General features: G+C 72.7%; 51 protein-coding genes, 2 pseudogenes and 1 riboswitch. Of the genes and pseudogenes, 30 read left to right on the top strand and 23 right to left on the bottom strand.

The window, feature by feature from the left end:
• The first annotated feature begins 551 nt into the window (after window positions 1-551).
• The 5 genes from ACW9TB_RS20015 (at window position 552) to ACW9TB_RS19995 (ending at window position 5551) form a co-directional block, all read left to right on the top strand.
• Window positions 552-1586, top strand: coding sequence for a CHAP domain-containing protein (locus tag ACW9TB_RS20015; RefSeq protein ID WP_472749534.1), 1035 nt, complete (start codon window positions 552-554; stop codon window positions 1584-1586).
• Between the two features lie 111 nt (window positions 1587-1697).
• Entirely contained in the window at window positions 1698-2642 is a 945-nt protein-coding gene (locus ACW9TB_RS20010; RefSeq protein ID WP_472749533.1) for a siderophore-interacting protein, read from the top strand.
• A 269-nt stretch (window positions 2643-2911) separates the two neighbouring features.
• Window positions 2912-3586, top strand: a complete 675-nt coding sequence (locus ACW9TB_RS20005; RefSeq protein WP_472749532.1) for a response regulator — start codon at window positions 2912-2914, stop codon at window positions 3584-3586.
• A gap of 7 nt (window positions 3587-3593) precedes the next feature.
• A complete protein-coding gene (locus ACW9TB_RS20000) occupies window positions 3594-5072 on the top strand; it encodes an ATP-binding protein (RefSeq protein ID WP_472749531.1) in 1479 nt (492 codons plus the stop codon).
• Complete coding sequence (locus ACW9TB_RS19995; protein ID WP_472749530.1) at window positions 5069-5551, top strand: GerMN domain-containing protein; 483 nt, start codon at window positions 5069-5071, stop codon at window positions 5549-5551. Before ACW9TB_RS20000 ends, ACW9TB_RS19995 begins: the two co-directional genes overlap by 4 nt.
• Before the next feature lie 211 nt (window positions 5552-5762).
• Here ACW9TB_RS19995 and ACW9TB_RS19990 read toward each other — a convergent pair whose 3' ends face one another.
• The 4 genes from ACW9TB_RS19990 to vanY-N all read right to left on the bottom strand — a co-directional run bounded on the left by ACW9TB_RS19990 (window position 5763) and on the right by vanY-N (window position 9561).
• Window positions 5763-6455 carry an aspartate/glutamate racemase family protein gene (locus tag ACW9TB_RS19990; protein ID WP_472749529.1) on the bottom strand — a complete coding sequence of 231 codons (693 nt, stop codon included), beginning with the start codon at window positions 6453-6455 and terminating at the stop codon, window positions 5763-5765.
• Between the two features lie 85 nt (window positions 6456-6540).
• The gene (locus ACW9TB_RS19985; protein ID WP_472749528.1) at window positions 6541-7920 is read right to left on the bottom strand and encodes a UDP-N-acetylmuramoyl-tripeptide--D-alanyl-D-alanine ligase; all 1380 of its coding nucleotides are present in this window, start codon (window positions 7918-7920) and stop codon (window positions 6541-6543) included.
• The gene (locus tag ACW9TB_RS19980; protein ID WP_472749527.1) at window positions 7917-8873 is read right to left on the bottom strand and encodes a D-alanine--D-alanine ligase family protein; all 957 of its coding nucleotides are present in this window, start codon (window positions 8871-8873) and stop codon (window positions 7917-7919) included. Before ACW9TB_RS19980 ends, ACW9TB_RS19985 begins: the two co-directional genes overlap by 4 nt.
• 118 nt (window positions 8874-8991) lie before the next feature.
• Window positions 8992-9561 (bottom strand): D,D-peptidase/D,D-carboxypeptidase VanY-N, encoded by a 570-nt coding sequence (gene vanY-N, locus ACW9TB_RS19975; protein ID WP_472749526.1) that lies wholly within the window; start codon window positions 9559-9561, stop codon window positions 8992-8994.
• A 341-nt stretch (window positions 9562-9902) separates the two neighbouring features.
• Between vanY-N and ACW9TB_RS19970 the strand changes: the two genes are divergently transcribed.
• Window positions 9903-10982, top strand: a complete 1080-nt coding sequence (locus ACW9TB_RS19970; protein ID WP_472749525.1) for an enolase C-terminal domain-like protein — start codon at window positions 9903-9905, stop codon at window positions 10980-10982.
• Window positions 10983-10991: 9 nt separating this feature from the next.
• Here the strand turns inward: ACW9TB_RS19970 and ACW9TB_RS19965 are convergent, their stop codons facing one another.
• Window positions 10992-11486: a winged helix-turn-helix transcriptional regulator gene (locus ACW9TB_RS19965; RefSeq protein ID WP_472749524.1), complete on the bottom strand. Its 495-nt coding sequence runs from the start codon at window positions 11484-11486 to the stop codon at window positions 10992-10994.
• Window positions 11487-11674: 188 nt separating this feature from the next.
• Between ACW9TB_RS19965 and ACW9TB_RS19960 the strand changes: the two genes are divergently transcribed.
• The 5 genes and pseudogenes from ACW9TB_RS19960 to ACW9TB_RS19940 all read left to right on the top strand — a co-directional run bounded on the left by ACW9TB_RS19960 (window position 11675) and on the right by ACW9TB_RS19940 (window position 16698).
• Window positions 11675-12499: an enoyl-CoA hydratase/isomerase family protein gene (locus tag ACW9TB_RS19960; RefSeq protein ID WP_472749523.1), complete on the top strand. Its 825-nt coding sequence runs from the start codon at window positions 11675-11677 to the stop codon at window positions 12497-12499.
• Window positions 12493-13874: pseudogene (locus tag ACW9TB_RS19955) on the top strand (CaiB/BaiF CoA transferase family protein). Before ACW9TB_RS19960 ends, ACW9TB_RS19955 begins: the two are co-directional and overlap by 7 nt.
• Window positions 13871-14425 carry a DUF302 domain-containing protein gene (locus ACW9TB_RS19950; RefSeq protein ID WP_472749522.1) on the top strand — a complete coding sequence of 185 codons (555 nt, stop codon included), beginning with the start codon at window positions 13871-13873 and terminating at the stop codon, window positions 14423-14425. Before ACW9TB_RS19955 ends, ACW9TB_RS19950 begins: the two are co-directional and overlap by 4 nt.
• 111 nt (window positions 14426-14536) lie before the next feature.
• The gene (locus tag ACW9TB_RS19945; protein ID WP_472749521.1) at window positions 14537-15463 is read left to right on the top strand and encodes a ketopantoate reductase family protein; all 927 of its coding nucleotides are present in this window, start codon (window positions 14537-14539) and stop codon (window positions 15461-15463) included.
• A gap of 50 nt (window positions 15464-15513) precedes the next feature.
• The gene (locus ACW9TB_RS19940) at window positions 15514-16698 is read left to right on the top strand and encodes an alpha-hydroxy-acid oxidizing protein (protein ID WP_472749520.1); all 1185 of its coding nucleotides are present in this window, start codon (window positions 15514-15516) and stop codon (window positions 16696-16698) included.
• 49 nt (window positions 16699-16747) lie between these two features.
• Here the strand turns inward: ACW9TB_RS19940 and ACW9TB_RS19935 are convergent, their stop codons facing one another.
• The 4 genes from ACW9TB_RS19935 to ACW9TB_RS19920 form a co-directional block, all read right to left on the bottom strand.
• On the bottom strand, window positions 16748-18133 hold the full coding sequence (locus ACW9TB_RS19935) for a pentapeptide repeat-containing protein (RefSeq protein WP_472749519.1): 1386 nt from the start codon (window positions 18131-18133) through the stop codon (window positions 16748-16750).
• 346 nt (window positions 18134-18479) lie between these two features.
• On the bottom strand, window positions 18480-19700 hold the full coding sequence (locus tag ACW9TB_RS19930) for an FUSC family protein (protein ID WP_472749518.1): 1221 nt from the start codon (window positions 19698-19700) through the stop codon (window positions 18480-18482).
• 62 nt (window positions 19701-19762) lie between these two features.
• Window positions 19763-20698, bottom strand: a complete 936-nt coding sequence (locus ACW9TB_RS19925) for a M56 family metallopeptidase (RefSeq protein ID WP_472749517.1) — start codon at window positions 20696-20698, stop codon at window positions 19763-19765.
• Entirely contained in the window at window positions 20695-21120 is a 426-nt protein-coding gene (locus tag ACW9TB_RS19920; RefSeq protein WP_472749516.1) for a BlaI/MecI/CopY family transcriptional regulator, read from the bottom strand. Before ACW9TB_RS19920 ends, ACW9TB_RS19925 begins: the two co-directional genes overlap by 4 nt.
• Window positions 21121-21326: 206 nt before the next feature.
• Between ACW9TB_RS19920 and ACW9TB_RS19915 the strand changes: the two genes are divergently transcribed.
• Window positions 21327-22043 (top strand): DsbA family protein, encoded by a 717-nt coding sequence (locus ACW9TB_RS19915; RefSeq protein ID WP_472749515.1) that lies wholly within the window; start codon window positions 21327-21329, stop codon window positions 22041-22043.
• On the top strand, window positions 22024-22695 hold the full coding sequence (locus tag ACW9TB_RS19910; RefSeq protein ID WP_472749514.1) for a vitamin K epoxide reductase family protein: 672 nt from the start codon (window positions 22024-22026) through the stop codon (window positions 22693-22695). The genes ACW9TB_RS19915 and ACW9TB_RS19910 overlap by 20 nt, the downstream gene beginning before the upstream one ends.
• Window positions 22696-22797: 102 nt before the next feature.
• Here the strand turns inward: ACW9TB_RS19910 and ACW9TB_RS19905 are convergent, their stop codons facing one another.
• Window positions 22798-23214: a YkvA family protein gene (locus tag ACW9TB_RS19905; RefSeq protein ID WP_472749513.1), complete on the bottom strand. Its 417-nt coding sequence runs from the start codon at window positions 23212-23214 to the stop codon at window positions 22798-22800.
• 98 nt (window positions 23215-23312) lie between these two features.
• On the opposite strand from ACW9TB_RS19905, the gene ACW9TB_RS19900 reads away from it, so the two are divergent.
• The 4 genes from ACW9TB_RS19900 (at window position 23313) to ACW9TB_RS19885 (ending at window position 26580) form a co-directional block, all read left to right on the top strand.
• Window positions 23313-23939, top strand: a complete 627-nt coding sequence (locus ACW9TB_RS19900) for a TetR/AcrR family transcriptional regulator (protein ID WP_472749512.1) — start codon at window positions 23313-23315, stop codon at window positions 23937-23939.
• Window positions 23939-24427, top strand: a complete 489-nt coding sequence (locus tag ACW9TB_RS19895; protein WP_472749511.1) for a PH domain-containing protein — start codon at window positions 23939-23941, stop codon at window positions 24425-24427. Before ACW9TB_RS19900 ends, ACW9TB_RS19895 begins: the two co-directional genes overlap by 1 nt.
• On the top strand, window positions 24424-26001 hold the full coding sequence (locus ACW9TB_RS19890; protein ID WP_472749510.1) for a PH domain-containing protein: 1578 nt from the start codon (window positions 24424-24426) through the stop codon (window positions 25999-26001). Before ACW9TB_RS19895 ends, ACW9TB_RS19890 begins: the two co-directional genes overlap by 4 nt.
• Before the next feature lie 81 nt (window positions 26002-26082).
• Complete coding sequence (locus ACW9TB_RS19885) at window positions 26083-26580, top strand: NUDIX domain-containing protein (protein WP_472749509.1); 498 nt, start codon at window positions 26083-26085, stop codon at window positions 26578-26580.
• 48 nt (window positions 26581-26628) lie between these two features.
• Here ACW9TB_RS19885 and ACW9TB_RS19880 read toward each other — a convergent pair whose 3' ends face one another.
• Both ACW9TB_RS19880 and ACW9TB_RS19875 read right to left on the bottom strand, forming a co-directional pair.
• Window positions 26629-27243: a TetR/AcrR family transcriptional regulator gene (locus tag ACW9TB_RS19880; RefSeq protein WP_472749508.1), complete on the bottom strand. Its 615-nt coding sequence runs from the start codon at window positions 27241-27243 to the stop codon at window positions 26629-26631.
• 4 nt (window positions 27244-27247) lie between these two features.
• Window positions 27248-28141, bottom strand: coding sequence for an SDR family oxidoreductase (locus ACW9TB_RS19875; protein WP_472749507.1), 894 nt, complete (start codon window positions 28139-28141; stop codon window positions 27248-27250).
• Window positions 28142-28371: 230 nt separating this feature from the next.
• Here ACW9TB_RS19875 and ACW9TB_RS19870 point away from each other — a divergent pair, with 230 nt between their 5' ends.
• Window positions 28372-30210, top strand: coding sequence for a glycoside hydrolase family 15 protein (locus tag ACW9TB_RS19870; protein ID WP_472749506.1), 1839 nt, complete (start codon window positions 28372-28374; stop codon window positions 30208-30210).
• A 44-nt stretch (window positions 30211-30254) separates the two neighbouring features.
• Here the strand turns inward: ACW9TB_RS19870 and cobN are convergent, their stop codons facing one another.
• Complete coding sequence (gene cobN / locus ACW9TB_RS19865) at window positions 30255-34028, bottom strand: cobaltochelatase subunit CobN (RefSeq protein ID WP_472749505.1); 3774 nt, start codon at window positions 34026-34028, stop codon at window positions 30255-30257.
• A 295-nt stretch (window positions 34029-34323) separates the two neighbouring features.
• Window positions 34324-34494, bottom strand: a riboswitch (cobalamin riboswitch).
• Window positions 34495-34540: 46 nt separating this feature from the next.
• On the opposite strand from cobN, the gene ACW9TB_RS19860 reads away from it, so the two are divergent.
• Genes ACW9TB_RS19860 through ACW9TB_RS19850 form a run of 3 tightly spaced genes read left to right on the top strand, consistent with a single transcriptional unit; the run spans window position 34541 to window position 38558 of the window.
• Window positions 34541-36415, top strand: a complete 1875-nt coding sequence (locus tag ACW9TB_RS19860; RefSeq protein ID WP_472749504.1) for a precorrin-3B synthase — start codon at window positions 34541-34543, stop codon at window positions 36413-36415.
• Window positions 36412-37038, top strand: coding sequence for a precorrin-8X methylmutase (locus tag ACW9TB_RS19855; RefSeq protein ID WP_472749503.1), 627 nt, complete (start codon window positions 36412-36414; stop codon window positions 37036-37038). The genes ACW9TB_RS19860 and ACW9TB_RS19855 overlap by 4 nt, the downstream gene beginning before the upstream one ends.
• A complete protein-coding gene (locus ACW9TB_RS19850; RefSeq protein ID WP_472749502.1) occupies window positions 37035-38558 on the top strand; it encodes a precorrin-2 C(20)-methyltransferase in 1524 nt (507 codons plus the stop codon). The genes ACW9TB_RS19855 and ACW9TB_RS19850 overlap by 4 nt, the downstream gene beginning before the upstream one ends.
• Before the next feature lie 91 nt (window positions 38559-38649).
• On the opposite strand, the gene ACW9TB_RS19845 is transcribed toward ACW9TB_RS19850, so the two are convergent.
• Window positions 38650-39684 carry a PucR family transcriptional regulator gene (locus ACW9TB_RS19845; protein ID WP_472749501.1) on the bottom strand — a complete coding sequence of 345 codons (1035 nt, stop codon included), beginning with the start codon at window positions 39682-39684 and terminating at the stop codon, window positions 38650-38652.
• Between the two features lie 94 nt (window positions 39685-39778).
• Between ACW9TB_RS19845 and ACW9TB_RS19840 the strand changes: the two genes are divergently transcribed.
• The 5 genes from ACW9TB_RS19840 to ACW9TB_RS19820 all read left to right on the top strand — a co-directional run bounded on the left by ACW9TB_RS19840 (window position 39779) and on the right by ACW9TB_RS19820 (window position 46121).
• Window positions 39779-40675 carry an alpha/beta hydrolase gene (locus tag ACW9TB_RS19840; protein ID WP_472749500.1) on the top strand — a complete coding sequence of 299 codons (897 nt, stop codon included), beginning with the start codon at window positions 39779-39781 and terminating at the stop codon, window positions 40673-40675.
• A 154-nt stretch (window positions 40676-40829) separates the two neighbouring features.
• Window positions 40830-42605, top strand: coding sequence for an ABC transporter ATP-binding protein (locus ACW9TB_RS19835; protein ID WP_472749499.1), 1776 nt, complete (start codon window positions 40830-40832; stop codon window positions 42603-42605).
• A 95-nt stretch (window positions 42606-42700) separates the two neighbouring features.
• The gene (locus ACW9TB_RS19830) at window positions 42701-44464 is read left to right on the top strand and encodes an ABC transporter ATP-binding protein (RefSeq protein WP_472749498.1); all 1764 of its coding nucleotides are present in this window, start codon (window positions 42701-42703) and stop codon (window positions 44462-44464) included.
• Window positions 44465-44679: 215 nt separating this feature from the next.
• The gene (locus ACW9TB_RS19825) at window positions 44680-45690 is read left to right on the top strand and encodes an aldo/keto reductase (RefSeq protein WP_472749497.1); all 1011 of its coding nucleotides are present in this window, start codon (window positions 44680-44682) and stop codon (window positions 45688-45690) included.
• Between the two features lie 14 nt (window positions 45691-45704).
• Complete coding sequence (locus ACW9TB_RS19820; RefSeq protein WP_472749496.1) at window positions 45705-46121, top strand: SRPBCC family protein; 417 nt, start codon at window positions 45705-45707, stop codon at window positions 46119-46121.
• 22 nt (window positions 46122-46143) lie between these two features.
• On the opposite strand, the gene ACW9TB_RS19815 is transcribed toward ACW9TB_RS19820, so the two are convergent.
• Complete coding sequence (locus ACW9TB_RS19815) at window positions 46144-46587, bottom strand: SRPBCC family protein (protein WP_472749495.1); 444 nt, start codon at window positions 46585-46587, stop codon at window positions 46144-46146.
• A 228-nt stretch (window positions 46588-46815) separates the two neighbouring features.
• On the opposite strand from ACW9TB_RS19815, the gene ACW9TB_RS19810 reads away from it, so the two are divergent.
• Together ACW9TB_RS19810 and ACW9TB_RS19805 are read left to right on the top strand one after the other, a co-directional pair.
• Complete coding sequence (locus ACW9TB_RS19810) at window positions 46816-47565, top strand: response regulator transcription factor (protein WP_472749494.1); 750 nt, start codon at window positions 46816-46818, stop codon at window positions 47563-47565.
• Entirely contained in the window at window positions 47555-48751 is a 1197-nt protein-coding gene (locus ACW9TB_RS19805; RefSeq protein WP_472749493.1) for a HAMP domain-containing sensor histidine kinase, read from the top strand. Before ACW9TB_RS19810 ends, ACW9TB_RS19805 begins: the two co-directional genes overlap by 11 nt.
• Window positions 48752-48761: 10 nt before the next feature.
• Here ACW9TB_RS19805 and ACW9TB_RS19800 read toward each other — a convergent pair whose 3' ends face one another.
• The 6 genes from ACW9TB_RS19800 to ACW9TB_RS19775 form a co-directional block, all read right to left on the bottom strand.
• On the bottom strand, window positions 48762-49529 hold the full coding sequence (locus ACW9TB_RS19800) for a cobalt-precorrin-6A reductase (RefSeq protein ID WP_472749492.1): 768 nt from the start codon (window positions 49527-49529) through the stop codon (window positions 48762-48764).
• A gap of 4 nt (window positions 49530-49533) precedes the next feature.
• Complete coding sequence (gene cobM, locus ACW9TB_RS19795) at window positions 49534-50277, bottom strand: precorrin-4 C(11)-methyltransferase (RefSeq protein WP_472749491.1); 744 nt, start codon at window positions 50275-50277, stop codon at window positions 49534-49536.
• Window positions 50274-51839: a precorrin-6y C5,15-methyltransferase (decarboxylating) subunit CbiE gene (cbiE, locus tag ACW9TB_RS19790; protein ID WP_472749490.1), complete on the bottom strand. Its 1566-nt coding sequence runs from the start codon at window positions 51837-51839 to the stop codon at window positions 50274-50276. Before cbiE ends, cobM begins: the two co-directional genes overlap by 4 nt.
• Complete coding sequence (locus tag ACW9TB_RS19785) at window positions 51832-52260, bottom strand: pyridoxamine 5'-phosphate oxidase family protein (RefSeq protein ID WP_472749489.1); 429 nt, start codon at window positions 52258-52260, stop codon at window positions 51832-51834. Before ACW9TB_RS19785 ends, cbiE begins: the two co-directional genes overlap by 8 nt.
• Before the next feature lie 123 nt (window positions 52261-52383).
• Window positions 52384-52905 (bottom strand): peptide deformylase, encoded by a 522-nt coding sequence (def, locus tag ACW9TB_RS19780; protein WP_472749488.1) that lies wholly within the window; start codon window positions 52903-52905, stop codon window positions 52384-52386.
• A gap of 31 nt (window positions 52906-52936) precedes the next feature.
• Complete coding sequence (locus ACW9TB_RS19775) at window positions 52937-53335, bottom strand: TIGR03618 family F420-dependent PPOX class oxidoreductase (protein WP_472749487.1); 399 nt, start codon at window positions 53333-53335, stop codon at window positions 52937-52939.
• 225 nt (window positions 53336-53560) lie between these two features.
• On the opposite strand from ACW9TB_RS19775, the gene ACW9TB_RS19770 reads away from it, so the two are divergent.
• Both ACW9TB_RS19770 and ACW9TB_RS19765 read left to right on the top strand, forming a co-directional pair.
• Complete coding sequence (locus ACW9TB_RS19770) at window positions 53561-54823, top strand: cytochrome P450 (protein ID WP_472749486.1); 1263 nt, start codon at window positions 53561-53563, stop codon at window positions 54821-54823.
• Window positions 54824-54825: 2 nt separating this feature from the next.
• Complete coding sequence (locus ACW9TB_RS19765) at window positions 54826-55299, top strand: low molecular weight protein-tyrosine-phosphatase (RefSeq protein WP_472749485.1); 474 nt, start codon at window positions 54826-54828, stop codon at window positions 55297-55299.
• A 202-nt stretch (window positions 55300-55501) separates the two neighbouring features.
• Here the strand turns inward: ACW9TB_RS19765 and ACW9TB_RS19760 are convergent, their stop codons facing one another.
• Together ACW9TB_RS19760 and ACW9TB_RS19755 are read right to left on the bottom strand one after the other, a co-directional pair.
• Window positions 55502-55675 (bottom strand): hypothetical protein, encoded by a 174-nt coding sequence (locus ACW9TB_RS19760; protein ID WP_472749484.1) that lies wholly within the window; start codon window positions 55673-55675, stop codon window positions 55502-55504.
• A 251-nt stretch (window positions 55676-55926) separates the two neighbouring features.
• Window positions 55927-56238 (bottom strand): annotated as a pseudogene (locus tag ACW9TB_RS19755) (hypothetical protein); the annotation flags it as partial.

Below are 56238 nucleotides of genomic sequence, written 5' to 3'. Positions count from 1 at the left end.
CCATTCCGCCTTCGCGTCCCCGTTGTCGCCGGACCGGGAGGGAAGGTCTCGGCGTCGGCACCCGCGCGTGCCGCGCACGTGCGATCACATGCTATTCGACCCGATGGGCCCCAATGAGCGGGACGCGTACCGGTGTGACCCGTGAGCGCGGGGTGAGGTGAGCAAGTCCCCGGGAGGTGCCAAGCACCGCCGCGTATCGGAACGCAAGGCGCCGCACACCGTCACACATCGGAACATGAGATGCCCGGCGAGCGCGAACGGCCACCGGCGCCCCGGGTCCCCGAGAGGTGTCATGCACCCCCGCGTACCGTCATACCGGACCCGGCACGAGGTGTCGTGCACCGGAACCCGAGCGGGCGGCCAGACGATGGTAGGTGCTGCGGGGGCAGGTTTCCCGCCTTTCGCCTAATCCGGTATTCGACGGCCTCTCGGCTCGGCTTTTTGCGCAAATAGCCTCACTTCTCCTTTTTTCTGCGAATACAGTCCAGCTTTGTCGGACGGCGCCCCCTTCTCGGAAGGGTGGAGGAGAGTGGACGGGGTGGCTCACAGCCATGGATCCGATCGGTGACGATCTGCTCAGAACCATCAAGCCCGAACTCGGGTACCGGGAGGGGTCCGGCCAGCACAGCAAGTTCGGCGAGTGGTACGCGGTCAACGTGGCCCAGGACCCGCAGTACAAGACGGCCCCCTGGTGCGCGATGTTCATCGCCTGGGCTGCGGAGAAGGCGGACGTGCAGGAGTACGTGGGGCAGTTCGCCTGGACCCCGTCGCAGGCCCGCTGGTTCGAGACCAACGACGCGTGGACGCGGACGCCGGAGCCGGGGGCCCTGGTCTTCTTCGACTGGTCCGGCGGCAAGGACATCGGGGGGATCGACCACGTCGGCATCGTGGAGAGCGTGAGCGGTGGAACGATCCACACCATCGAGGGAAACGTCGACAAGGTCTGGCTGAAGCGCAAGACCCGCGACCAGAGCAAGGTCGTCGGCTACGGGCTGCCGCGCAAGGTCAAGGAGAAACTGGCCGGTACCCCGGGAGGGGACGACGCCGCCCCGCAGGCGGCCGGGCGGATCGAGATCCGTCCCGCGCTCGCCCCGGGCGCGACGGCTCCGTCCGGTACGCCGGGAACGCCCCCCGTCTCCGTGGAGACCGCCGCGATCGCCGGGCTGCTGATCCTCATCCTCGGCACGACGTTCGTCCTGTCCCGGCTGCGCCCGCACGACACCCGGAGCCCCCGCGTCACGGCCGGACGGCACCGCAGGAGGAACGGGCGGCGGGAACGGGCGGACCTGTGGCCCGGTGTGACGCTCCCGGTCGCCGAGACACTCCCCCGCCCGGAGACCTCCCCGGCCTGGAAGGCTCTCCCCGGTCCGGAGACGCCCCCGGTCTGGAAGGCGCGTCCCCGGACCGGGGTGCCCCACCCGGGCGGGCGGCCGGACAATGCACCTCGGGTCCGCGAGCCGATCCGGGTGAGCAGGCCGAGCTGGGCGTGTGAGCCGTACCGCGCGGGCCTGCGGAAGCGCGCCGGGGGCACCGAGGTCCCCGGCCGTACCGGCACGGACCTCGGAAAGGAGGCGCGCGCCGCGTGACAGGTCCCGGCCCGAAACCGGACAGGGGCCGCCGACCGCCACAGGTTGCTTAATAAGGTTAGGCAAAGCTAAGTTGCTGGGGAACGGCATTCCCCCAGCGAAGGCGGCACGATGACAGCGGGCGGCGAGCGGACCCTTGAGCGCGCGGCGGATGTTCCGGCCTATCGCGGCCACCGGGTGGAGGTCCTGCGGACGGCGCGGCTCAGCCCCAGCTTCGTCCGGGTCACCTTCGGCGGCGAGGACCTGGCGGGCTTCGCCGACAGGGGCTTCGACCAGCGGGTCAAGGTGATCCTCCCCCTTCCCGACGGCGGCTTCACCCCGCTGGGCGACGGAGACGACTGGTACCAGCGGTGGCGGGCGCTCCCCGAGGAGCTGCGCAACCCGATCCGCACCTACACCGCCCGAGCCGTACGGCCCGAGTCGCGCGAACTCGACATCGACTTCGTCCTGCACGGCGAGACCGGCCCCGCCTCCCGGTGGGCGACCCGCGTCTCCCCCGGTGACCGGGCCGTGGTGGTCGGCCCCAACGCCGCGTACCCGGGTCCCGTCGGCGGCCAGGAGTGGGCCCCGCCCGCCGGGGCGTCGCACCTGCTGCTGGCCGGGGACGAGACGGCCGTGCCCGCCATCGCCACGATCGTCGAGTCGCTCTCCGGCTCCGTGCGCGTCACGGCGCTGCTGGAGGTCCCCGGGGCCGCCGACGCGCTCGCGCTCGACGTCCGTCCGGGCGTGAAGGTCACCTGGCTGCCGCGCGAGGGAGCCCGCCACGGCGACCTGCTCATCCCGGCCGTACGCGACACCCTGGCCGCGCTCGCCGGTGAGCGCGCCGTCACCGGCACCGCGAACCCGCTGGAGGACGTCGACGTCGACGCGGAGATCCTCTGGGAGGTCCCCGAGTCCTCGGGGGACTCGGGGGGCGGCGGCCTGTACGCCTGGCTGGCGGGCGAGGCGGGCATGGTCAAGCTGCTCCGCCGCCACCTGGTCCAGGAGGTGGGTGTCGACCGCTCCTCGGTGGCCTTCATGGGCTACTGGCGGCTGGGACGCTCGGAGAGCGCCTGAGCGCCTGAGCCCGGTGTCCGGGGCACGCCCCCCGGACGATCAGGCCGAGGTGGGATCGTCCGGGGCTCGTTCATGACGAACTACGATTGGTGCAGAATACGCACGCTTTGTCCATCACATGTCACCATATGTCACCGTTTGTCAACGCGGCGGGCGAAGCCGTGACACAACCATGACACGGCGAGGACGAGGCGCGCACACGGCCGGTCGACAGTGGACGGGGTTGACCGGCGGACGAGTTACGGGGGCGTGCTGTGAAACTCGGGGGCGTGTCGCGAGTGCTGCTGATCGAGGACGACCCGGCCGTACGGGAGGGCCTTGAGCTGGCCCTGACCCGGCACGGGTACCGGGTGCGCGCGGTGGAGTCCGGCGAGCAGGGGCTGGACCGGATGCGCACGGATCCTCCCGACGTCGTCGTGCTCGACCTGATGTTGCCCGGCATGGACGGGTTCGAGGTATGCCGCCGCATCCGGGCCTCCGGCCAGGTACCGATCATCATGCTGACCGCGCGCGGCGACGACATGGACGTGGTGGCCGGGCTGGAGGCGGGCGCCGACGACTACGTGGTCAAACCGGTGCAGCCCAGGGTGCTTGAGGCACGCATCGGCGCCGTGCTCCGGCGGATCGGCCGGGAACAGGCGGAGCTGGAGCGGCACGGGGACCTGACCATCGACCGGGCCGGGATCGTGGTCGCCAGACGCGGTGTGCCGGTGGACCTCGCCCCGACCGAGCTGCGCCTGCTGCTTGAGCTCTCCGGCACGCCGGGCCGGGTGCACAGCCGCCAGCAGCTGCTGGAGTCGGTGTGGGACCACGGGTACTTCGGCGACTCGCGCCTGGTGGACGCGTGCGTGCAGCGGTTGCGCGCGAAGATCGAGGACGACTCGGCGGCGCCCGTCTACGTGCAGACGGTACGCGGGTTCGGGTACCGGTTCGGGCCGGTGTGAGCCGCCGGTGATCCCCCGGCCGAGCCTGGGACTGCGTGCCCGGCTGCTGTTCGCCTTCGCGCTGCTGTGCGTGGTCACCTCGGCGGCGGTGGCGGGCGGGAGCTACGTCCAGGCCCGCAACGCCATCCTGCAGAGGACCCAGGACGCCGCGGTGCAGGCGATGGCCGGTCGCCTGGAGGCGCTCTACCCGTTGCGGAGCGCGACACCGGGCCCGGCCGAGCTCGACGAGATCGCCACGGCCGGGGCCGACCAGAACAGCTTCGCGGTCGCCGTCTACCGGGGGACGCAGTCGCCGATCCCTCCGCCCCTGGCGCCGGGGCACCTGAGACCGGGCGGAAAGGCCCGGATCCTGGATCTCGGGATGATCTCACCGGGGTTGCGGCAGGTGGTGGCCGGTGGCCGTACCGCCTGGCAACGTGTGGTGTGGCAGGGCGAGCCCAACCTGGTCATCGGCATGCCGATGCTGATCATCGAGCGGGACCGGACGACGCGGGTGTCCGGCATCGAGGTCTACAGCGCGCGCAGCCTGCTTTCCGAACAGCACAGCATCGACGAGCTCGCCGCACGTGCCTGGCTCATCGGCGGGGCGGCCCTGGCGTTCGCGGTCGCCCTGGCGTCGCTGGCCACCCGTGGCGTGCTGGGCCCGGTCCGCGAGCTCGGCCGGGCGGCACGCCTGCTGGGCGAGGGCGAGCTGCGGACCAGGATCGCGGTGCGCGGCTCCGACGAGCTGGCCGACGTGGCGCGTACGTTCAACAACACCGCCGCGGAGCTGGAACGGCTCGTCGGGCAGCTGCGCGAGATGGAGGCCGACGCCCGCCGGTTCGTGGCCGACGTGTCCCACGAGCTGCGCACCCCGCTGGCCGCGCTCACCGCGGTCGCCGACGTCCTGGAGGAGGAGGCGGCCCGGCTGCCCGAGCCCGCCGACAGGGCCGCCAGGCTGGTCAGCCAGGAGACGCTCAACCTCACCTCCCTGGTGAACGACCTCATCGAGATCAGCAGGTTCGACTCCGGCGTCGCGGCCCTCGCGCCGAACGAGGTCGACGTGGCCGAACTGGTACGCGCGACCCTGCGCGTCCGGGGCTGGTCGGAGCGGGTGCGCACCGAGGTCCCCCCCGGGGTGACGGCGCGGCTGGACCCGCGCCGGGTGGACGTCGTCCTCGCGAACCTGGTCGGCAACGCCCTGCGGCACGGCGAGCCACCGGTGTCGGTACGGCTTCGCGCCGACCCGGACTGGATCGCCCTTGAGGTCCGCGACCACGGACCGGGACTGGACGAGGCGGTGCTTCCGCACGTGTTCGACCGGTTCTACAAGGCCAGCGCGGCCAGGGCCAGGTCCGAGGGCAGCGGCCTGGGCCTGGCCATCGCGCGGGAGAACGCGCGCCTGCACCGAGGCGACCTCACCGTCGCCAACGCCCCGGACGGCGGCGCCGTGTTCACGCTGCGCCTGCCACGCCGGGCACCCGACCAGGACGGAGGCCCCGGATGAGGACCGGACTCGCCCGCGTGCTCGCCGCGGGCCTCGTATCGCTCGTCGCCGTGACCGGCTGCGGCGTGCAGCCCAGCGACGTCATCCTCGCCGGTGCCCCGCCGAGCGGACGCGTCGCACCGGCCATGGCGACCACCCTCTATCTGGTGAAGGATGGTCGGCTCGGCGCGGTGACGCGGCCCGGTGGTCCTCCGCTGTTCCCGGCGGACACGCTCGCGCTGCTGGCGAACGGACCCACCTCGGGGGAAAAGGCGCGCGGATTCACCACCGAGGTCCCGCCCGAGGCCAGCCTGTTCTCGGTGACCGCCAAGCCGGACGGCCACCTGGTGGTGACCCTGTCCACCCCGGCCGACGAGCTGTCCCCGCTGGCCGTCGGGCAGATCGTGTGCACGGCCGCCGCCACGGCGCCGGGCAGCTCTGTCCAGGTCACCGTCATCGGCGCCGGGCAGAGCGTCGGCCCCCAAAGCTGCCCGAAGTGACGCGCCGTACAGGAACGCCGTACAAGAACCCGGAGTGACACGTTGTGAAAAAACCCGGAGTGACGCGCTGTGCAAGAACACGGCCAAGGGCGCCCTGGCCGGGCGCCATGGAAAACGCGGCCGAGGGCGCCAGTCGGCAGCACCGTGAAAGAACGCGACCGAAGGCACGCCAGCCTGTCGGACGCCCTGGAAGATCGCGATCGAGGGCGTGTCAGCCGGACAGCGCGAAGCCCGCCGCCGCCTCCGCGTGCAGCCGGGCGCTCGGCAGCAGCGGGACGGCGGTGTCCTTCTCGGTGATCAGGAGCTCGATCTCCGTACAGCCGAGGATGACCCCTTCGGCCCCGTCGGCCGCGAGGTCGGCGATGATCCGGGCGTACGCGTCCCTGGATGACTCCCGGAGCACCCCGCGCACCAGCTCGTCGAAGATCACGCGATGGGCCAGTTCCCGCTGCTCGCGCCGAGGGACGACCACGTCGAAGCCGTGGGCGGCCAGCCGGTCCCGGTAGAAGGGCTGCTCCATGGTGAAGCGGGTGCCCAGCAGGCCGACCTTGCGCATCCCCCTGGCCTGGACCTCCGCGCCCACGGCGTCGGCGATGTGCAGCACGGGCACGCTCGCGGCCCGCGCCACGTCGTCGCTCACCCGGCTGAAGGTGTTGCTGCAGACGAGCAGGACCTCGGCGCCGAGAACCTCCAGTTTCCTGCCCGCGTCGGCCAGCAGCGTGCTCACCTCGTCCCAGCGGTCGGCGAAGACGAGGTCCTCGACGGTCGTGTAGTCGACCGACCAGATGAGGCTGTTGGCGGAATGGCTGCCGCCGAGCCGCTCGCGTACCCGCTGGTTGATGACCTGGTAGTAGATCACCGTAGATTCCCAGCTCAGTCCGCCGATGAGACCTATGGCGCGCATGGAGCTCCGTTTCGACAGCCGGTGGCGGTCCAGCCACCGGTCCGGTTGGGTGGTGCGTCCCGGCCCCTCGGTGACGCTCCGGCGGTCAGGCACCGGCCAGCGCACGGGCGCAGGCACCGAGCCCGATCTCGCTGGATGCCTTGACGAACACCACGTCCCCCGGTTCGAGAAGCGCGGTGGCGAGCCTGAGGGCCCCGGCCACGTCCTCGACGGTGTGGACGGCCACCCCCCGGTCCGCGGACTCCGCCGCCTCCGCCATCGCGAGCGGATCCCCCGCCCCGACCGCGATCAGCACGTCGAGGCGGAGGTCGGCGACGAGCCTGCCCATCTCCGCGTGCCGGGCGCGGGAGGCGTCCGCCTGCTGCCCCATCGCGCCGAGCACGGCGACGGTACGGCGGGTGCCGGCCAGGGCCCGCACCGCCCGCAGCCCGGCCCGCATGGATTCGGGGCTGGCGTTGTAGGCGTCGTTGACGACGGTGACGCCGTCGGGCCGTTCGACGATCTCCAGTCGGCCCGAGGAGCGCCGCCGCGCGGCGGTCAGCCCCTCGGCGATCTCGGCGACGTCCAGGCCGAGCGCGGTGGCGACGGCGGCGGCGGCCAGGGCGTTGCCCACCTGGTGCTCGCCGATGAGGTCGAGCCGGACCGGGGCGCGGCCGGAGGGCGTCACCAGCTCGAACGCGGTTCGCGCGCGGCCGGTCATCCGCACGCCTTCGGCTCGCACCCGCGCCTCCGCCGACCTGCCGTACGACAGGATCCGGGCCCTGGTGCGGCCCGCCATGCCCATGACGTACGGGTCGTCGGCGTTGAGCAGGGCGAACCCGTCCGCCGGAAGCGCCTCGACCAGCTCGCCCTTGGCCTCGGCCACGTCGGCCGGCCCGCCGCCCATGCGCTCCACGTGCGCGGTTCCGACGTTGAGCACCAGCCCGACCCGGGGCGGTGCGATCCCGGTCAGGTACGTCAGGTCGCCCTTCCGGCCCGCGCCCATTTCCAGTACCAGGTACCGGGTGGTGGCGTCGGCGCGCAGCACGGTGAGCGGGAGCCCTAGCTCGTTGTTGAACGACCTGTCGGTGGCGACCGTCGCGGCGTGCCGTTCGAGCACCTGGGCCAGCAGGTCCTTGGTGGTGGTCTTGCCCACCGAGCCGGTCAGGCCGATCACGGTCGGGCCGATGTGTCCGAGCAGGTGCCTAGCCAGCAGGCCGATCGCGAGCTGGACGTCCTCGACCACGAGGGCGGGTACGCCGACGGGCCTTGAGGCCAGCACGGCGACGGCGCCGCCCGCGACGGCACCGGCCGCGTGGTCGTGGCCGTCGGCGCGGGCGCCGACCGTCGCGGCGAACAGGCCGCCGGGCACCACCTCGCGGGAGTCGACCGCCGAGGGCGCCGTCACCGCCACCCCGGGGTCGCGCACGTCGTACAGGCTCGCGCCGACGACCCGGGCGATCTCGGCCAGCGTCATGGGGATCATGAGCCGCTCCTGGCGAACGCGAGGTCGATGAGGCGGCGCAGCAGGTCCGGGTACGGGACGCCGCTCGCGGCCCAGGCCCTGGCGTAGACGGAACGCGAGGTGAAGCCGGGCATGGTGTTGATCTCCAGTACGTACAGGCGTCCGGTGTCCTCCTCGTAGAGGAAGTCGGCGCGGGACAGGCCGTAGCCGCCGATCGCCCGGAAGGCGCGCAGGGACAGCTCGCGCACGTCCTCGGCCACCCGTTCCGGCAGTACGGCGGGGATGGCGGCGATCTCGGCCCGGCTGAGGTACTTGGCCTCGTAGTCGAGCCAGTCGCCGGGCACGATGAGCTCGCCGGGCACCGAGGCGTCCGGGGTGTCGTAGCCGCCGAGCACGCCGCAGATGATCTCGCGCGCGGTCACGCCCTGCTCGACGACGACCATCCGGTCGTAGGCCAGCGCCAGGTCCACGCCCGCGCGCAGCTCCTCCATGGAGGTGACACGCGAGATGCCGATGGAGGAGCCCATCCCGGCCGGTTTGACGTACATCGGCCAGTCGAGCGACTTCACCAGGCCCCAGTGGTCGGTGGTGGTGCGCCATTCGTACTCGGTGAACCACACGTGCGGGGTGACCGGAATGTCCTCCGCCAGGAACGCGCGCCGCATCGCGACCTTGTTCATGGCCACGGCGGAGGCCATGACGCCGCAGCCCACGTACGGGATGCCCAGCGTCTCCAGGTGGCCCTGGACGACGCCGTCCTCGCCGAACGGCCCGTGCAGCACGGGGAAGACCACGTCCGCCAGGTCGCGGCGCAGCTCCACCGGCCACCTGCCCCGCCGGTCGATGATGACGGCGACGGGCTCGTACAGATCCCTCGGCAGGGCGTTGAGCACGGCCTGCGCCGACTGCAGCGACACCTCGTGCTCGGCGGACGGCCCACCCGCCAGCACAGCCACGCGTACGCGTTCGGTCACGATCGATCAGCCTTCCTCGGTGGCGCGGAGACGACGGGCGCCGGTCAGTCCGTCCACTGTCGGCCGGTCGTGTCCTCGCCCCGTCAGCGCCGTGTCATGGTTGTGTCACGGTCGCGGGCTACAGCCCCGTGTACTCACCGGCGTGGTCCACACCGGGGTGGGGCCGTCGTCGCGGTGGCCTGCCGCCACGGTCCGGGCGGTACTCGAAGTGCCACCACTCGTTGTCGTAGATGCGGTACAGGTCGTGGCGGGCGCCGTGTTCCTCCAGCCAGCGCGCGCCCTCATGGGGGCGCACGTCCAGCGCGACGCCCTTGACGTGGCTGGATTCCGCCGGTGGCAGTACGAGCATGCGTGCCAGCGCCGGGGAGCCGGAGCGGCGCACCTCCTCGTCGAACATCCGTTGCTGGACGTGGGGGTCGCGGTATCCGGAGGTGAGGCCGATGAGCTGGCCGTGACGCCAGAGCGCCCGGGTGCGCGCCGCGGTGAACGCCGTCAGGGCGCCGTCGGTGAGCCCGGTGAGGTCCTCGGCGGGGAATCGCATCCGCAACGCCCAGCCGCAGGCCAGCTCGCGGGCGCGGCCGGGACGCCGGACGAACGCCGCGGGCAGCAGGAACACGGCGAGCACCAGCGTGGCCGCGGCGTACAGCCGGTCACGGGGCCGGGACGGGATCGTGCGTGGCTCGTTCATGACGAACCACGATCGGCACCGGATATGCGCGCGTTGTCCGCCGAATGTCACCGTTTCCCGACGGCGGCCACCGTCGGCGGGACCGTGACACGACCATGACACGGCGCCGACGAGGCGAGCACACGCGGCCGACAGCGGACCGGGGCTTTCGGCACCGCCGGACGAGCCGGGCCGGGCCGGGGCCTGCCATCTCTCCGGCAAGTTTCCGCGCCGTTCTCTTTGCCGGGACGCGCCTGGTGTCCGCGGTGGTTTCCGGGGAGGATTTCAACCAAAGGCGCATACAAGGAGGATTCACACCACAGGCGCGGGAGCGATGTCGATCATCGGGAGGCGACGGTGACATGACGGCACTTCCGGCGATCTCGGAGGTGCGTGCGCGTCCGGTCGTCGTCCCCATGACACGGCCCCTGCGTACCGCGTCGGGGTCGATGACGGCCGCCCCCCTCGTCCTGCTCGATGTGATCACCGAGGGCGGGGTGACCGGGCACTCCTACGTCTTCGCCTACAGCCCGGCGGTGCTCCCGGCCCTGACCTCGATCGTCCGCGAACTCTCCCCCGAACTGGCCGGCGGGCCCGTTTCGCCGGTGCGGCGGATGCGGGAGCTCCAGGCGCGGTTCCGGCTGCTCGGGATGCAGGGGCTGGTCGGCATGGTCGCGTCGGGGATCGAGATGGCGCTCTGGGACGCCCTCGGCAAGCTGACCGGCCAGCCCGTCGCCTGCCTTCTCGGTGGCGAGCCCGTGCCGCTGCGGGCCTATGACAGCTACGGCATGATGGACCCCCGGCGAGAGGAGCGGGCGCTGCGCGGCTCCGTCGAGAACGGGTTCCGGGCGATCAAAATCAAGATCGGCTATCCGGACGCGGCCCGCGACGTGGCGGTCGTACGGCGGGTTCGCGAGATCATCGGACCCGACGTCGAGCTGATGGTCGACTACAACCAGTCGCTCGGCCCGCAGGAGGCCCGCCGCCGCATCGAGCGGCTCCGCGAGTTCGACCTCTACTGGGTGGAGGAGCCGGTCGCCGCCGAGGACCTCGCCGGCCATTCCTACCTGCGGCGCACCACCGGCGCGAGGATCCAGACCGGGGAGAACTGGTGGTTCCCGAACGGGTGCCACGCGGCCATCGCGGCGTCGGCCTGCGACTTCGCCATGTTCGACATCATGAAGATCGGCGGCTTCACCGGCTGGACGCTCGCGGCGGGACAGGCGCAGGCGGCCTCGCTGCCGGTGTCCAGCCACCTCTTCGTCGAGGCGAGCGCGCACGCCATGGCGGTGACGCCCACCGCCGACTGGATGGAGTATCTCGATCTCGCCGGTGCGGTGCTCCACACCCCGTACCGGCCGGTCGACGGCCACGTCACGGCCGTGGGCCCGGGGCTCGGGATCACCTGGGACGAGGACGCGATCGCCCGGTACGCGGTCTGAAGCCGGTCTTCAGGAGACGGGGCTCGCGAGGGGGGTCGGCTCAGGTGATCGCCAGGGGCGTACCCAGGCCTCCTCCTCGCGGCGCACGGGGCGCCCGCAGTGGTCGCAGCGCCCGCCCGCCGTGGTGGCCTGGCCGCAGGTCCGGTGGACGACCCGCATGGGTTCTGCGGGCTCGTCGGGCACGGTGTGCTCCTGACCCCAGGCGGCGAGGGCGCGCAGCACCGGGAGCACGTCGGCGCCCGCCGCGGTGAGACGGTACTCGTTACGGGTACGCCCGCCGTCGCGGTAGGGCACCCGGGTGAGCAGGCCGAGATCGACGAGGCGGCCGAGCCGGGCGGACAGGATGTTGTCGGCGATGCCCAGGTCGGACCGGAAGTCCTCGAAGCGGGTCGTGCCCAAGGTGGCGTTGCGCAGGATCAGCAGCGTCCACCGCTCCCCCACGGCGTCGACGGCCCGGCCGATCGGGCAGGGCGCCCCCACCCGTGCCTTTCGAGCGGTTGCCAAGGCTTTAACCCCTTTCACCCATAACTGGCTTGCGATAAGCAAGTCTACTTCATACGGTTGGCCGTAGACCTAACTATCAAACTGCAAGTTAGAGACGTGTTCGCCGCCTCCGCGGGCGGGAGCGGCGAACACCGCGGTGATACCCACGGCCGGGGAGCGGCTGCCCGGCCAGGAGGGAACAGACGGTCATGCCAGAGCGGAGAACCGAAGCGGACCGGACCTTCCCGCCGGTCGCCGGGGAGACACCGATCGGCCGCCGGACCGACGGCCCGGTCGCGGTGCTGACACTCCAGCATCGGCCCCACAACCTGCTGGACGCCGCCTTCGGCGAGCGGATCGTCGAGGCGCTGCGCTGGGCGTGGGCCCGGGGCGCCCGGGTGGTGGTCGTCGAGAGCGGGCTGCGTCACTTCTCGGCGGGCGCCGATCTCGACGCGATGCTGGCCGCCGCGACGGAAGGGAACGGCGTCCTGGGCTGGCGGCTGCCCGACGTGCTGCGCGCCTTCGACGAGCTCCCGATCCCGATCGTGGCGAGCGTGCACGGAATCTGCGCCGGAGGCGGGCTGGAGGTGGCGCTCGCCTGTGACCTCATCGTCGCGAGCGAGTCCGCCAAGCTGGGATCGGTGGAGGCGGCCGTCGGCCTGCATCCCCTGATGGGCGCCGTCCAGCGGATCACCCAACGTGCCGGTGCCGCGCGGGCGAAGGAGATGGCCATGCTCGGACGCCGCTACGACGCGCGCACGATGGAGCGCTGGGGAATCGTCAACCGGGTCGTCGCGGACGAGCGGCTGAGCGCGGCGACGATGGCCCTGGCCCGTGAGCTGGCGGCGGGGCCGACGGTGGCGCACGCGGCGACGAAGAGGCTGGTGTCGATCGCCGTCGACCAGGGCGTCCGCGCGGCCGACGAGGCCATGTCCGAGATCCAGGAACCGATCTTCCGCTCCGCGGACTTCCGTACCGGGGTGGAGTCGCTGAACCGCGACGGCCCCGGCCGGGCGCGCTTCAGAGGGTGTTGACCGTGTCCGCACCGTTGACCGGCATCCGTGTCGTGGACTTCTCCCGGGTGCTCGCCGGACCGCTCTGCGCGCAGACACTGCTCGAACTCGGAGCCGAGGTCGTCAAGGTGGAACCACCGGGCGGCGACCTGTCCCGGCAGGCGTTCCCCCGCGAGGCCGAGATCTCCGGCTACTACGCCCAGCAGAACGCCGGAAAGCGCGACGTCTCCATCGATCTCAACGCGCCGGGCGCGCGGGAGGTGGCGCTGCGCCTTGCGACCGCGCGGACGTGATCGTGGAGAACTTCCGGCCGGGGACGCTGCCCTCGTTCGGGCTGGACTACGCCACCGTCGCCGCGCGCAACCCGCGCGTCGTCTACGCCTCGATCAGCGGCTACGGCCAGCACGGCGCGTGGCGTTCCCGGTCGGCGTACGCGCCGACCATCCAGGCCGAGACCGGCGTCACCAAGATCACCATGGACCGGTTCGGCACCCCCGGGGGAACGCCGCGCACCGACTCGCTGTCACACGCCGACGTCTACTCCGGGCTGCACGCCGCCATCGCCATCCTGGCCGCGCTGGAGCACCGGCACCGCACCGGCCGGGGCCAGTACGTCGACGTGGCCATGGCCGCGGTCATGTTCTCGATCAACGAACGCGTTCACGCGGACCTGTCGGACCGCGACCTCGGGGCGGAGGTCCCGATCCTGGGTGCCACGGACTGTCCCTTCTTCGTCGGTCCGGAGGGAGAGACCTTCGTCAGCCCGATGAGCCTGGTGGGCAGCGCGTCGTTCCCCCTCTACCTCGCCGCCATGCGGCGCTCCGACCTCGCCGACGACCCGCGGTTCCGGACGCCCGAAGCGCGACGGGAGCACCTGGACGAGCTGCACGCCGTCGTTCAGGAATGGATCTGGACGTTCGGCGACATGGCCTCCCTGGACGCGCAGCTCGACGAGGCGAAGATCCCCACCGGGCGGCTGCGCACCGTCGGCGAGTTCGCCGGCGGCCGGTGGGCACGCGAGTGGGCGGCCACGCGTACGGTTCCCGACCGCGACGGCGGCCGGATCACGGTGCCGGGGGCGCCCTGGCACTTCAGCGCCACCGACGAGCCCGGCCTGTCAGAACCCGGCTCATCAGAACCCGGCTCACCGGAGAGAGTGCCCGCCCGGCAGGGCGAACACAACGACGACGTCCTGCGTGAGCTGGGATTCGCCGAAGGCGAGATCGGTTCTCTGCGGCGCCTGGGCGCGCTCGTCGAGCCCGGCCGGAACGAGGGAAACGGGAGCGGCCGGGCGAACGACTCCGAACGGACTCACCCGGTAGACCGCCGCGGTGCCCCTGTTCCTCGCGCTCGCCGGAGCACCGGCAGCCACGAGACGACACCGGAGAGATCATGACTCAGCGAACAGACACCAGGGTCCACACCGTCACACACGAGGTGAGCCGCCTGACCGTCGGCGTCCCCACCCCGTTCCAGGAGTTCCGTGAGCACTACGAGCGCGCCGTCCCCGCGTTCGACGCCGACCGCTTCGAACGGCTCGTCAGGGACGACGCCGACTGGGACACCGTCCTGCGGGCGACGGCCGAGAACGCGCCGCACGACTTCCTCATCTACTGGAGCTTCGAGGCCATGCCGTTGATGGGGCTGGCCGGAGACCGCTGGCTGTGCGTGGAGTACCTGATGGGCAACCACACGATCGCCCAGCGGATGTTCCACCACGATCCGGCCGTCCTGCTCTACGCGCCACTGCGTACCGCGATCTACGAAGACGCGCAGAGCACGACCTGGTTCACCGTGGACCAGCCGAGCACCCGCTTCTCCAGCTTCGGCGACCCGGACATCACCGAGGTCGGCCTGGAGCTGGACCGCAAGCTCGCCGCCCTGCTGGAACACCTCGACGCTCCGGTACCCGCCGAACTCGTCCGGGGACGGGCCTCCCATGGGTGAGGGCCCTGTCGCCTTCCGCCCGGCGCAGCCTTCCGCCCTGCCCACACCGCCCGCCGCCCGCGGGCGCGCCGTCGCGGCAGAGACAGCGGAGGCGGCGGAGGTGAGGGCGGAGTGAGGATCCTGGTCGTGGGCGCCGGCGCGACCGGCGGCTACTTCGGGGGCAGGCTCGTCCAGGCGGGCCGGGAGGTGACGTTCCTGGTCCGGCCCGGACGGGCCCGCCTGCTGCGCGAGCGCGGACTGCGGATCACGGGGTTGGGCGAGGAGACGACGCTCACCCCGGAAACGATCCTGGCCGGTGAGATCACTTCGCCCTTCGACCTGGTCCTGCTCACGGTGAAGGCCACCGGGCTCCGGGGGGCGGTGGAGGACCTGGCGCCCGCCGTCGGCCCGGACACGCTGATCCTGCCCGTCCTGAACGGCATGCGCCACCTCGACGACCTGGCCGGACGCTTCGGTGACCGCGCGGTGCTGGGCGGGGTGGCGATAGTGGCCACCACGGTCGACGCCGACGGCGACGTCGTCCGCCTCGCCGATATGCGGAGCCTGACCTACGGCGCCCGCGCCGCGCCCGCCCCGAGAACGCTGGCCGACGCACACCGCGCGCTCGGCGGCGCGGGGTTCGACGCCACCCTGTCCGGCGACATCATCGGCGAGATGTGGGCCAAGTGGGTGTTCATCGCCGCGACCGGCGCGGTGACCTGCCTGATGCGCGCGACGGTCGGTGAGGTCGCCTCCGTCCCCGGCGGCGTCGAATTCGCCCGGGCGGTGGTCGCCGAGTGCGCGGCCGTCGCCGCGGCGGCCGGCCACGCCGTACCGAGGGAAGAGCTCCAGAACACCCGCGACGCGGTCACCGCGCCGGGCTCCTCCTTCGCCTCCTCCCTGTATCGCGACCTGGCCGGCGGCCAGGGCACCGAGGCGGAGCACATCTTCGGCGATCTCACCCTGCGGGCGCGCCGGCTCGGGGTCGCGGTCCCCCTGCTGGACCTGGTCACACTGCACCTGCGCGTGTACCAGGGCCGCCTCGGAAAGAACCCGTGATCGACGGCCCCGTGGCCGGGAAGGCTCCGCCTCGCGGAAAGGCAGCTGGCATGAGCTCGCAGTTCGGTGACTACCAGAACGAGATCTACTCCGACGGCCTGCGCGGCGTGGTGCCGCACCTGCCGATGACCTTCGCCGACCTGGAGGCCAGGGCCGAGGCCGCGCTACCGCCCTCGGTGTGGTCGTACGTCGCGGGAGGCGCAGGCGACGAGCACACCCAGCGTGCCAACGTCGCCGCCTTCCAGCACTGGGGCCTCGTCCCCCGGATGCTCGCCGGGGCCGTACGGCGTGAGCTGTCGGTGGAGCTGTTCGGCATGAGCCTGCCGGCCCCGCTGTTCATGTCCCCGATCGGGGTGATCGGCCTGTGCGCCCAGGACGGGCACGGGGACCTGGCCACGGCACGGGCGGCGGCCCGCACCGGGATCGCGATGACCGCCTCGACGCTGTCCGCCGATCCGATGGAGGCCGTGGCCGGGGAGCTCGGCCAGACCCCCGGCCTCTTCCAGCTCTACACCCCCACCGACCGGGAACTGGCGGAGAGCCTGATCCACCGGGCCGAGGCCGCCGGATTCAGGGGCATCGTCGTCACCCTCGACACCTGGGTCACCGGCTGGCGCCCCCGCGACCTGAGCACCGGCAACTTTCCCCAGCTGCGCGGGCACTGCCTGGCCAACTACACCTCCGACCCGGTCTTTCGCGCCCAGCTCGACCGTCCCCCGGAACAGGACCTGAGAGCCGCCGCGGCGCACTGGGCCCGGATCTTCGGCAACCCCCTCACCTGGGACGACCTGTCCTGGCTGCGTTCGACCACCGGCCTGCCCCTGCTGCTGAAGGGCATCTGCCACCCCGACGACGCCCGCCGGGCCAGGGACGCCGGTGTCGACGGCGTCTACTGCTCCAACCACGGCGGCCGACAGGCCAACGGCGGCCTGGCCGCCCTCGACGCACTGCCCGCCGTGGTCGAGGCCGCGGACGGGCTGCCGGTCCTGTTCGACTCCGGCGTCCGCTCCGGGGCCGACGTGGTCAAGGCCCTCGCGCTCGGCGCCACCGCCGTCGGCGTCGGCCGCCCCTACGCCTACGGTCTGGCCGTGGGCGGCACCGACGGCGTCGTCCACGTCCTGCGCGCCATCCTGGCCGAAGCCGACCTGATCATGGCCGTGGACGGCTATCCCACCCTCGCCGACCTGACCCCCGAAGCCCTGCGCCGAACACCGGGCGCCACCCACCCCTCGTAGCACGACGCCGGTCCCACCGGGTATGGGGGCGTCCGCCGTCCGGTGGAGATCAGGCTGGACGGCCGCCCCCGGTCCACCTCGCCGGGAGCAGCAGAACCGCCGGCACCGGCTCCGGTAGTCCCCTCGGCGCGACCTCACCCCCGCCAGCCTCGCCGAAGTCGACGACGGGACCGAAGAACGGGGTGTTGTGGAAGTTGACCTTGCCGCCGGAGAACGTCGCGTCGTGGAAGGCGACCGCGGTACCGGAGAACGTGGCGTCGACGAAGTCGACCATGGCGCCGGAGAAATGGGCCCTGTTGAAGTCGACCGTGCCGCCGGAGAACCGGGAGGTGTTGAAGTGGACCGCGCCCCCGGAGAACCGGGCGCCCTGGAAGTCGACCGTGGCGCCGGAGAAATGGGCGCCCCAGAAGTAGACCGTGGCACCGGAGAGGGTGGCGGCGGCGAAGACGACGGTGCCGCCGGAGAACGTGGTGGCGGCGAAGGCGACCGTGCCGCCGGAGAACTTCGCGTCCCGGAAGTCGACCATGCCGCCGGAGAACGTGGCGTCGGAGAAGGTGACGAGCATGTCGCCGGAGAACGTCGCGCGCCGGAAGTCGACCGTGCCGCCGGAGAACGTGGCCTCAGAGAAAACGACGATGTCGCCGGAGAACTTCGCGCCCCGGAAGTCGACCATGCCACTGGAGAACGTCGCGCCCCGGAAGTCGGCGATACCGCCGGAGAACATGGCGTCGGAGAAGTCGCCGCCGTCGAAGACCACGCCGGTGAAGTCCAGGGTGTGGCCCTGCCAGGACACCGTGGCGTTCTTGCGCAGGTGGGCGCCGATCAGGCGGATGATGGTGTGCCGGACCTCTCGCAGCCCGGCGAACGCCAGGTGGTCGGCTTCGGAGGCGTCGTCGGGGGGCTTGCGGGTGTAGGGCATGCGCAGGTAGGCGCACAGCACGTCGACGCAGGTCTGGCGGAGCTGGCGGGTGGCGGCGTCGTCGGCCAGCCCGGCCAGGGCGTGGACCCCGCCGAGCCGGACGGCCGGGGAGGGGTCGCCGAGCTGGGCGACCGCGGCGGTGAAACGGTCGGTGAGCTGGCCGCGTTCGGTCAGCTCGTGGGTGCGCCGCTGGCCTTGCTCGGTGAGCTCGAAGATGCGCAGCTGTGCCTGTTCGTTGAGCTCGGCCGAGCGGCGGGCCGCCTCCACGGCGTCGTGGGCGGCCTGGGCGCTGCGCCGGGCCGAGGCGGCGTTGGCGGCGGTGTAGTAGATCGCCGCGGCGGCCAGCAGCCCGGTTCCGATGGACAGGGCGCGGTTACGGACCGCGTCCAGTGCCTCGGCCAGTTCCTTGCCCCGCAGCCCGATCACGCCGTCGACGTGCTCCAGCACCCAGGCCGCCCCCGGGCCCAGCATCCACGCCAGCCCCGCGACCAGGGCCACGCCCAGCCCCGCGAACACGAACCGGAAAAGAACTGACCACCACCTCATCCCTCCAGGCTGATTGGTCCGCGTGGCCGCCACGGCGTGATGACCGTCAGCGATGGCCAATCGTGACCGGGCACTCGGGCAGCCCTTCGTCCGCGTCAGATGCGGTGCGGTCGCCAGACCGGGGGCGGGCAACGGCGGGCTGATAGGGGAGGTCACTGAACCGGGCGTGGGCGACGGCGGGCGAACTCGCGCGGTCGTTCACTGGACAATGGCGCCCTGGGCGACCAGCCGGACCGATCGCCGCCGCTGATGCCACCGCCCGCTGGCTGGGCCACCGGGCCCGAGGGCGGGGACTTTCCCGGACGACACGAGGGTGTCAGTGCGCGGACGTACCGGCGGTGTCGGCGGCGTCAGGAACGGTATCTGCGGTGTCGATGTCGGCGTGCAGGGTGTTCAGGATGGCCAGGATGCGTTCGGCGTCGGTGAGCAGGCTTCCGGTCACGGCCCAGCCTCGGGGCTGGTCCAGCTGGCCGGTGCGGACCTCCTCGGTCATCTGTTCCTGGATGGCTCCGGCCCGCTCCAGTGCGGCGGAGATCAGCGCGCTCAGCCTCGCGGGCTCGTCGGCGGTGCGCATCTGGGCCTGGAGGGCCTGGGCGAGCAGGCCCAGCAGCGCGGCGTAGTCGCGGGCGAACTCGTCGCTGATCCACGGCGGGCCGTCATCGTGGCGGCGCTGACGCTGGGCGGCATAGGCCAGCGCCCGTACCAGAGCGTGGATGTGCACACCGATCTCGCTCATCGCCCCCAGCAGTCCCGCGTGGTCATCATGAGCCTGAGGGACGCGGGCGCGGCGCAGGTTGTAGCGGCGGCTTTCGGTGCCGTCGGCGATGGCCGAGGTGGCCTGGGCGAGGTGGGTGTCGAGCCGGTCGGCGTGGCGCTGCCAGCCGGGCAGGTCCGACAGGTCACAGCGCTCGCGCAACCCGGCGGCCACGGCCTCCAGCAGCGCGGCGGCCTCCTTGCTCAACCGGCGCACCGCCTTGTCGGGACGGCGCTGGTACAGCGGCGGCCACAGCACCGCGTTGACCAGCCCGCCCGACAGCGCGCCGACCCCGGTGGCCACCACGTACGCCAGCAGGTAGCGCTCCTGGGAACCGGCGCCGAACGACAGCATCAACACCGCGGTGGTCGCCACGTCGGTGCCGTGCCGGCCCATCCGGCGCCAGCGCGCGGCCACCAGCGCCGGTGGCACGACCAGCACCAGGCTGAGGGCGTTGAGGCCGATCAGGTTGCCGACGCTACCGGCCAGGATGACACCGGCGGCCACCGCGCACACCCGGCGCACCCCGTTGGTCAGCGTCCGGTACACCGTGGCGTGCACCATGATCACAGCGGTGGCCGGGGCGATCCACACCGTCTCGTGGGGAAGGAGCCGGTCGGCCAGGAACCAGGCCAGCGCCGCGGCCAGGGTCGCCTTGGCGATCTGGCGCACCTCGAACCGCTGCTCGGAGTCTCGTTCGCCCAGCCCGGCCGCCTGGCCGCGCACATACCGTACTTCGCGGCGGATCGCGGCCCGCACCCAGCTCATGCCTTGGTTGGCCACCCTACGACCATCACCTAGTGATCACCTTTTGGCAAGTCGGGCATCCTCACGCCGACCGGCGGTCAGAGGAGGGTGCAGACGATGGGGGCGATCAGGACGGTCAGCGGTCCGCTGAGCAGCCCGGCCGCGGCGCCGTAGGCCGCGACGGCCGCCCCGTGGCCAGGGGCGGTCGCGTCGGCCAGGAGCCGCTCGACGCGCTGGACGGCTTCCACCTGGGCCAGGGCCAGGGTGTGGGCCGGTCGCAGCTCGCCGGGTGTGGTCATCCGGACGATGGCCTGGGCGACGACCAGGTCGCCGTGGTGTCGGCGGGCCCGGTCGTCGGCGAGCATCTCCAGCAGCACCGACACCGCCCGTACGGCCGTCCGGGGGGCGCCGAGGACTGGGAAGGCCCGCGCCAGCGCCGCGAAGGGCAGCAGGACCAGGTCGTGACGGCCGTGGGCGTGCGCGCGTTCGTGGGCCAGGACGGCGCGCACGTGGCGAGGGCTCAGCCGCTCCAGCGCGCCCCGGCTGACCACGACGCGGGCCTGGCGCCCGGGGACGCAGTAGGCGACGGGCCGGGCCTCGGGCAGGACGTAGGCGCCGTAGTCGCGGTCCAGGTCGGCGACCAGGTCGACCATCAGGCGCTGACGTCGCCGCCCTGCGTTTGTCTTGGTGAGGGTTCGCACCGTGTGGGCCAGCAGCCAGGCGGGCAGCGCCAGCGACCACAGCAGCGCGGCGACGTGGCCCCAGCCCAGGCCGGACAGGCCCCGTCCGTCGACGATCTGGTCGCCGAGGGTGTGTACGCCGTGCGGGAAGGCCGCCGCCAGCGGCGCGACCGCGGCGACCAGGCCCAGCCCGAGGGCGCCCAGTCCGGCGGACAGGCCGATGGCCTGCCACAGCACCAGCGCGGCCCGCGGCTGGCGGCTCGTCCACGCGGCCGAGGCCAGCCGTACGGCCACTCGCTCGCCGAGCAGGAGGGGAAGCAGCGCGGTGCCTGCGGCGAGCATCCACGCCGTCACGGCGCCTGCCCCTCTCGCCGGTCCCGCTCGTCGTGCTCTACTTCTCCCTCTACTTCTCCGTGCCGCTCGTCGTGCTCCGCTTCCCGGTGCCGCAGGGCCAGGCGCAGGGCGGTGGCGACCTCGGGGGAGACGGTTCCGACGAAGCGGTGGACCACGGCGTCGACGTCGCCCGCCTCGCTGAGGGCTTCCTGCATGACCTCGGCGACGAAGGCGTCCTTGCCGCCACTGGCCCGGTAGCGGTGCGCCCGGCCGACGCGTTCCCGGGTGACCAGGCCCTTGTGGGACAGGCGCAGCAGCACGGTCAGCACGGTCGTCACCGCGGGCCGGGACGGCAGGGAGTCGGCGACCTCCTGGGCGAGCATCCCGCCGGGGTGCCGCCACAGGGCCTCCATGATCGAGCGCTCCAGATGGCCGAGCCGCACCGGTGACCCCTCTCCTCGTGATCGCCTCACCGTGGGCAGAAGGGTACGCCAGGCCTCCCGGCGAGCCCTCCCGCAGGGGCCTCCGTCCCCTCGGCGTCCCCTCGGCGGAGGCGATGTCGGCGGTTTTACGCGAATCTTCTACGCCGTGTAGAAGTATGGGGACGCCCGGCCACCCGGCCGGGGCGTCCGGACATTGAGGAGCGTAGGTGTCACAGCAACACGACCGGACCGGGAGCGGGCACGCGGACGACCGGCGGTCCATCCGAAGGAAGAACCTCGCCGTGACCGCGGCCGTGGTGGGCGCGGTGGTCGTGGTACTGGCCGCCTTCGTCCTCATCAGCAGGATTGGCGGCGGAGGCGGGGACGCGACCGGCGCCGTGGCCGCCGGGGAGTCGCGGCTGGTGCGGGCCGACAGCCACACGGTGCAGAGCGCCGCCGACGGCAGGGTGACCCTGGTGGAGTTCCTCGACTTCGAGTGTGAGGCGTGCAGGGCCTTCTTCCCGGTCGTGGAGGAGCTGCGCGAGCAGTACGCGGGCAAGGTCACGTTCGTGGTCCGCTACTTCCCGCTGCCCGGCCACTTCAACGCCGAACGCGCCGCCCGCGCCGTGGAGGCCGCCGCCCGGCAGGGCAGGTTCGAGGCGATGTACCAGCGGATGTACGAGACGCAGGCCCAGTGGGGCGAGAAGCAGGTCCCGGCCGACGCGGTCTTCCGCGGTTTCGCCCAGGGCCTCGGCCTGGACATGGCCGCCTGGGACCGGGCCTATGACGACCCGGCCACCCTGGCCCGGGTGAACAAAGACGTCGCCGACGGCCAGGCCCTCGGTGTGAGCGGTACGCCCACGTTCTTCCTCAACGGCACCAAGATCCAGCCCCAGTCCCGCGACGAGTTCAAGGCGGCCATCGATGCGGCACTCGCCGGCTGAACCCGCCCCCGCCGAGCACCCCGAGCACGGTCATCAGGCAGGCCGTGACGAGACGGGCGAACGGCGGCCCGAGGAGCCGTTCCCCCACCTGCTGCCCTGGCTGCTGGTGATCGGCGGCGCGATCGGGCTGCTGGCGGCGTTCGTCCTGGCCGTTGAGAAGATCGCCCTGCTGAGGGACCCGGACTACGTGCCCAGCTGCAGCGTCAATCCGGTGCTGTCGTGCGGGTCGATCATGAAGACCCCGCAGGCCGAGCTGTTCGGCTTCCCCAACCCGCTCCTGGGGGTCGCCGGTTTCGCCGTCGTCCTGACGGTCGGCGCCGCGCTGCTGGCCGGGGCCGCCTTCGGCCGGTGGTTCTGGCTGGGCCTGCAGGCGGGGGTCACCTGCGGCGCGATCTTCGTGCACTGGCTGATCTTCCAGAGCCTCTACGTCATCGGCGCCCTGTGCCCGTACTGCATGATCGTGTGGGCGGTGACGATCCCGCTGTTCTGGTACGTCACCGTGCGCAACCTCGCGCGGGGCCACCTGCCGGGCGGGGCCCGCGTCGTGGCGACCCTGAGGAACTACCACTCGGTCGCGATCGCGTTGTGGTTCGGCGCGGTCGTCGCGCTGATCGCCGTGCGCTTCTGGTCGTTCTGGAGCACCCTCGTCTGACCTTCCCGCGAGTACGGGGTTTCCCGGCGTCAGGAGACCCCGCACTTCGGGGACATGTCGACGTCCGCCTGCGAGATCGAGGTCTCGACACGCGTCGGCGGGTCAGCCGGCGGGCTCCCGGGCTCCGATCAGGCGCCGGACGGTGGCCAGCCCGTCCGGCGTGCCGGGCCAGTGGCGGACCAGCGCCTGGGGCCCGGCCCGCCGGATGACCGAGCGCAGGACGAACGCGACGATGATCGCGTCGTCGGCGTAGCCCAGCACCGGGATGAAGTCGGGGATCAGGTCGATGGGCAGCGCCAGGTAGCCCAGCAGCAACCACAGCCGGTTCCGTACCCCGCGCGGCAGGGTGCGATCACGCGCGAGCGCGGCGATCAGGCGGAGCAGGTCGGGGAGCAGCCGCAGGGTCTCGCCCAGCGCGCCGCCCTTGGGGCGGGCCGCCGCCAGGAAGCCGACCAGCACCAGCCAGAGCAGCAGCGACCCGCCCGCGATCGCGGCCAACGTCCGCCACACCTCAGGCACGAGTCGCCCCCCTCCATAACCTCAACGCCCAACAGGCGAACGCTATCGGCCCGGCTCACACATGGAAATAAGGTGACCGGCTGTGCTATTTTTTGGCCATGCGGTCAAAAAACAAGGCAGGTGGCCAGCAAGAGCGTTCGTTCATCGAGACCGCCCGCCGGGACCAGATCGTCCAGTGCGCGATCGACGTGATCGCCGAGCTGGGCTACGCCCAGGCGTCACTGGCCCGGATCGCCGAACGCGCCGGGATCAGCAAGGGCGTCATCTCCTACCACTTCGGCAGCAAGGACGACCTCGTCCAGCAGGTCGTCGACGACGCGGCCGTCGCCGGGGACGCCTTCGTCCGTCCCCGGGCCGAGGCGCAGACCACGGCCGCGGGCATGTTGCGGGCCTACATCGAGGCGAGCGTGGAGTTCTACGGCACCCACCGGCGGCACATGCTGGCCCTGCTGGACATCTGGACGAGCTTCCGCACCGAGGACGGCCGCCAGCGACTCGACGTACGGGCCAACGAGGCCGAGATGGGGCAGGTCGAGGAGATCCTGCGGTTCGGGCAGGCCGCCGGTGAGTTCGGCGCCTTCTCCACCCGGGTGATGGCCGTGACCGTGAAGCAGGCGGTCGACGGCGTGCTCATCTTGATGGCGGCCTACGACGACATCGACTTCGACACCTACGCCCGGGAGCTGGCCGACCTGTTCGACAGGGCCACCAGAAAGGAGAAGTGATGGAGCTGGAACTGCGGCCCCCCAGGCACTCCGTCGACCCCAGGGCGATCCGCTGGTGGAGGGCGCAGGCGCTGGTTCCGGTGCTGCCGCCGGTGCTCGTACTGGCCGTGCTGGCCGCGCTGATCGCGCCCGCCCGGCCGTGGCTGCTGTTGTCGCTGCTCGTCGTCGCGGTGCCCGGCGTGGCGTACGCGCTGGTCATGCCGGGTCAGCGGTACCGGATCCATCGCTGGGAGGTCACCGACGACGCGGTCTACGCGGCCTCCGGCTGGCTGTGGCACAAGTGGCGGGTGGCGCCGATGTCGCGCATCCAGACCGTCGACACCCTGCGCGGCCCGCTCCAGCAGGGTTTCGGGCTGTCGGGGGTGAAGGTCACCACGGCCTCGGCCGCCGGATCGATCAAGATCCAGGGGCTGGACCGGCACATCGCCGCCGACCTCGTCGAGCGGCTGACGGCCAAGGCACAGGCCGTACCCGGGGACGCGACGTGAACCGTCGTAACGAGACAGGGGAACAGCTCGACGCCCGGGGACGCGACGTGAACCCCCGTAACGAGACAGGGGAACAGCTCGACGCCCAGGGGCGCGACGTGAACCCCCGCGACGAGACGTGGGAACGACTCGACGCGCGGACCGTCGCGGTCGCGCTGAGCTGGCTGGTCGGCCCCTCGATCCCCTCCGTGACCGCCGTCCTCGCCACCGGGCCCACCCCGCGAACGGTCATCCCGCTCGTCGTCCTGCTGGCCGTCCTGGCCGCGATCGCCGCGTACGGTGTGCTGCGGTACGCCACCACGCGTTACCGGATCACCGGCGAGCGCGTCGAGATCCGCTCCGGACTGCTGTTTCGCCGGCATCGCTCGGTCCCCCGCGACCGGGTGCGCGCCGTCGACCTGACGGCGGGACCGGCGCACCGCCTGTTCGGCGTGACCGTGGTGCGCATCGGCACCGGCGAGGAGGCGGGACTGCGCCTCGACGCCGTCTCCCGGTCCCAGGCCGGGCACCTGCGCCTGCTGCTCGGCGGGGAGAACACGGCATCCGCGCGGGCGCCCCTGGCGCGGCTGCGCCCGGCCTGGATCGGCTTCGCCCTGCTGAGCAGCTGGACACCGCTCATCGGCCTGGCGCCGTTCGGCGCGCTCTTCCGCGTACTGGAGATCTTCGGCGTCGAACCCGCCGAGGTCGGCTTCCTGAGGGACGTCTGGGGCGAGGCGTCCCGGTCCTCACCGGTGGCGGTGGCAGCTGTCGCCGTCGTGGTCCTCGCGGTCGTCGGGCTGGCGGGGGCGTTGCTGCTTCATCTGGAGGTGTGGTGGCGCTTCCGGCTGACCCGCGAGGCCGACGGCACCTACCGGGTACGGCGGGGCCTGCTCACCACCCGGTCGCTGTCGCTCCGGGAAAGCCGGTTGCGCGGTGCCGAACTGGCCGAGCCGCTGCCGTTGCGGTGGGGAGGCGGTGCCCGGCTGAGCGCGCTCGTCGCCGGTGCCGACCCCGGCGACAGCGAGGAGCGGACCTCCGCCGCGCTGCTGCCACCCGCGCCCCGGCAGGCGGCACTGAAAGTCGCCGCCCAGGTGCTCGGCGCCCCCGTGCTGGCGGCCCGGTTGCGCCCGCACCCTCGGGCCGCTCTGCGCGTACGGCTGTCCCGTGCCGTCTGGGTACCGGCGTTGCCTGCCGTGGCGCTGGCCGGGCTCGGACTCTGGCTGAGCTGGGTCCCGGACACGCTGTGGTTGCTCGCCCCGGCCTGCGTGCCCGTCACGCTGCTGCTGGCGGTCGACGCCTACCGCAACCTCGGCCACGGCCTGGCCGGTGACCATCTGCTCACCCGCCACGGCACGGCCAGGCGCAAGACGGTGGCGCTGCGCAGGGACGCGGTCATCGGCTGGACGGTCGGCCGCTCCCCCGCACAGCGCCGCCGGAAGCTGATGACCCTCACCGCGGCGACGTCCGCGGGCACCCACCGGGTCAGGGACGTCCACGTCGGGCAGGGGCTCGCGTTCGCCGAGGAGGCGGTTCCCGGCCTGCTCGCGCCCTTCGTCGTGCCCGCGGTCCACGCAGCGAACCTTCCGGGGACGTAGCGCTCACCCGATCCGGAATGCGCCTGAACGATCGATTCCAGGGGGTCGTCCAGGTCGGAGGCGGGCGGATAGCATACGCGGATGTCCCTGGTGCATCTGCGTCGTTCGGTCCGCGCGGTCGTTCTCGACGAGGACGACCGCATCCTGCTGTGCCGGCTGGTCATCCCCAAGCCGACCGGGACGATCGCCGTGTGGGCGACGCCCGGCGGAGGCGTCGAGCGTGACGAGGCCGTCCTGGTCGCCCTGCGCCGCGAACTCCGCGAGGAGACGGGGCTCGTCGTCGAGGCCGACCCGCCGCATGTCTGGCACCAGGAGGTCATCGACCCCGGGCACGTGGTGGGCTACGACGGAGTGATCAACGACTACTTCCTTGTCCGCGTCGCGTCGTTCCATCCCCGGGGCGCGATGTCCGACGACGAACTCGCCGCCGAGAACCTCGTCGACTTCCGCTGGTGGCGGCTGCCGGACATCGCGGGCTACTCCGGTCCCGACGTGTTCTCACCGCGCGACCTGGCCACGCCGCTGGCGGCGCTGATCTCCGGCGGGGCTCCTGCCAGACCTGTGCCGCTCGGCCTGTGAGCCTGACGCGCGACCCCGTCCGGCGCACGGCGGCCCGTCGCCGGGTCCTCAGGCGGCTCCGTACTCCGGCGGCACCTCCCGGGCCAGGGACCCGAGGACGATCTCCCGCGCCGCGCCGACCGTGGCCGCGAAGGCGGCCGGGTCCCGGCCGATGCGTTCGGCGCCCGCGCGCATGACCCCCGACAGCAGCTCCACCGCGAGGTGCACGTCGCCGACGTCGCGGAACTCTCCGCGCGCGACACCGTCCCGGACGACGTTCTCCACCTCGGCCACGATCGCGTGGAACGGGCTGCCCGGCCCCTTCGCCACCTCGGCGCCCGGCCGGAACACCAGCCGCATGATCTGGTCCGTGAACGCCTCCAGGACCGCCACGACGATCTCCCGCATCCGCTCCGCGGCCGGGTCCGCGGAGCGCGCGGCGATCGCGGCCACCCGCTCGACCGCGGGCCGGCCCACCCGCTGGGTCAGCGCCAGGACCAGCGCGCTCTTGTCGCGGGCGTAGTTGTACAGCGTGTTGCGCGCGAGCCCGGCACGGGCCGCGATGTGGCCCATGTTGATCGAGTCGTAGTCGCGCTCCAGCAGCAGCTGCCGCGTCGCCTCGGCGAGGTCGGCCCACACCATCTCGTGGTGCTCCTCGATGCTGGCTCCCCGGATCCGTGGCATCCGGTCATCCTCCCCCATCGTGAGGGCCCGCTGTCGCGGTGGCTCCCTTCGGGTAGTGGCGGCGCAGGGTGGCGGCGATGACGCGGTCGAACGTGCGGTCGGACAGGATCCGAGCCAGGCGGGTGATCAGGGCGGCGTCCCGGCCGACGGTGTAGCGGGTACGCGGCCCGCGGGTCGTCACGGCCTTCGCGATGACCCGGGCGGCGGCATCGGCGGTCACGCCCGACGCGGTGCCCGTGGCCATCAGCGTGTTGATCGCCTGGACCAGGCCGCCGTAGCGCTCGTCCTGCTCCGGCGTCATCTCGGCGGCCAGCCGGTTCGCCGTCGCGATCCCCCGGGCGGCCATCTCCGTACGGACGCCGCCGGGCTCGACCACGACCACCTGCACGCCCAGCGGTGCGACCTCCCGGCGCAGCGAGTCGCTCACCGCCTCCAGGGCGAACTTCGTGCCAGCGTACGCGCCGTAGGTGGGCATGGCGGCCTTACCGCCGACCGAGCTGATGTTGATCACGCGGCCCCCGGCGCGCAGCAGCGCGGGCAGGAGCGCCTGGGTGACGGCGATGTGGCCGAACAGGTTGACCTCGAACACCAACCGCCACTGCGCCATCGGCAGGGCCTCGACCGGGCCGTTCACCTGGATGCCCGCGTTGTTGACGAGCGCGTGCAGCGCGCGCGGGTCCCCGGCGACCCGCGCGGCGAGTGCCTCCACCTGCTCGGGCCTGGTGATGTCGAGGATGACGGGCTCGACGCCGGTCGACCGGATGGCGTCGGCGTCACGGTCGCGCCGCACGCCCGCCAGGACGTGGAATCCCCGGCGGGCCAGCTCGCGGGCGGCCGACGCGCCCATGCCCGTGGAGGCTCCGGTTACGACGATCAACTTCTGGGTTCGCTGCGTCACGACTCCACACTCCTTTATACGACAACCTGTCGCAAAGTTTACGACATTATGTCGCGAAAAACAGCCCGTGAGGGGATCGTGTGACGCCGTTCACCGTCCAGGCGGCGACGGCTTTGCCTCCGGCGGCGGGAAACCTGCCGACTCCTTGACGCGGTACGGGACCGGGCGGGTGCCCAGGGCACATAGCTTGAGGGCGTGAGGTGCCCTGCCCGCGACGTGAGAAGGCCGAGATGACCTCGGCGGAGTCCGCTCGCCGGGATCCGGCGGGCGCCCCCGGCTACCGGCCCATCGCCGACCACGGGCTGATCGGCGACCTGCACACCGCGGCGCTGGTGGACACCGGCGGCACCATCGTCTGGTACTGCTGCCCGCGCTTCGACGCGCCCAGCGTGTTCGGCTCGATCCTGGACGCGGGCCGGGGCGGGTCGTTCGAGCTGTGCCCGGACGCCCCGGCGAGGACCAGGCAGTTCTACTTCCCCGACACCAACGTGCTGATCACCCGCTTCTCCGCCGCCGACGGGGTGGGCGAGGTCCAGGACTTCATGCCGATCGTCGGCGACACGGGCGACGGCGCCAGGCACCGGCTGATCCGGCGGGTGAAGTGCGTCCGCGGGTCACTGGGGTTCCGGGCGCGGGTGGCTCCCCGGTTCGACTACGGCAGGCAGCCCCACGTGCTGAGCCTGCACCGGGACCGGGCGCTCTTCGAGTCGCCGTCGCTGTCCCTCACCCTGTCGGCCAGCACCACCCTGGAGGCGGACGGCCAGGACGTGCTCTCGGAGTTCAAGCTCACCGAGGGCGAGTGCGCGGTGTTCGCCCTCGACAGGTTCGGCGACGACGTGGCGCTGCGCGCGTGCCCGGTCGAGGAGGCCGAGGAGGAGTTCGCCGCGACCGTGGCGTACTGGCGGCGCTGGCTGTCCTCGTCGAGATACCGGGGCCGGTGGCGGGAGATGGTCCACCGGTCCGCGCTGACGCTGAAGCTCCTCACGTACGCGCCGACCGGCGGGATCGTGGCCGCCGCGACGACCAGCCTGCCCGAGCAGATCGGCGGGGAACGCAACTGGGACTACCGGTACGTCTGGATCCGCGACTCGGCGTTCTGCGTGTACGCGCTGCTGCGGCTGGGCTTCGGCGAGGAGGCCGAGGCGTTCATGGGCTTCCTGTCCAGGCACGTCAGCCGCGACGGCGGCGGCCCCTCGGGGCCCCTGCAGATCATGTACGGCATCGACGGGCGCACCGAGCTGCCCGAGATCGAGCTGCCCCACCTTGAGGGCTACCAGGGCTCGGCCCCGGTACGCGTCGGGAACGCGGCCGTGGACCAGCTCCAGCTGGACATCTACGGCGCCCTCCTCGACTCCGTCTACCTCTACGACAAGTGGCACCGGCCGATCTCCAGCGCCCTCTGGGACGACGTGCACATCCTGGTCGACTGGGTCTGCGACAACTGGGACCAGCCCGACGAGGGCGTGTGGGAGACGCGCGGCGGGCGCAAGGACTTCGTCTACTCGCGGCTGATGTGCTGGGTGGCGATCGAACGGGCCATGCGGATGGCCGCCCACCGCGGGCTGCCCGCCGACACGCCGCGCTGGCAGCTGGCCCGCGACGCGATCTACCGGCAGATCATGCGGCGCGGCTGGTCGGAGGAGCTGGAGGCGTTCGTCCAGCACTTCGACGACGACGTCCTCGACTCCTCGGTGCTGATGATGCCGATGGCGAAGTTCATCTCCCCCACCGACCCGAAGTGGCTGTCGACCCTCGACGCGCTCGGCGCGAACCTGGTGTCGGACTCACTGGTCTACCGCTACGACCCCGCCGTCAGCCCGGACGGGCTGCGCGGCGAGGACGGCACCTTCTCGATCTGCTCGTTCTGGTACGTCGAGGGGCTCACCCGGGCCGGGCGCCTGGACGAGGCGCGGCTGGCGTTCGAGAAGATGCTCACGTACGCCAACCACCTCGGCCTGTACGCCGAGGAGATCGGGCGGACCGGCGAGCAGCTCGGCAACTTCCCGCAGGCCTTCACCCACCTCGCGCTGATCAGCGCGGCGTTCAACCTCGACCACGCCCTGGGTTGAACGCCGCCCCCGCTCGTACGAACAGAGCCCGTGAGGGCGTCGATTCAGGCGCCGCCCTCCAGGTCTCCCTCGGACTTGAGGTAGACCTCCTGGAGGTCGCGCAGGATGGCGGGGTCGGGGTGCTCCCACATGCCCCGGCTGGCCGCCTCCAGCAGCCGCTCGGCGATGCCGTGCAGCGCCCACGGGTTGGACCGGGCCATGAACGCCTGGTTCTCCGGGTCCAGCACGTAGGTCGCGGCCAGCTTGTCGTACATCCAGTCGGCGACGACGCCGGTGGTGGCGTCGTAGCCGAACAGGTAGTCGACGGTGGCGGCCAGCTCGAAGGCGCCCTTGTAGCCGTGCCTGCGCATGGCGGCCAGCCAGCGCGGGTTGACCACCCGGGCGCGGAAGATCCTGGACGTCTCCTCCGAGAGCGTCCGGGTACGGACCGCGTCCGGCCTGGTGCTGTCGCCGATGTAGGCGGCCGGCGCCTTCCCGGTGAGCGCCCGGACGGTGGCGATCATGCCGCCGTGGTACTGGAAGTAGTCGTCGGAGTCGGCGATGTCGTGCTCGCGGGTGTCGACGTTCTTGGCCGCCACGGCGATCCTGCGGTAGGCCGTCTCCATGTCCTGCCTGGCGGGCACCCCGTCGACGCCCCGGCCGTAGGCGAAACCACCCCAGACCGCGTACACCTCGGCGAGGTCGGCGTCGTCACGCCAGTTGCGGCTGTCGATCAGCGGCAGCAACCCGGCCCCGTACGCGCCCGGCCGGGAGCCGAAGATCCGCATGGTGGCCCTGCGCTCGTCGCCGTGCCCGGCCTGGTCGGCGAGCACGTGCGCCCGCACGTAGTTGAGCTCCTCGGGCTCCTCCAGCCCGGCCGCCAGCCGTACGGCGTCGTCCAGCATCGCCACGACGTGCGGGAAGGCGTCGCGGAAGAAGCCGCTGATCCTGACGGTGACGTCCACGCGCGGGCGGCCCAGCTCGGTGGCGGGGATGGGCTCCAGGCCGGTGACGCGGCGCGAGGCCTCGTCCCAGACCGGCCGCACGCCGAGCAGCGCCAGCACCTCGGCGACGTCGTCCCCTGCGGTGCGCATGGCACTCGTCCCCCACACCGACAGCCCGACCGAGCGCGGCCAGTCGCCGGTGTCGGCGCGGTAGCGCTCCAGCAGGGAGTCGGCCATCGCCTGGCCGGTCTCCCACGCCAGCCTGCTCGGCACCGCCTTGGGGTCGACCGAGTAGAAGTTGCGGCCGGTGGGGAGCACGTTGATCAGCCCCCGCAGCGGCGACCCGCTCGGCCCCGCCGGGACGTAGCCGCCGTCGAGGGCGTGCAGGATCGCGTCGATCTCGTCGGTGGTACGCGCCAGCCGGGGCACGACCTCGACGGCGGCGAACCGCAGGATCCGCTCCACCGTCCCCAGGTCCGCGCCACCGGCGTGTGCACCGGACCCGCCGCCCTGAGCGGTCACGCCGGTCGAACCGGTCGTACGGGTCAAGTCGGTCTCGTGGCCCGGGTCGGTTACTTCGGTTACTTCGGTTACTTCGCTTGAAGCGGTCGAGTCGGTCTCGCTGTCCGGGGCGGTGCCTTCGGTCCGGGGCTCCGTCCGGCCCAGGATCGCGGCGGTCACCTCCCCGGCCGCCGACGGGTCCCAGCCGCGTTGCTCCATGGCCTCGACCAGGGCGCGGGCCAGGGTCTCGGCCTCGTCGACGCCGATCCGTCCCGCACTGCCGTCCTCGGCCAGGCCCAGGGCCTCGCGCAGGCCGACGAGCGCCTCGCTGCCCGCCCACATCTGCCGGGCGCGGAGCATGGCCAGCACCAGGTCGACGCGCGGCTGCCCCTCGGGAGCGACCCCCAGCACGTGCAGGCCGTCGCGGATCTGGACATCCTTGACCTCACACAGCCAGCCGTCGATGTGCAGCAGGAAGTCGTCGAACTCGGCGTCGTGCGGGCGGTCGGCGACGCCGAGGTCGTGGTCGAGCCTGGCGGCCTGGATGAGCGTCCAGATCTGGGCGCGGATCGCGGGCAGCTTGGCCGGGTCCATCGCCGCGATGGAGGCGTGCTCGTCGAGGAGCTGCTCCAGCCTGGCCATGTCCCCGTAGCTGTCGGCGCGGGCCATCGGCGGGACGAGGTGGTCGACCAGGGTGGCGTGGGCGCGGCGCTTGGCCTGGGTGCCCTCGCCGGGGTCGTTGACGAGGAACGGGTAGATGAGCGGCAGGTCGCCGAGCGCGGCGTCCGGGCCGCAGGAGGCCGACATGCCCGCTGACTTGCCGGGCAGCCATTCCAGGTTGCCGTGCTTGCCCACGTGGACCACGGCGTGCGCGCCGAAGCCGTCGGCCAGCCAGCGGTAGGCGGCCAGGTAGTGGTGGCTGGGCGGCAGGTCGGGGTCGTGGTAGATCGCGATGGGGTTCTCGCCGAAGCCGCGCGGCGGCTGCACCATGACCACCACGTTGCCGGAGCGCAGCGCGGCCAGCACGATCTCGCCCTCCGGGTCGCGCGACCTGTCCACGAACAGCTCGCCGGGCGCCGGGCCCCAGTGCTCCTCCATCCGGGCGCGCAGGTCCGCGGGGAGGGTGGCGTACCACTCGGCGTACCGGCTCGCCGCGATGCGCACCGGGTTCCCGGCGAGCTGCTCCTCGGTGAGCCAGTCCTGGTCCTGCCCGCCCGCGGCGATCAGCGCGTGGATGAGCGCGTCGCCGTCCTGCCCGGTCACCCCGGGCAGCTCGTCCTCGGCGCCGATGTCGTACCCGCGCTCGCGGAGCGCGGCCAGCAGCCGTACGAGGCTGGCCGGGGTGTCCAGGCCGACGGCGTTGCCGATGCGGGCGTGCTTGGTGGGGTAGGCCGACAGCATCAGCACCAGCCGCCGCTCGGCGGGCGGGATGTGCCGCAGCGTGGCGTGGCGCACCGCGATGCCCGCCACGCGCGAGGCCCGCTCGGGGTCGGCCACGTAGACGGTCAGCCCGTCCTCGTCGATCTCCTTGAAGGAGAACGGCACCGTGATGATCCGCCCGTCGAACTCGGGGATCGCGACCTGGGTGGCGGCGTCCAGCGGGGACAGGCCGTCGTCGTTCTCCGCCCAGGAGGCCCGGCTGCTCGTCAGGCACAGGCCCTGCAGGATCGGCACGTCCAGTTCGGCGAGCGCGCCGACGTCCCAGGCCTCGTCGTCCCCGCCCGCCGACGCGGTCGCCGGTCGGGTGCCGCCCGCGGCGAGCACGGTCACCACCAGGGCGTCCACCGTACGCAGGACCTCCACCAGGCCGGGCTCCGCGGTGCGCAGGGAGGCGCAGTACACCGGCAGCGCCCGCGCGCCCGCGTCCTCGATCGCCGAGCAGAGCGCCTCGACGAAGGCGGTGTTCCCCGCCACGTGGTGGGCCCGGTAGTAGAGCACCCCGACGACGGGCCCGTCCTGGTCGCGCGCCTCGCGCTCCAGCGTCCCCCACGTGGGGGTGGGCTCGGGCGCGGCGAACCCGTGCCCGGTGAGCAGCAGCGTGTCGGACAGGAAGTGGTGCAGTTCGGTCAGGTTGGCCGGGCCGCCGTGGGCGAGGTAGGCGTGCGCCTCGGCGCAGACCCCGCCGGGCACGGTGGACAGCTCCATCAGTTCGGCGTCCGGCGCCTGCTCGCCGCCGAGGACGACGACGGGCCGGGGTCCGGCGAGCAGGGCGTCCAGGCCCTCCTCCCAGGCGCGGCGCCCGCCGAGCAGGCGGACCACGACCAGGTCGGCGCCCTCCAGCAGCGGCGGGAGGTCAGCGGCGGCGAGCCTGGCGGGGTTGCCGAGCCGGTAGTCGGCGCCGCTCGCGCGAGCGCTCAGCAGGTCGGTGTCGGAGGTCGAGAGCAGGAGGATCACGCGCCACACTCCAGGAGAGGCAGGGCGGTACGGCCCAGGGACGCCACATCGTGGCCGGGGAACGGCGATGTCATATCGCGGTGAAGGAACGGCGATGCCACGGTGTGATCGGGGGTCCCCGGTGTCACGTCGTGGCGAGAAACCCGCGATGTCGCGGCGTGGTGGACCCGTGATGCCATGTCATGGCGAGGGGCCCGCGACTCCATGGTGTCGCGGAGGGATCGCGATGTCACGTCGTAGTGAGGGAACGGCGAAAAGCGCACGGAGCTTCCTCCCTCGGGGTCCTCGCCCCGGGTCGTCGTCGGCCGCGACGGCTGGAGTCTCCTGGCTCCCGGATCGGTGCTCACCCCGGCCTTCCCGTCCGTCGGGACAGTGGCCCGGGTGGGGTTCGCTCCCCGGTTACAGTGGCGGGACCGCGCCGGAATCACACCGGCTTCCTCCCTTTGCCGTCGCCACCGATGACACTACGGCAGTCCGGTTCGATGCAAGAAACTGGCGTTAACATCCTCTGAGTGTCCATAGCCGACTTTTCCGGACGATCGCGACTCGACGCGTGCCCCGGGGCGCTCCAGGTCCATGCCGCCGCGGACGGCGGCCTGGCCCGCGTCCGCGTGCCCGGAGGCCGCCTCACCCCCTCCCAGCTGCGCGCGCTCGCCGACGCCGCCTCCGCGTGCGGCGGCGGCGTCATCGAGCTGACCTCCCGCGCGAACGTCCAGGTGCGCGGCCTCGCCCCGGAGAACCCGGAGAGCCCGGAGAATCCAGACGGCGACGGCGGTACGGAGAACGAGTTCGCCGCCCGGATGGCGCGGGCGGGCCTGCTGCCCTCTGCGACGCACGAGCGGATCCGCAACATCCTCGCCTCCCCGCTGACCGGGCTCACCGAGCCTGCTGGGCTCAGCGGGCTGACCGGACCGGGCGGCGCGTACGGCACGGACCGTCCGGGCCACCCGGGCGGCGGGATCGCCGACGTCACCCCGCTGATCGGCGAGCTGGACCGGCGGCTGTGCGCCCGGCCCGCCCTCGCCGCCCTGCCGGGGCGGTTCATGTTCGCCCTCGACGACGGCCGGGGGGACGTGGCCGGTCTGGGCGCGGACGCGGGGATCCTGCCGACGGGGCCGGACGAGGCCGCGCTGATCCTCGCCGGAACCGACAGCGGCCTGCGCGTCCCGATGGGCGAAGCCGTGACCGCTCTGCTCGCCGCCGCCGAGGCGTTCCTCGACGAGTTGGTCACCCGGGACGTCACCGCCTGGCGGATCGCCGAACTCCCCGACGGCCCCTCCCTGATCGCCGCCCGCGTGCGAACCGCCCTGGGGATCCCCGGTACGGCGCCCTTCGAACCGGTGAGACCACGGGTCGTGACCCTCGGTCCGGTCGGGGTCGTCGGGAGCACGGACGTGACCCGTACTGGAGCCGGGGCGTGGTTCGGAGGCGGAGCCGGGGCGGGTTCCGAAGGCGGAGCCGGAGCGGGTTCCGGATCCGAGGCCGGGGTGGGGTTCGGAGCGGGAGCAGGGTCCGGATCTGGGGCCGAGGCCAAGGCCGGGGCCGGAGGCGGCGTCGGGAACGGGACCGGGAACGGGAACGGGGGCGCACGGGTCGCGCTCGGGGTGGCGGTCCCGCTGGGGCGGCTGACCTCCGCGTCGGCACGGCTGCTCGCGGACGTCGCCTCGGGCGGGGAGATCCGGCTCACGCCGTGGCGGGGCGTGGTTCTGCCCGGCCTGGACGCCGCCGAGGTGGCGGGTACGGCCGCCCGGCTGGAGGCCGCCGGGCTGGTCGTCGACCCCGCCTCCCCGTGGATCGGCGTGACGGCCTGCACCGGCCGTCCCGGCTGCGCCAAGTCCCTCGCCGACGTCCAAGCCGACGCGGCCACCGCCATCGGCATGGCCCCGACGTCCGTGGCACCGCCGTTCACGGCCCCAGCCGGTGACGGGCCATCCGAAAGCGGGCTCTCCGTAAGCAGGCCGTCCGGAAGCGGACCATCCGAAGACGGACCCTCCGAAAGCGAGCCGTTCGAAGACGGGCCGTCCGGAAGCGGACCGTTCGAAAGCGAGCCACCCAAAAGCGGGCCGTCCGAAGACGAGCCGCCCGGAAGCGGACCGTCCGAAGACGAGCCGTCCGAAGACGAGCCGTTCGAAATCGAGCCATCCGAAAGCAGACCGTTCGGAAGCAGGCCGTCCGTGGCCCCGCCGTCCGGGAAGGGGGCGGGCACCGATACGCTCCCCGTGCACTGGGCGGGCTGCGCCAGGCGCTGCGGTCGTCCGAGGGGGCGGGTCGCGGACGTGGTCGCCACCGGCGACGGCTACCGCCTGGAACTGGACGGCACCGGCCTGACCTGCTCCGGCATCGAGGAGACCGCGGCCGCGGTGGCGGCCGCCAGAGGGGAACTGTGATCGACTACGTCCGCGACGGCGCGGAGATCTACCGCCGCTCCTTCGCCACCATCCGCGCGGAAGCCGACCTGGACGGCCTGCCCGCCGACGTCGCCAGGGTCGCGGTCCGCATGATCCACGCCTGCGGGATGGTCGACCTGGTGAGCGATCTGCGCTGGTCACCCGGTGTCGTGGCCTCGGCGCGCGAGGCCCTCCGCGCGGGCGCCCCGGTGCTCTGCGACGCCATGATGGTCGCCTCCGGGGTGACCCGGCGCCGCCTCCCCGCGGGCAACGAGGTGGTCTGCACCCTCGGTGACCCCCGGGTGCCGGAGCTCGCCGCCGAACTGGGTACCACCCGCAGCGCCGCCGCGCTGGAGCTGTGGCGCGACAGGCTCCAGGGCTCGGTGGTCGCGATCGGCAACGCGCCGACCGCGCTGTTCCGGCTGCTGGAGATGATCGAGGAGGGCGCGGGCCGCCCGGCCGCCGTACTCGGCGTCCCGGTCGGCTTCATCGGTGCCGCGGAGTCCAAGCAGGCCCTCGCCGAGCATCCGGCGAACCTGGAGTACCTGGTCGTGAACGGACGCCGGGGCGGAAGCGCGATGACCGCCGCCGCGGTCAACGCGATGGCGAGCGAGGAAGAATGAGTAACGACGTGACCGGACGGCTGTGGGGCGTGGGGCTCGGACCCGGCGACCCCGAACTGGTGACCGTCAAGGCCGCCCGCCTGATCGGCCAGGCGGACGTGATCGCCTTCCACAGTGCCCGCCACGGCCGGAGCATCGCCCGTTCGGTGGCCGCCCCGTACCTGCGGGAGGGGCAGGTCGAGGAGGCTCTCATCTACCCGCTCACCACCGAGACCACCGACCACCCGGGCGGCTACCAGGGGGCGATCGACGACTTCTACGCCGCCTGCGCGGTGCGGCTGGCGGCCCACCTGGACGCCGGGCGCGACGTGGTGGTGCTGTGCGAGGGCGACCCGCTCTTCTACGGCTCGTACATGCACATGCACAAGCGCCTGTCGCACCGCTACGTCACCGAGGTCGTGCCCGGCGTGACGTCGGTGAGCGGCGCCGCCGCGGTCCTGGGGCGCCCGCTGGTCGAGCGGGACGAGATCCTGACCGTGCTGCCGGGAACGCTCCCGGCCGAGGTGCTCGCCGAGCGCCTGGCGGCCACCGACTCGGCGGCGGTGCTGAAGCTCGGCCGTACGTTCACCAAGGTCCGTGACGCGCTGGCCGAGGCCGGGCGTCTCGACGAGGCATGGTACGTCGAGCGCGCCACCACCGGGCAGCAGCGCCTGGCCCCCCTCGCCGAGGTCGACCCCGGCAGCGTCCCGTACTTCTCGCTGGCGCTGATCCCGAGCCCCGTCAACGCGGCGGGCCCCGCACCCACCACAGAGACCGTGAGCGACGCGAGGACGCGCGGCGAGGTGGTCGTGGTGGGGCTCGGCCCCGCCGGGCGGCCGTGGCTGACCCCGGAGGCGCAGGAGGCGCTGGCCGGTGTCGACGAGCTCGTCGGGTACGGCCCCTACCTGGACCGCGTCCCGCCCAACCCGCGCCAGCGCCGCCACCCCACCGACAACCGGGTGGAGGCCGAACGGGCCGCGCACGCGCTGGAGCTGGCCGCCGCCGGTTCGAGGGTGGCCGTGGTCTCCTCGGGCGATCCCGGGGTGTTCGCGATGGCCAGCGCGGTGCTGGAGGTGGCGTGCGAGCCGAGGTTCGCGGACGTGCCGGTACGGGTGCTGCCCGGCCTGACCGCGGCGCACGCGGTGGCGAGCAGGGCCGGTGCTCCCCTCGGCCACGACTACTGCGTGCTGTCGCTGTCGGACCTGCTCAAGCCCTGGGAGGTGGTCGCCGAACGGATCAGCGCCGCGGCCAAGGCCGACCTCGTCCTGGCGATCTACAACCCGGCGTCGAAGAGCCGTACCTGGCAGGTGGCCGCCGCGCGGGACCTGCTGCTGGAGCACCGGGTGCCGGAGACCCCCGTGGTCGTCGGCCGCGACGTCGGCGGGGCCCGGGAGAGCATGACCGTCACCACCCTCGGCGACCTGGACCCCGACGCGGTCGACATGCGCTGCCTGCTGCTGGTGGGCTCGTCGACCACGCGGGTGGCCGAGCGGGGTGACGGCAGCCGGGTGGTGTTCACCCCCCGCCGCTACCCCGCCTGACCCGCCGTACCTGCACGGCCCTCGGGAGCCCGATCCAGGCCGATCCGGATCAGCCTCGCGAGCACGGCGGCGCGCGCTTCGCGTGTCGGCCTCAGTCGTCCAGGAGCCGCCAGGTGGTGAGGGCGAGTCCGGCCCGCGTCAGCCCGGCGGGCTCGGTGAGTTCGACGCCCAGCGTCTTGCCGATCTGTTCGAGCCGCCGGGAGACGCTGCTGTGGTGCAGGTGGAGAAGGTCGGCGGCCCGGCGCAGGGAGCCGGTGGCGCAGTACGCGTCCAGCGTGTCCAGGTCCTCCGGGTTGGCCGCCATCCGGGCGATCGCGGTCACGTCGGCGTTGTCCCGCGCGACGTCCTGGGGGATCTCCGCGAGCAGCGCCAGCACGCCCAGGTCGTCGTAGTGGACGACCGGCCGCCGTAAGGTGGTGAAGCGGAGGGCGGTGCGGGCCTCCCGCCACGACCGGTCGGGGCTTTCCGCGGCACCGACGCCCGCGCGCACGCCCGCGGGAAACCGGGCCGGGTCCATGGTGGTGGCCAGGATGACGCCCACGTCGGCGACCGGCGCCGCCTTCACCGGGCGGGTCGGGCAGAGCAGGCCGCCGATCTGGTCGAGCGGGCGCCGCGACCGTACGGCGATGACGCGGATCGGCAGGTCGGCGGCGAAACCCAGGAGCCGCAGGGCCCGGGCCCTGGCCGCCTCGTCGCTGCCGGAACTGATCACCAGCTCGACGAGCGCGGGGTCGGCCATGGTGGTGCGGGCCGGGCCGTACCGCTCGACGACCGCCGTGGCGGCGATGGCGAGCCGGTCCAGCAGCAGCTCGTCGAGCGCGCCGGGCGGGCCGGGGCGTTCCAGCCACACCGTCCCGGCCTCCTCCCCGTCGAGGGTGATCGGCGCCGTGGCGGACGCGGGCGACGCCGGGACGGACGCCTCCCCGCCGCCGGGCGACATGCGGATCACCCGCCCCGTACCGTGCAGCCTGACCCCGGCCACGCACTCGGCCAGGCCCGCCGAGGCCCGCGCGAGTGCCGGAAGGTCCACCCGGCGGCGCATCAGCGTGTCGTAGAACATCACGACGCGGAGCGCGCCCCCGGCCTCCGCGTCCAACTGCGACAGCCGTGCGGCCAATGCCTCCATGCCAGCAGGATATGCGGCGATCGTCGCGCGACAGGGGTGGAATGCCCGACGAGTGGCGGATGATCTCCGGGATGCGGGCTGTAAGGATCGGGTTATGGATCCTGAACTGGAAGCATTCATTCCGCTGTTTCCCCGGGCGGACCTGATCGACCCGGTCATCGAGCGCAAGAGCTTCGCCGAGCTGGCCACCGCGATACCGGTACCCGACATCGCGGACATGGAGATCGAGGACCGTACGGTGCCCGCCGACCCGGACGTGGCGGTGCGGATCTATCGCCCGTACCAGGCGCAGGGCGCCCTCATCTGGTTGCACGGCGGCGGGTTCGTCATGGGTGACCTGGACACCGAGCACCCGTGGGCCATCCGGCTCGCGGAGGCCTCCGGCGCGACGGTGATCTCGGTGGGCTACCGTCTCGCCCCCGAGGATCCGTTCCCGGCCGCCCTGGACGACACCTACGCGGTGCTGGCCTGGACGGCCGAGCACGCGGCCGAGCTCGGCATCGACCCGGAGCGGATCGCGGTCGGCGGCCACAGCGCCGGAGGGGGGCTCGCGGCGGCGACGGCGCTGCGGGCGCGCGACCAGCGGGGGCCGAGGATCCGCTTCCAGCTGCTCAACCAGCCCAGTGTCGACGACCGGCAGGAGACGTGGGCGGCGCGGCACTTCACCGACACGCCCTGGATGAACCGCGACAAGGTCACCGTGGCGTGGCGGCACTACCTGGGCTCCGAGCCCGCCTCGCCGTACGCCGCCCCGGCGCGGGCCGCCGACCTGTCCGGCCTGCCCCCCGCCTACATCTCCACCGCGGAGCTCTGCCCGAACCGCGACGACGACATCGGTTACGCGGTGCGCCTGCTGGAGGCGGGCGTGTCGGTCGAGCTGCACCAGTGGCCCGGCACCTTCCACGGGTCGCAGGCGATCCTGTCCGCCGAGGTGTCGCAGCGGCAGATCGCCGAGCTCGCCGCGGCCCTGCGCCGCGCCCTGGCCGACTGAGATCGACGCGGCCGACCTGACCCGCCAGGACCGACCAGACCAACCGGGCCGGTCTGGCAATCCCGGCAGGTCTGGTCGGCCAGGTCGGCCACCATCGGCCCGGCCACGCGCCGGTCACAGCGAAATCGACGAGATCGACAAGGACGGGAGAGCGATGAACGCCACCGACGTCGCCACGGCGAGCGAGCGGTCCACCCCGCCACCGGACACCGGATCCGCGGCGGGACAGAGCCCGGCGGGGCTGCTGCGGCCCTATCGAGGGAGTTTCGCCGCCGTCGCCCTGCTGCAGGTCATCGGTGCCATCGTGGGGCTGGCACCGCTGCTCGCGGTCGTCGAACTGGGCCGCACCCTGCTGTCGCCCGGCCCGGTCGACCACGGTCACGTCCGGGTCGTCGTGATCGCGGGCGCGGCCGGCCTGCTCGTACGGCTGCTGTTCACGGCCGCGTCGTCCGGCATCGGGCACCTTCTCGACGCCCGGGTGCAGCTGTCGTTTCGCCGGGGGCTGGCCGCGCGGCTGGGGCGCGTACCGATCGGCTGGTTCTCCCGGCGCAGGACCGGCGAGCTGGCGAAGGTGGTGGGGCAGGACGTGAGCGCCGTGCATCCGCTCATCGCCCACACCCCCGGCGAGCTCGTCTCCGCGTTCGTGGTGCCGCTGGTGTCGCTGGTCTACCTGCTCACCGTCGACTGGCGGCTCACGCTGATCACGATGATCCCGGTGGCGCTGGCGGTCGCGCTGGTCCCGCTGATGATGACCCCGAGACGGCAGCGCGAGCAGGAGGACCGCGACGAGGCGATGGGACGGATCTCGAACACGGCCGTCGAGTTCGTCCAGGGGATCTCGGTCGTCAAGGCGTTCGGCGGAGGCGAGCGCGCCCACCGCGACTTCCTCACGGCCACGGACGACTTCGCCGACACCTTCCTTCGCTGGGTGCTCGGCATCTCCGGGATCGCCGCGGCGATGGCGCTGCTGCTGACACCGCCGGTCGTGCTGCTGGTCGTGCTGGCGGGCGGGACGGCCCTGATCACGGCCGGTTCCATGGTCCCCGCGGACCTGCTCCCCTTCCTGCTGCTGGGACTGGGGCTGACCGCCCCGGTGGCGGCCCTCGGCCACGGCTTCGACGATCTGCAGGCCGCCCGGCGCGCGATCGGCCGGATCCGGGACGTGCTCGCGGTGCGGTCGCTCCCGGAGCCCGCGCACCCGGTCGCGCCCCGGGGACACCGGGTGGAACTGCGTGACGTCCGGTTCGGCTACGACACCGGCCACGAGGTGCTGCGCGGAATCGACCTGGTGCTCGAACCGGGGACGGTCACCGCGATCGTGGGGCCGTCGGGAAGCGGGAAGTCCACGCTGGTCCAGCTGCTGCCCCGGTTCTTCGACCCGACCCACGGCTCGGTCCTCCTGGGTGGTGTCGATCTCCGCGAGCTGGACGGCCGGGATCTCCACCGGATGGTCTCCTTCGTCTTCCAGGACGTCCGCCTGCTGCGCGCGTCGGTCGCGGACAACATCGCGCTGGCGGTACCGAGTGCCGACCTCGACGACGTGGTCCGCGTCGCCCGGCTGGCGAACATCCACGACCGGATCCTTGAGTTGCCGCGCGGATACGAGTCGGTGATCGGCGAGGACGTCAGGCTGTCGGGCGGGGAGGCGCAGCGGATCTCGATCGCCCGCGCGCTGCTCTCCGCCGCGCCCGTCCTGGTGCTCGACGAGGCGACCGCCTTCGCCGACCCGCGGACCGAACGGGCGGTACGCGGTGCCCTGACGACGCCGGTGGGCGATCGGACGATTCTCGTCATCGCCCACCGGCTGGAGACGGTCGCCGACGCCGACACGGTCGTGATGCTGGAGGACGGGGCGATCGTCGAGCGGGGCGGGCCCGCCGAACTGCTGGAACAGAACGGAAAATTCGCCGCGTTCTGGCGATCCCACTGATCCCACTGATCCCACTGATCCCACCGAACCCACCGAACCGCGATCACCGGCGAGGCCGAGACCCACGGTGGCGTACCGCGAGGAGACGAGCTCCGATGATTCGAATGCTGCTGCGGCTGCTGGGACACGAGTACGCCCAGCCGATGCGCCGCACCGTGGCCCTGATGACGGCGACCGCGGTGGCCGAGGGCCTGTCCTACGCGTTTCTGGTTCCGGTGCTGCGGGCCCTGTTCGGGGGCGGGCCCGCGGACGCCCGGCCCTGGCTGATCGCGTTCGGGGCGGCGGTCGCGGTCTACGCGGTACTGCGCTATCGCAGTGACCTGTCCGGTTTCCGCGTCGGGACCACGATGTTGCGCGGTGTGTACCACCGTTTCGGCGACCACCTGGCCCGGCTGCCCCTCGGCTGGTTCACCGCCCGCCGCGTCGGGGAGGTGTCGGTCCTGGCCGGTGAGGGCGTCCTGCAGGCGATGGGCGTGGCGGCGCATCTGCTGGCACCGTTCATCTCCGCCTGCGTGACCCCGCTGACGATCGTCGTCGTGATGCTCGCCTTCGACGGGCGGATGGGGCTGGCCGCGCTCGCCGCCGTACCGGTCGTGGCGGCGATCCAGATCTGGACGGGACGCTCGATGGCCGCCGACGACGCCGAACGCGCCGAACGCGGCGACGAGGCCACCGGGAGGGTCATCGAATACCTGCAGGCCCAGCCGGTGCTGCGCGCAGGTGGCCGGACCGCCGAGCACTTCGGGGCGCTCGACGACGCGCTGACCGGACTCCGGCGCGCGGCCCGCCGCTCCACGCTGTCGGCGCTGCCCGGCGTGCTGGGCCTGACGCTCGCGGTGCAGGTGGCGTTCACCGCGCTGCTGACCCTGGGCGCCTACCTCGCGCTCAGCGGGAGCATCGGCGCGGCGGAGGTCCTGGCGATCCTGGTGCTCGCCGCCCGCTGCGCCGACCCGCTGCTGTCGCTGTCGGACATCGGCGGCAAACTGCGCGGCGCGCGTTTCGAGCTGGCGAGACTCGACGCGGTGTTGCGCACCGAGCCGCTGCCCCAGGCCCGCGAACCGATCGAGCCGGTACGCCACGACCTGGAGTTCGAGTCCGTCACCTTCCGGCAGGGCGGCCGTACGGTGGTCGACGACCTGTCGCTGTCCGTACCGGCGGGACGGCGGCTCGCCGTCGTCGGCCCTTCGGGCGCGGGCAAGAGCACGTTGCTCCAGTTGCTCGCGCGGTTCTACGACGTGGACGAGGGCGCGGTGCGCGTGGGAGGGGTGGACGTGCGCGCGATCCTTACCGAGGTGCTGATGGAGCGGATCGCCATCGTCTTCCAGGACGTCTACCTCTTCGACGGCACGATCGAGGACAACGTGCGCCTCGGCCGTCCGGATGCCAGCGAGGCCGAGGTACGGGCGGCGGCGACCGCGGCGCGGCTGGACGAGGTGATCGAGCGGCTGCCCGGCGGATGGGCGACGAACGTCGGCGAGGGCGGCGCGCTGCTGTCGGGGGGTGAGCGCCAGCGTGTCTCGATCGCGCGGGCGCTGCTGAAGGACGCGCCCATCGTGCTGCTGGACGAGGTGACCTCCGCGCTGGACCCGGTGAACGAGACGGCCGTCCACGACGGCATCGAGCGCCTGATGGCGGGCCGGACGGTGGTGATGGTCGCGCATCGGATGCGGACCGTCCAGCGCGCCGACCGCGTCGCCTTCCTGGACGGCGGCCGGATCGTGGAGGAGGGCGGCCACGACGACCTGCTGCGCCTCGGTGGCCGTTACGCCGACTTCTGGGAGATCTCCACCCGCTCCCCGGCCGCCACGGGAGCGGCACCGGGCGTCGGCGGCGCCCCGGTCCCGACGATCACCCCCTGACCGCTCCTCGCGGCCACCCGGGACAGGAGCGTCATCACCCGTACGGCTTTGGACAGGCTTTGCGGACCGGCGGGATGGGGCGGACCGGGAAAAGGGCACCCGGACTATGGCTGGGAAGGGCATGACCCGCGTGCAGGCCCTGGAAGACCATCGTGCCCGCTGTCCCGGCCGGTCGCCGTCGCACCGGCCGGCCAGATCACCTGAGGGGGACCACCGTGGGCATCCGCTCGTTCCTGCCGGGCCGCCTGGGCTTCGGCTCGGCGCCGCTGGGCAATATGTACCGCGCCATCCCGGAGGAGGAGGCCCTGGCCACCGTCGAGGCCGCCTGGGACCACGGCGTCCGCTACTTCGACACCGCCCCCCTCTACGGAGCCGGTCTGTCCGAGCTGCGCCTCGGGCGGGTGCTCGGCCTGCGGTCCCGTCAGGAGTACGTGCTGAGCACCAAGGTCGGCCGGATCGTCCTGGACGAGGTGGAGGACCCGGCCACCCGCGACCTCGGCGACAAGGGCGGCCTGTTCGAGCACGGGCGGCCCAACAGGATCGTCTACGACTACACCGCCGAAGGGACCCGCCGTTCCATCGACGACAGCCTTCACCGCCTGCGTACCGACCACCTCGACTTCGTCTGGGTGCACGACATCTCCCAGGACTTCTGGGGCGACGAATGGCTGAGGGTGTTCGACCAGGCCCGCACCGGCGCCTTCCGCGTCCTGCGGGACCTGCGCGACCAGGGCGTCATCAAGGGCTGGGGCCTCGGCGTCAACCGGGTCGAGCCCGTCGAGCTCACCCTCGGGCTGCGGGAGGCGCGGCCGGACGGCTCGCTCCTGGCCGGCCGCTACACCCTGCTCGACCACGAGCGCGCCCTGCGGCGGCTCATGCCTGCCGCGGCCGAGCAGGGCGTGGACATCGTCGTCGGCGGCCCCTACAACTCCGGCGTCCTGGCCGGTGGCACCCACTTCGAGTACCAGGACGCGCCCCCCGACGTCGTCACGAAGGTCAAGCGCGTCACCACCCTGGCCGAGCAGCACGGCGTCGGTGTCAAGGCCGCCGCCCTGCAGTTCAGCCTCGCTCACCCGGCCGTCGCGGCCGTCATCCCCGGCTCCTCGCACCCGGACCACGTCGCCGAGGACCTCGCCGCGCTGGACGAGCACGTCCCCGCCGCGTTCTGGGCCGCCCTGCGCGAGGAGAGACTGATCGCCCCCGACGCCCCCGTACCCACCGGCTGATCGAGGAGATCATCATGGCCACCGCCGCCGCGACGACCGACCTGCCCGCCTCGCCCGACCAGGTCTGGCGGCTCATCGGCGGCTTCGGCTCGCTGCCCGACTGGCTGCCGTTCATCCCCTCCAGCGACCTGGACGAGGGTGGCCGCGTCCGGCATCTCACCACGGCGGACGGCGAGACGATCGTCGAACGCCTGGAGCGTTTCGACGACCGGGCCCGCAGCTACACCTACACCATCGTCCAGGCGCCCTTCCCGGTCAGCGACTACCACGCCACCATCACGGTGTACGGAGGCGCGGACGCCGGGCACGCGCGGGTGGAATGGTCGGGCACCTTCACACCGGAGGGCGTCACCGACGAGGAGACCGCCGAACTGTTCCACGGCATCTACGCCGACGGCCTCGCCGCGCTCAAACGGACCCTCGGCGCCTGAACGCCCCTCGCGCGGCGGCCGTTCACGACATGCTCGCGGCGCGTCCCGCGAGGATGCCCCCGCGGGCGAGCTGCACCTCGCGGGCCTTGCGGGCCGCGTACCACAGCAGTGGCCGTACCGTCGCGCGCACCGTCAGCACGTCCTCGACCTCGGTCCCCTCGCCGTCCGCGGCCAGCCGGTAACGGAAGTCGAGCCGCACCCCGCCGGGGCTGTCCACCTCGCCCTCGACCGCCTCTCCGGTGGCGCGTAACGTCACCTCGATCAGGTTGTCGTACTTCACGAAGCCGAAGAAGTGGAACCGCTCCACCGACACGAACCGGGACTCGCCGGGCGCCCGGCGCACGTCGCGTACCGCCACCACGAGCGGTGACAGGCCCGCGTGGTTCGAGGGCTCGCTGAGGTGCGCGAGCACCGCGGGCGGCGGGGCGGGGACGTGGAAGACGTTGCGGAGCATGACCTGCGGCATGGTCTACCTCACGGCCGTCGAAGGACGCGGCCCGGTGGGCAGGACCGCCCGGGCTGCACGGGGAGGCGGGGCGGAACGGGTGGAATGGGCGGGATGTCTCATGCCGGAGAAGAATGGCCGGGCGATGTCAGGAAGTTGTCAGGAACCTTTGGCGATCACGTGAGGCGTTCTCCGGCCGGTGCCGCATCCGGCGCGAGGCGGTCCCCTCCGGGCTTACTATCGCCGGTTATGGGGTCATATGTCCTGGTAGCAGAGGATGACGTGAAGCAGGCGGAGCTGATCCGGCGCTACCTGGAGCGGGAGGGCAACCGCGTCGTCGTCGTGCACGACGGGCGTGCGGCGCTGGAGGCCGCACGCCTGCGGGAGCCGGACCTGATCGTGCTCGACGTGATGATGCCCAAGGTCGACGGGCTGGACGTGTGCCGCATCCTGCGCGCGGAGTCGGACGTCCTGGTCCTGATGCTGACCGCGCGCTCCACCGAGGACGACCTGCTGCTCGGCCTGGACCTCGGCGCCGACGACTACATGACCAAGCCCTACAGCCCGCGCGAGCTGATGGCGCGCGTCCGCACGCTGCTCAGGCGGGCCCGCAGGGTCCCCGCCGGGCCGGGCCCGGCCCGCGCGCCGGTGTTGCGGGCCGGAGCGCTGGTCGTGGACCCGGACCGGCACGAGGTCAGCGTGGACGGCGTACGCGTCGAGTGCACCCCCGGCGAGTTCGAGGTGCTGGAACTGCTGGCCGCGCAACCCGGGCGGGTGTTCACCCGCGAGCAGATCCTCAGCCACCTCCACGGGTTCGACCGCTACATCACCTCCAGAAGTGTGGACGTGCACGTGATGAACCTGCGCAGGAAGATCGAGCCGGAGCCGCACAGACCGGTACGGCTGGTCACGGTCTACGGGGTGGGTTACAAACTGGCCGACGGCACCACCGAGACCACCGAGACCACCGAAGCGCAGGGGCCCGGCGATGCGGGCTGACGTGCCGCTGCGCCGCAGCCTGCTGCTCCGGCTGCTCACGGTGTCCGTGCTGGTCTCCGCCTGCTCCATCGCGGCGACCGCCTGGCTGACCGCGCGGAGCACCACCGCGGATATCGAGCGGGCACTCGCCGACGACGCCCGTATTTACGACACCCCGCCCGGGTACGCGGCCACCCATCCCGGCCGGGAGGGCGCGAAGCCGATCGTGCCGTACGTCGCGCCACCCGCACCGCCGTTCGTCAGCGGCCACGGTGACGGCGCGTCGGCCGTCCCCGGCCTGTCGCCGACCGGCCGGGCCCGCGTCGCGGGCACGGCGGCGCTGATCCTGCTGATCACCGTAGCCGCCGTCGTCGTCGCGGGCAGCCGCCTGAGCAGGCCGCTGCGGGAGCTGACCGACGCCGTACGCCTCATGGAGGAGGGAAAGGCCGCGCGGGTCACGGTGACGGGCCGAGACGAGATCTGCCGGCTCGCCGTGGCCTTCAACGCCATGTCGGAGCGGCGAGAACGGCTGGAAGAGCTGCGCAGGGCCATGGTCAGCGACATCGCCCACGAGCTGCGGACCCCGCTGAGCAACATCCGAGGCTGGCTGGAGGCGACCGAGGACGAGGTCGTCGCCCTTGACCGGGAGCTGGTGTCGTCACTGCTGGAAGAGGCCCTGCTCCTCCAGCACATCATCGACGACCTGCAGGACCTGGCGATGGCCGACGCGGGCGAGCTGAAACTGCGCCGGGAGCCGGTCGACGTGGCCGACCTGCTCACCCAGGTCGCCACCGCGCACCGTGGAGGCGCGGAGGCCGCAGGCGTCACGCTCACCACCCGGGCCGACGGCGAGCCGCGACTGCTCGCCGACCCCGTACGGCTGCGTCAGGCGGTGGGCAACCTGGTGTCCAACGCGGTACGGCACACCCCGCCGGGCGGCACCGTCACCCTGCTCGCCCGCCACGAGGGCGCCGACGTGGTGATCGACGTCGCCGACACCGGCACCGGAATCGCCGACGAGGACCTGCCCCTGATATTCGAGAGGTTCTGGCGGGCGGAGAAGTCGCGCAACCGGCGGACCGGAGGCAGCGGGCTCGGCCTGCCCATCGCCCGCAAGCTCGCCGAGGCCCACGGTGGCACGTTGCGGGCGACCAGCGTCCTCGGCCAGGGTTCGACCTTCAGGCTCTGGCTGCCCGCCGCGCGCTGAACCGGTCCCGTCAGCCGGGGCCGGTCGCGGTCTCCAGCCAGGCGAGCGCGGCCTCGACGGTCCCTGCCGAGGCCACCCCCTCGGGCGGGGGCGGGCGGCGTACGATCACGACCGGCAACCCCAGCTCGCGGGCGGCCAGCAGCTTCGCGGTGGTCATCTCACCGCCGCTGTCCTTGGTGACCAGCACCTCCACCCGGTGCTCGCGCATCAGGGCCAGCTCCCCGTCCACCGTGAACGGCCCCCGGCTGAGCAGCACCTCCAGCCGCCTCGGGACGAGCGGACCCGGCAGGTCCACCGAGCGGGCCAGGAACCACTGGCCGTCGAGACCGGCGAAGACCGGCAGGCTGCGGCGTCCCGTGGTGAGGAACACCCGCTCCCCCAGCGAGGGCAGCAGCTCGGCGGCGGCCTCCAGGGAGGGCACCCAGCGCCAGTCGTCGCCGGGAGCCGCCCGCCACCCGGGCCGCCGCAGGATCAGCAGCGGCAGGCCGGTCCGGTCCGCCGCCTCGACCGCCGAGGCCGTCATCCTGGCCGCGAACGGGTGCGTGGCGTCCACCACGACGTGGACGCCGTGCTCCGCCAGCCACGCCGCGAGCCCTTCGGGGCCGCCGAAGCCGCCCTCGCGCACCTCCCCCACCGGCAGCTTCGGGTCGCGTACCCGGCCCGCCAGCGAGGACACCACGCGCGTCCGCGCCCGGCCCGCGAGCGCGGCGGCCAGCCGCCTGGCCTCGTCGGTGCCGCCCAGGATCAGCACGTTCAGCACGCCATCATCTCGCGACACGGGGTCAGTCACGGCAGCGGGCGGCCGAGTACAGGTGGCTGTCGGGAAACTCCGAGGCGGTCAGCACCCGGCCGACGACGATCACCGCGGTACGGACGATCCCCGCGTCGCGGACCTGCCCGGCGATGTCGGCCAGGGTGCCGCGCAGGATCACCTCGTCGTCGCGGCTGGCCCTGGCCACCACGGCCACCGGGCAGTCGGCGCCGTAGTTGGGGACGAGCTCCGCCGCGACGGCCTCGACACGCTGCACCGCCAGGTGCAGGACCATCGTGGCCCGGCTGCGGCCGAGCGTGCCGAGGTCCTCGCCCTCGGGCATGGGAGTGGCGCGCACCGACGTACGGGTCAGCACGACCGTCTGCCCCACCCCCGGCACGGTGAGCTCGCGCCGCAGCGACGCCGCGGCGGCGGCGAAGGCGGGCACCCCCGGGATCACCTCGTACGGCACCTTCTCGGCGTCCAGCCTGCGCATCTGCTCGGCCATCGCGCTGAACACCGACGGGTCGCCGGAGTGCAGCCTGGCCACGTCGTCCCCGGCCCCGTGGGCGGCGACCATCTCCGCGACGATCTCCTCCAGGGCCATCCTCGCGGTGTCGACCAGCCGCGCGCCCGGCGGGCACGACTCCAGCAGCTCGGCCGGGACCAGCGACCCGGCGTACAGGCACACCGGCGCGGACGCGATCGCCCGCTGGCCCCGCACGGTGATGAGATCCGCGGCGCCCGGCCCGGCACCGATGAAACGTACGGTCATCGCTTCTCCTCAGGGGCGGACGGTTTGGCCGCGGTCCAGATCGTGACGGGCATCATGGGCCGCCAGCCGGTGAACCCGCCGACCGGGGCAGCCCTGCTGACCGCGAGCCGGACCATGCCTCCGCCGAGCCTGCCGTGCCAGAGGGCCAGGACCGCCTCCGACTCGACGGTCACCGCGTTGGCCACCAGCCTGCCGCCCGGCCGCAGCGCCTCCCAGCACGCCTCCACCATCCCGGGAACGGTCACCCCGCCGCCGACGAAGACCGCGTCGGGCCGCTCCAGCCCGGCGAGCGCGGCGGGCGCGGCACCGGTCACCACGTCGAGACCGGGAACGCCCAGCGCCGCGGCGTTGCGGGCGACCGCCTCCGCCCTCTCCCGGTGGGACTCCACCGCGATCGCCCGGTTGTCCGGGTGCGCGCGCATCCACTCGATGCCGATGCTGCCCGCGCCCGCGCCGACGTCCCACAGCAGCTCCCCGGGTACGGGCGCCAGCCGGGACAGGGTGACCGCGCGCACCTCGCTCTTGGTGAGCTGACCGTCGTGCTCGTACGCCTCGTCGGGCAGGCCGGGAAGGCGGGGCAGCGGGACGGTCCCGGCGTCGGCGCGGCACTCCACGGCGACGATGTTGAGATCGTGGGTCACGGGCGGGGACCAGGTGGCGGCCGTACCGGAGACCACGCGTTCCCCGGCGCCGCCCAGCCGTTCCAGGACGGTCATCGCGCTCGCGCCGTAACCTCGGGCGGCGAGCAGCCCGGCGACCCTGGCCGGGGTACGGCCGTCGGCGCTGAGGACCAGGACGCGGCGGCCGTCGTGGACGAGCGGGTGCAGCACCTCGGCGGGGCGCGTCACGAGGCTGACCACCTCGACCCGGTCGGCCGCCCACCCGAGCCTGGCGCAGGCCAGGGAGACGGACGACGGATGCGGCAGGACCCGCACCCGGTCGGCGCCGAGCAGCCGCACCAGGGTCGTGCCGATGCCGTGGAACATGGGGTCGCCGCTGGCCAGCACGCACACCCTGCGCCCTCGATGGGAGTCGATCAGCGCGGGCAGGGCCGGAAGCAGCGGCGAGGGCCAGACGACACGCTCGACCCGGGGCCTGGCACCGCTCTCGGCGCCGTGCTCGACACCGGACCTGGCACCGTTCTCGGAACCGTGCTCGACGCCGTTCTCGGAGCCCTGCTCACCGCCGGACCTGGCACCGTTCTCGGAGCCATGCTCGACGCCGAGCTTGGCACCGTGTTCAGCGCCGGAACCGGCACCGGGTTCGGCGTCGTGCCCGCCGCCGGATCCGGTACCGGTTTCCGGTACTTCGGTACCGGTTTCCCGGACTTCGAGGGCTTCGGGGCCTGCTCCGGGGACTTCGGGGACTTCGGGGACTTCGGGGGCTTCGGGGACGAGGCCCAGGTGCCGGGCGCCGCCCATCAGGACCTCGGCCGCGCGCAGCTCGCGCCGCGCCGCCTCGGAGAGACCGGCCCAGCCGTCGTCCCCGATCCCGACGACGACGACCGCGGGACCGGCCACCGAGGTGGCGGTAGTGGTGATGGCGGTGGCGGGGTCAGGCATTGCCCAGCACCCGGGTGACGCGGATCTCGACCACGACGCGGGCGGGGTTCTCCCGGGGCGCGCGGTAGCGCTCGGCGTAGCGGCGCTCGGCGTCGGCGACCGATTCGGGGTCGGTACGGATCACCGCGCGCCCCTCCAGGGTCGACCAGCGCCTCCCGTCCACCTGGCAGACCGCGACGGCCGCCCCCTCGCCCCCCGCCGCGAGCACGTGGCGGACCTTGTGCGAGCCACCCGAGGTGATCACCCTGGCGATCCCCGCGTCGGCGTCCAGCGTCACCCCCACCGGGACGACGTGCGGTGTGCCGTCGGCGCGCACGGTGGTCATCGTGCACAGGTGACGCTCCCGCCAGAACGCGCGGAGTCCCTCCCCGAGATCCTTCAACAGCCGATCCTTCCCCGATGCCGTTCTACCGGGCGACATGGTAGCCCCGGACCGCACCCACCACCGGACCCGGCCACCAGACCCGCCCACCGGACCCCGGCCACCGCCGACCAAAGCCGGGTCAGCGCCGACCAAGGCCGGATCTGCGGCGGCCTGTGCCGGTCAGTCCTCCGTGGCGGGCCGGTCGCGTTCCTCCTCGTACGCCCGCAGGACCTCCTCGCGCCGCTCCGCCGGAAGCCTGTCGATGTAGAGGCGGCCGTTGAGATGGTCCGTCTCGTGCTGCAGGCACCGGGCCAGCAGCCCGGTGCCCTCGACCGTCAGGGGCGCCCCGGCGACGTCGAAGCCGTGCACGACCGCCCGGTCGGGCCTGGCGAGCGACGCCCGCTGTCCCGGCACCGACAGGCAGCCCTCCTCGTAGTCCGCCAGGGTGCGCGCGGCGGCCTCGGGCAGCACCAGGACCGGGTTGACCACGACCCCCTTGCGGTACTCCTCGGTGTCGTCGGGGCAGTCGTAGACGAACACGCGCAGCGGGATCCCGATCTGGTTGGCCGCGAGCCCCACGCCGTCGGCGGCGTACATGCTGGCGAACATGTCGTGCACCAGCGTGACCAGGTTCTCGTCGAAACGGGTGACCGGCTCACAGGGCCGGTGCAGCACCGGATCGCCCACGTAACGGATGGGCATGGGCCTGCCCTCGCCACTCGCCTCCACGTTCTCAGCCTCCCGCGTTGAAGATGACGGCGTCGGGCGTGACCCTCACGGTGACGCGCCGCTCGCCCGGGGCCCGGAAAGGATAGGACTCCACCCCGAGATACTTCTTCGCCAGGCGGTCGACGACCTCGTCCGCGCCCTCCAGCTCCAGCCGGGCAGAGCCCGAGACGCTGACCAAACGCAGGGCGTCCTGGGGGTCGAGGACGCTCACCGACACGCGCGGGTCCGCGCGCAGGTGGCGTTCCTTGGCCCGGCCGACGGCCGTGTTGAAGACGACGTCGTCTCCGTCGACGTCGACCCACACGACGGTGCTGTGCAGCGACCCGTCCGGCCTGACGGTGGTCACCCAGGCGTTGATGGGCTGCCTGAGCAGTTCCTTGGCGTCTTCACTGAGTTTTCCCACCGGACCTCCACGTCACGAACGATGCCTGTGAGGCCATCGAACATCACGTACGCGTGATCGATTCCACCGCCCCCGGGGAAACCGCAGGGGCACGCGGAACCGGGTACGCGTCCAGCCGGAGACCGGCGGAAACCTCACATCATTACCCGACGTTGACTCTCAGTCACTCTGCGTGTTACCACTTGATCCGGCATTCCGGCGGCGACCTAAGACCTAAGGGGATCGATGTCGTTTCTCGACCGGTACGACTCGGCGGCGGAGGAGCGGCGGCCCGCCCTGGTCGTCTCCTGGATCCGCACCGAGTGGCGGGCCTTCTTCGCCGAGCTGCGGGAACGGCGGCCGATCATGCACACGCCGCTGCTCACCCTGGTCACCCGGTTCCCCGACGTCGTCGAGGTGCTGTCGCGCGAGCGCGTCTTCACCGTACGGCTCTACGCCCCGCGCGTGGACCCGTTCCTGGGCGGCGGCTTCATGCTGTCGCAGGACGACACGCCGCTGCACTGGACGGAGCGAGGTCTCATGCAGAGCGTACTGCCCGTCCAGGACGTGATCCGGGTCCGCCGCATGGCCGCCGCCTTCGCCGACGAGGCGCTGGACCGCGCCCGGCCCACCAGGCGGATCGAGGCGGTCGCGGAGCTGGCCCGCCACGTCCAGCTGCGCCTCTGCCGCGAATACTTCGGGCTCGCGGGCATCGGGCTCGACGAGCTGTCCGCGTGGTCGCGAGCGGCCCAGACCGACATCTTCAAGAACCTGCACGGCGACCCGGCGGTCCACGCCGCCTCGCTGGACGCCGGAGCCCGGCTCCGCGACCGTCTCCACGACCTGATCGACGACCGGCGGGCCCGCCTCGACCGTGGCGGAGCCGTCCCCGACGACGTGCTGGCCCGCCTCCTGCGCGGACGGCCCCCGGAGGAGGCCGCCTTCGGCGACCGGCGCGTGCTGGCCAACATGGCCGGTCTGCTCGTCGGGTCGGTGGAGAACACCGCGCAGGCCGTGGCCGGAGCGGTCGAGGAGCTCCTGTCGCGGGACGACGCGAGGAGGGCGGCCGTCGCCGCAGCAGCGGAGGCCGATCCTGCGCGCTTCGACGCCCACGTCTGGGAGGCCCTGCGGTTCGCCCCGCCCAACCGGATGATCTTCCGCCTGTGCGAGAGCGACCACGTCCTGGCGGCGGGCACCCCGCGCGCGACGCTCATCACCGAGGGCACGCTCGTCTTCGCCTGCACCGCCTCGGCGATGTTCGACGCGGACGCCGTGCCGGAGCCCGACGCCTTCCGCGCCGACCGGCCCTCCCACGTCGGCCTGCACTTCGGCTACGGCCCGCACCTCTGCCTGGGACGGCACCTGGGCGCCGCGATCGTCCCCGAGGTGGTGCGGCGCGTCCTGCTGCGCCCCGGCGCCTTCCCGCTCCCCCGGGGCGGGGGCCGGGCCCGCTCCCCCGAGCACCCCCTCACCCGTCCGGCGCACCCCAGACAGGCGGCATCCTGGTAGGCATGAGTTATCGCATATGCGTGGTGTGCATGGGAAACATCTGCCGCTCGCCCATGGCCGAGATCGTGCTGAGGAAGACCCTCGACGACCACGGTCTCGGTGATCTCGTCACGGTCGACAGCGCGGGCACCGGCGGCTGGCACCAGGGCGGCCCGATGGACGCGCGGGCCGTCGCGATGCTTTCCGACCACGGCTACGACGGCTCTGAGCACCGGGCCCGGCAGTTCCTGCGCGACTGGTACGACCGGGTCGACCTGGTGCTGGCCATGGACGCCCACAACCTCGGCGCCCTGCGCGGCCTCGCCCCCGACGGCGCGGACGTGCGCCTGTTCCGTTCGTTCGACCCCGCAGCCCCCGAGGGCGCCGAGGTTCCCGACCCCTACTACGGCGAGCGCGAGGGCTTCGCGGAGGTGCTGGAGATGGTCGAGGCCGCCTCCGAGGGCCTGGCCAAGCACCTGGCGGCCACCCTGAGGTGAGGCCCCTCCCGCCGCCCGTGCGGGGTTTTCACCGGCCCCACGCCTTTACAAAGTAGATCACAGCCGGTCTAGGTCTATGAGTGCGGCCCGATCCCCGCGTTCGCCACGGCGTGCGGCGCCGCCGCCGCCCGCACCCCCGGCGAGGAAGGAACCGTTCATGCGACGGCCGGAGCAGAGGACACCGGCCCTTCGCGGTGAGCGGCTAGAGGGATCTGGTCTCGTACGTCGCGCTGATCGGGAAGGGGTAGCTGGCGGTGCAGGCCGCGGAGCTCACGTAGTCGATTCCCTCCCAGGGGCCGAAGCGGGTGGTCCGCTTGTTGAAGTCGTTGGCGCATGTCAGCCTGACCCGGACCGAGCCGTAACCGGCGTTGCACACCGCCTCGCCCCGGTCGGTCCAGATGTCGACCCTGGCTCAGCAGTTGTACGGCGGGGCCGGGTCGGCGGAAGCGGCGGTGGTCAGGGCGGGGCTCGCCAGGACGGCCAGGGCCGCGGCGGTGACGGCGACAGCTCGCGAGATGCGCATAAGCACTGCCTTTCATGAGTGGGGGGTGTGCCTTCCGAAAGAGCCGGGGAGAGTGACGCCTTCCTCGTCGAGCCTGTTTGGGCAGTTCGAGCTCAGCGTCTCGATCACGGTCGGGCGCGTGTCATTGCCGACGAGTGCCAGGCTGTTGAGAACGCGTGCCAGCGAGCGTGGCCGGAGGCCTCTGTCGCTTGAGACTGACCGGCGTCCGGTTGGCGCCGGTACTCGCGAGGGCCGAGGCCGGTGAAACCCCAGCGGACCGCCATGGCGTGTCGGCGGCCGGTTGGGGCAGGAGTCCCGCGAGCGCGTCGCGGGAGGGTCGGCCCCGGGGAGTAGTGGCCGCCCGAGGTGAAGATCTTCTGCCCGTTGACGACGTAGTGGTCGCCGTCGCGGACCGCGGTGGTGCGCAGGGAGGCCAG

The sequence above is a fragment of the Streptosporangium sp. H13245 genome, assembly GCF_055690525.1.
Note: the sequence above shows the minus strand (reverse complement) of the source record. Positions and strands in the feature narration are given on the sequence as shown.

What these genes read in the sequence shown, in the direction of transcription:
- ACW9TB_RS20015 (WP_472749534.1), top strand. Translation starts at nt 552, where the DNA reads ATGGATCCGATCGGTGACGATCTGCTCAGAACCATCAAGCCCGAACTC.
- ACW9TB_RS20010 (WP_472749533.1), top strand. Translation starts at nt 1,698, where the DNA reads ATGACAGCGGGCGGCGAGCGGACCCTTGAGCGCGCGGCGGATGTTCCG.
- ACW9TB_RS19995 (WP_472749530.1), top strand. Translation starts at nt 5,069, where the DNA reads ATGAGGACCGGACTCGCCCGCGTGCTCGCCGCGGGCCTCGTATCGCTC.
- ACW9TB_RS19990 (WP_472749529.1), bottom strand. Translation starts at nt 6,455, where the DNA reads ATGCGCGCCATAGGTCTCATCGGCGGACTGAGCTGGGAATCTACGGTG.
- ACW9TB_RS19985 (WP_472749528.1), bottom strand. Translation starts at nt 7,920, where the DNA reads ATGATCCCCATGACGCTGGCCGAGATCGCCCGGGTCGTCGGCGCGAGC.
- vanY-N (WP_472749526.1), bottom strand. Translation starts at nt 9,561, where the DNA reads ATGAACGAGCCACGCACGATCCCGTCCCGGCCCCGTGACCGGCTGTAC.
- ACW9TB_RS19970 (WP_472749525.1), top strand. Translation starts at nt 9,903, where the DNA reads ATGACGGCACTTCCGGCGATCTCGGAGGTGCGTGCGCGTCCGGTCGTC.
- ACW9TB_RS19960 (WP_472749523.1), top strand. Translation starts at nt 11,675, where the DNA reads ATGCCAGAGCGGAGAACCGAAGCGGACCGGACCTTCCCGCCGGTCGCC.
- ACW9TB_RS19950 (WP_472749522.1), top strand. Translation starts at nt 13,871, where the DNA reads ATGACTCAGCGAACAGACACCAGGGTCCACACCGTCACACACGAGGTG.
- ACW9TB_RS19940 (WP_472749520.1), top strand. Translation starts at nt 15,514, where the DNA reads ATGAGCTCGCAGTTCGGTGACTACCAGAACGAGATCTACTCCGACGGC.
- ACW9TB_RS19910 (WP_472749514.1), top strand. Translation starts at nt 22,024, where the DNA reads ATGCGGCACTCGCCGGCTGAACCCGCCCCCGCCGAGCACCCCGAGCAC.
- ACW9TB_RS19900 (WP_472749512.1), top strand. Translation starts at nt 23,313, where the DNA reads ATGCGGTCAAAAAACAAGGCAGGTGGCCAGCAAGAGCGTTCGTTCATC.
- ACW9TB_RS19895 (WP_472749511.1), top strand. Translation starts at nt 23,939, where the DNA reads ATGGAGCTGGAACTGCGGCCCCCCAGGCACTCCGTCGACCCCAGGGCG.
- ACW9TB_RS19885 (WP_472749509.1), top strand. Translation starts at nt 26,083, where the DNA reads ATGTCCCTGGTGCATCTGCGTCGTTCGGTCCGCGCGGTCGTTCTCGAC.
- ACW9TB_RS19880 (WP_472749508.1), bottom strand. Translation starts at nt 27,243, where the DNA reads ATGCCACGGATCCGGGGAGCCAGCATCGAGGAGCACCACGAGATGGTG.
- ACW9TB_RS19870 (WP_472749506.1), top strand. Translation starts at nt 28,372, where the DNA reads ATGACCTCGGCGGAGTCCGCTCGCCGGGATCCGGCGGGCGCCCCCGGC.
- ACW9TB_RS19850 (WP_472749502.1), top strand. Translation starts at nt 37,035, where the DNA reads ATGAGTAACGACGTGACCGGACGGCTGTGGGGCGTGGGGCTCGGACCC.
- ACW9TB_RS19845 (WP_472749501.1), bottom strand. Translation starts at nt 39,684, where the DNA reads ATGGAGGCATTGGCCGCACGGCTGTCGCAGTTGGACGCGGAGGCCGGG.
- ACW9TB_RS19840 (WP_472749500.1), top strand. Translation starts at nt 39,779, where the DNA reads ATGGATCCTGAACTGGAAGCATTCATTCCGCTGTTTCCCCGGGCGGAC.
- ACW9TB_RS19835 (WP_472749499.1), top strand. Translation starts at nt 40,830, where the DNA reads ATGAACGCCACCGACGTCGCCACGGCGAGCGAGCGGTCCACCCCGCCA.
- ACW9TB_RS19830 (WP_472749498.1), top strand. Translation starts at nt 42,701, where the DNA reads ATGATTCGAATGCTGCTGCGGCTGCTGGGACACGAGTACGCCCAGCCG.
- ACW9TB_RS19820 (WP_472749496.1), top strand. Translation starts at nt 45,705, where the DNA reads ATGGCCACCGCCGCCGCGACGACCGACCTGCCCGCCTCGCCCGACCAG.
- ACW9TB_RS19815 (WP_472749495.1), bottom strand. Translation starts at nt 46,587, where the DNA reads ATGCCGCAGGTCATGCTCCGCAACGTCTTCCACGTCCCCGCCCCGCCG.
- ACW9TB_RS19810 (WP_472749494.1), top strand. Translation starts at nt 46,816, where the DNA reads ATGGGGTCATATGTCCTGGTAGCAGAGGATGACGTGAAGCAGGCGGAG.
- ACW9TB_RS19805 (WP_472749493.1), top strand. Translation starts at nt 47,555, where the DNA reads ATGCGGGCTGACGTGCCGCTGCGCCGCAGCCTGCTGCTCCGGCTGCTC.
- cobM (WP_472749491.1), bottom strand. Translation starts at nt 50,277, where the DNA reads ATGACCGTACGTTTCATCGGTGCCGGGCCGGGCGCCGCGGATCTCATC.
- cbiE (WP_472749490.1), bottom strand. Translation starts at nt 51,839, where the DNA reads ATGCCTGACCCCGCCACCGCCATCACCACTACCGCCACCTCGGTGGCC.
- ACW9TB_RS19785 (WP_472749489.1), bottom strand. Translation starts at nt 52,260, where the DNA reads ATGTCGCCCGGTAGAACGGCATCGGGGAAGGATCGGCTGTTGAAGGAT.
- def (WP_472749488.1), bottom strand. Translation starts at nt 52,905, where the DNA reads ATGCCCATCCGTTACGTGGGCGATCCGGTGCTGCACCGGCCCTGTGAG.
- ACW9TB_RS19770 (WP_472749486.1), top strand. Translation starts at nt 53,561, where the DNA reads ATGTCGTTTCTCGACCGGTACGACTCGGCGGCGGAGGAGCGGCGGCCC.
- ACW9TB_RS19765 (WP_472749485.1), top strand. Translation starts at nt 54,826, where the DNA reads ATGAGTTATCGCATATGCGTGGTGTGCATGGGAAACATCTGCCGCTCG.